Here is a 55,630-nt window from a genome sequence, read left to right on the forward strand (position 1 = left end):
ATTTTCCATGACCACTCCCTCCACCTTGAGCTTGAAGAAAATCTACTCCGGCAAGGTTCGTGATCTGTACGAGATCGACGCCAAGCGCATGCTGATGGTCGCAACCGACCGTCTCTCCGCCTTCGACGTGATTCTCGCCGAACCGATTCCGGACAAGGGCAAGATCCTCACTGCCATCTCCAACTTCTGGTTCGACAAGCTGGCCGACGTGGTACCCAACCACTTCACCGTGACCGTGTGGAAGATGTGGTGCCGGCCGCCGAATTGCCGCTGGTGGAAGGCCGGGCGGTGGTCGCCAAGCGTCTGCAACCCATCGCCGTGGAGCATCGTGCGCGGCTATATCGTGGGTTCGGGCTGGAAGGAATATCAGAAGAGCGGCACCGTATGCGGCATTCAGTTGCCGGCCGGTTTGAAAGAAGCCTCCAATCTGGCTCAACCAATCTTCACCCCGTCGACCAAAGCGGCCGTCGGTGATCACGACGAAAATATCTCCTACAGCAGTGCGAAGCCGTGATCGGCAAAGAACTGGCCGCCAAGGTTCGTGACACCGCGATCGCTCTGTACAGCGCAGCGGTGGAATATGCGGCAACCCGCGGCATCATCATCGCCGACACCAAGTTCGAATTCGGCCTGGACGAAGACGGCACCTTGACCCTGATGGACGAAGTGCTGACTCCTGACTCCAGCCGTTTCTGGCGGTAGAAAGCTACGTGGAAGGCAAGAACCCGCCGAGCTTCGACAAGCAGTTCGTGCGCGACTGGCTGGAGTCCACCGGCTGGAACAAAGAGCCACCGGCACCGGCAGTACCTGCCGACGTCGCGCAAAAAACCGCGGACAAGTACCGCGAAGCGCTGACCAAGCTGACGGCTTGATTCGCGCCAGGCGTTAAATCAGGAGAGGCTTCGGCCTCTCTTTTGCGTTAAGCGCGCAGACGGCTGCCGATTGGCGCAAGCATCTGAATGCAGGCGAAAAATTTCAAATTTTGGGTTTCACCAACAGAAATGGGCTGTTATCATGCGCGCCGCTGGGGAGATGCCGGAGTGGCCGAACGGGACGGATTCGAAATCCGTTGTGTTAGCGATAGCACCTAGGGTTCGAATCCCTATTTCCCCGCCATTATTTATAGCGAAGCCCTCGAAATTGTTAAAAATTTCGGGGGCTTTTGCTTTTCCGGGCCGCTATTAATGCCGCCCCTTTGATACTGCCGCTGGCAGCGTTCAACTCAATCAAGAAAGCAGCGGTCAAACAGGTACAGACTGGAAGGCTGAAGGTTTTCCAGCGTGGCCTGTGGTCGGCCGCCATCGCCATTTTTTTTTGCGCCCGGTTTCACGCAAGAAACCGGCCTCGGTCATTTTCATCAAGCGTTGGCGCATGCTGGTTTTCAGCACAGGGCGTGCGAGCACCTGAGAGAAATCGCAACAGCCTCAGGTGCGCTGAATTCGTTGCCGAGAAACATCAGCGGCAAGCTGCTGTAGAGCGATTTCGACACCAGCCGCTCATGTGTGGCTGCCACCAGCTGGTTATGGTCGAAAGGCAGCTTGATGGCGGCCGTGGAAAACGTCTGAAAGTGCGAAGAACGCCTGCTGGCTGTTCAGCGTCGGGTTGTCGTCGGAAACCGCCAGGTAGAAGGTGGACGACGACCAGCAACGCGGATCGCGAAAGGCATCGCCCACGGTACCGACCTGCTCGATATAGGCCAGCTCTATGCCGACCTTGCTAGACCCTCTCAAGCGTTTGACGGCATCGTCCAGCGTCAGGTCTACGGTGCTGCCATTCACCACAATGCCCGGCAATGCCCAATGGCCGGCGAACGGCTCGGCATCGCGCTTGTGCAGCAGAATCTGCAGGGCATGGGTGTCGCGGCAATAGCGCAATACACACAGGTCGACGGTGTGCAGGTAGGCGCTTTTTTCTTCTCGGCTGGTCGGCATATCGTTTCTGGCGCAAGGGTTAGCTGTTTGAAAGGTATATGTCGTGTACTTATTTTTCAAGGATCCGATGCCATCTCCATGCCTATAAATTTAATTTGATCGATGCGCTTGAATTGTAAGTACACGACATGTACCTTTTGGGTCGTGTACAGGAGACGCATGCCATGAACAGCACACTGCAGAAAACCGCTTCTTTTGATGTTGATGCGCAGAAAAGCTTTACCCCGCTGTGCCCGGATGAACTCCCGGTGGCGGGCGGCGATCTGATCGGCGCAGAACTCAACTTTATGGCGAGCCTGGCGCGCCTGCGGGTTGGTAGCAAAGATGCCCACACGCCGACCGCGCCTTGGGTGGTCGCCGAGCCTGGGCAAATGCTGCAGCCAACTGGCCTTGTGCATGCGGATATCACCTGGGTCAGCCATTGCGTGCCGGGCACCGCTGGCTTCACCTTGCTGGATGAGCTGCCCACCCCTTACGACTATGACTATTTCGTCTGGAAGGGCGTGGAGCCGGATTTACACCCCTACGGCGCTTGCTACCACGACTTGCACAACAAGCTGTCCACCGGTGTGATCGAGTACCTGCGAGCGCAGGGCATTGATCGCATTATCGTCGGCGGCCTGGCCCTGGATTTCTGCGTCAAGACCACCGCCTTGCAGCTTGCTGGCGCCGGGTTTGGAGTGATTGTTTATCTTCCCGCCTGCCGCGCGATTAGCGAAGATGGCGCCACTTTGGCAGTCGTCGAAATGCGTGCCGCCGGCATACAGATGGCGAGCAGTCGCGAACAGTTAGCCTCTCTGGAAGGGCAATAAGGACATCACCATGGAAAGTGCATACAGCCGCGAAGGCGGGGTGATTCAGAGTCTTCTGGATACCGACTACTACACCTTCACCATGATGCAGGCGGTGTTGCACCAGCACCCGAACGTCGATGTGGAGTACCAGTTCATTGTGCGGTCGAATGAAAACCTCGGGCACCTGATTCCGGTAATTCGTGAGGAATTGGAGAAGCTGGCCAGTCTGCGGATACGTGATGACGAACTGCGTTTTCTTTTCAATAAACGGTTTCGCGAATACCTCACGGCCGACTACGAGCAGTTCCTCGGCCTGTTCCGCTTTAACTTGCGCTACATCCTGGTAAACGAAGTAGATGGGCAGCTGAACATTCGCGTTCGCGGGCCGATGTTGCACTGCATCATGTTCGAACAGCCGGTACTGGCGCTGGTGAGCGAGTTGCGCAACCGCGAGAAGTACGCGGATGTTGAACTGGAGGACGTCACCCGCAAGCTGTATCAGAAGTTCGAGTGGTTGGAGAAAAACGTCAGCAAGGAAGAGCTGGCCGACTTCCGCGTCTCCGATTTCTCCACGCGGCGACGTCTGTCATTCAAGGCGCAGCGCGAGGTGGTCGACATCATGCGGCGCGATTTCCCCGGCGTTTTTGTCGGCACCAGCAACGCCCATATCGCCTACGAATTCGACCTGCCGCTGATTGGCACCATGGCTCACCAGTGGTTGATGGTGCACCAGCAGCTCAGCCGGTTGCGCGAGAGCCAGAACGTAGCCCTGGAAAACTGGGTGCATGAGTACCGTGGCCGGCTGGGCATAGCGCTCACCGACTGCATCAGCACCGATTTCTTCCTCAAGGATTTCGACCTGTATTTTGCCAAGCTGTATGACGGCCTGCGCCAGGACTCTGGTAATCCGATTGTCTGGGCGGATAAGGTGCTGGCCCGTTATGCGCAGTTGGGCATCGACACAATGACCAAGGAATTGATGTTTTCCGATGCGCTGAATTTCGAGAAGTGTTTGCCGATTCTGCGTCACGTGCGCGGTCGGGCGAAGTTTGGTTTTGGCATGGGCACCAGCCTTGCCTGTGATGTGGATGGCGTGGAGCCGCTCAGCATCGTGATGAAACTGGTGCGGGTGCATGGTGAGCCGGTGGTGAAGTTCTCCGATGACCCGATCAAGAATGTCTGTGAAGACGCGTCGTTCCTGCAGTACGCCTCCAACGTATTTGGCGTGCGCGACACTAATCAGCAATCAGGAGTTTGAAATGAGCACGCCAAAGCAAGATGCGATTGCACGCGAGCTGGGGGTTGATCGGCAGTTGGTGAAAGGCGGCGAGCCAGCCGAAATTGTTCGGCGTATCGCCTTTATCAAAGACGTACTGAGCAGCTCGGGCTGCAAGTCGCTGGTGCTGGGCATCAGTGGTGGTGTCGACTCGCTGACCGCGGGCCGACTCTGCCAACTGGCCGTCGAACAGCTGCGTGCCGAAGGGCAGCAAGCACAATTTATTGCCGTGCGTTTGCCCTACAAAACCCAGGCCGACGAGTCGGACGCGCAGGCGTCGCTTGATTTTATTCAGGCCGATCAGACCACCACGGTGAACATTGCCGATTGTGTTGAGGGCTTGATGGCCAATGTCTCCATCGAAGGGCTGCAACCGAGCGAGGGTTTGCTCGACTTCACCAAAGGCAACGTCAAAGCCCGCTCGCGCATGGTGGCGCAATATGCGATTGCCAACTTCACCAATGGCCTGGTGGTCGGTACTGATCACGCTGCCGAAGCATTGATGGGTTTTTTCACCAAGTTTGGCGACGGCGCGTGCGATCTCGCGCCGTTGACCGGTCTGTGCAAAAGCCAGGTGCGCATGCTCGCCACGGCTCTCGGTGCCCCGCAGAACCTGGTGTACAAAGCGCCGACTGCCGACCTCGAAGAATTGGTGCCTGGAAAGCTCGATGAAGACTCCTATGGCTGCACGTACGAAGAAATCGACAACTACTTGTTAGGCAATGCCGTACCGCCAGCGGCGATCGAGATTATCGAGCGAGCGTTTGCAAAAACCGCGCACAAGCGTGCGTTGCCACGGGTGCCTGAGTAAGCGCCTGCTTCTCTGTAAGACGCGTATTTGCTGGTGCGGTGGGTTACTTCGCGTATCAATATTTATACAGTGAGCAATGCGTTGTGTCGGTTACCTGCTTTCGCAGATACTGCGCGTGGAATTCTTCTCACCAGCCTTTTCACGGACCTGACAAAGGGCCGGCAGGGGTGGCGGGAGCGGTGCTAAGGATGGCAATTGAGGCATGTACCCAATCAGAGGTGCAGCCCGGAGCAGAACCGTAGTTGCATCCAGAAACTGACACAGGCGCCGCATAAGGACACTGTATGAAGCGTCTTTTGATACTGCTGACCGCACTGGCGATTGCCGGTTGTTCATCGTCCCTACGGTGCACAAAAAGTACGGCAAGAAAGCAGGCTTGCACATTAGTTGTTCGGGATTGAGTTCGTCGTGGGATGACTGCCTGAGCGAGGCCGCCAAAAACTGCGGCAGTGCCGGGTATAAAGTGCTGGCGAAGTCGGGTGTAGGCGAGGGTGATTACGACGAGAATTACCCTTTCGGTCTTAACCCGGATGGTTTCTCCAGCCGCAATATGATTGTGCTCTGCCGCTAGATTTCACTGCCAAAAGAACGGGCCAACGGTTTGGCCGAAGCTGACTGAGCGCGCGTAAGGTATGACTATGGCAAGGTGGATCGCAGCAAGTGGTGTGGCAGCAGTGCTGCTGTTGGCCCTGGGGGGGTGCGCGACGGTTAACGAAACCATCACCAAGGACGGCGACGAGGCCCTGAGCATTGATTGCTCCGGGCAGGCGCTGAAGTGGCAACACTGCTATGAAAAGGCCGCGCAGAGCTGCCCGAGCGGGTACGACGTGGTGGGTAAGAAGGGCCGTGCCGATGCTGCCCCGGATGACCGCGTGTTGGGCATGGAACCGGGTGACTATGCAGGCCGCAGTCTGGTGGTTACCTGTAAGTAACCGCCTCGATGCGCCCATAAAAAAACCGGAATCTGTGGCTAACAGACTCCGGTTTTTTTTCGCCCGTGTGGGCAATCAGGCGGGGATGTAACTCATCACACCGGCGTTATCCACCAACTGTTTTCTGATCTCCGAAGAGAGCGAGCCGGCGCGTACGCAAAGCTCGCGACGTACACCTTCTACCACCTGGCCGAACACTTCGGCACTGACCACTTCGTCCGAACTGATGACGCGGCTGTAGGCCATTTCATCGTTGCTGTCAGCGAGGGTGAGCACCACGCTGCCATCGGGGCGCCGCTGGCCCAGGGAAGGGCGCAGCGGGTGAAAGGCTTTTTCGAGCAGGTCGAAATTAACATGACGCATATCAGCGCTCCGTCGCGGGTGAGTTAGCTCTGACCGCCCCGCTTGCCGGAGGTTCAGGCCGCCAGGCCTTTGGTGGCCAAGGTCTGACGCGTACGGTCGATCACCTGTTGCAACGAGCCATTGGCGTATTGCTCGGGATAGAGACGTTCGCAATGCCGGGCAACGCCGCGATCATTGACGATGGTGAAGCTGAAGCAGCCATTGCGCACGGCCTGGATATGGCAGGCCAGCGGGGCGAAGGCATTACGCAGGGTGCTGATGGCATCCTGAACTTGGGGTTGGGTATTCATCATTATTAGATGTTCCTACACACGTGCGGCGTTCTTGCCGCTAACAAAAAAACTCCGATATTGGCCGCCAAATGGGCGAGCGCAAATGACTCTAATCGGAGCAGGACCGCACGATTAAGTTCCGCCAATTAGCGTGACTCAGGCGTGCAGGTAGGTACTTCGGAGGGCAGGCCCCACGGAACACTTTTATGTGCGGTTCCAGTGGTGAACCTGATCAATCAACGGATTGGCCGTTGCAGAGTTGGAGGCAACACGGCGGTCTTTACAGAGGGCGGTGGTGCTTTATCTGGAGGCCAGCCAGGCGTGCTATAGAGCGATCACTTGGCATCAGGCACTTCACATCAGCTGGGCTCGGTTGAGCGAGAGGCTGGAGAGGAGGGCTTAAATTGATTTTCAGACGTGGTACTAACCGGGCGGCACCCTACGGGAAAAAACGCCCTGTGACTAGCCAGTCTGACCAGTGGTTGTATTGCGTCCGTGACCGGGCTAAACCTGCGCCCATAAAAAAGCCCCACCGAAGTGAGGCTTTTTACATTCAGCGAGGGGCTGAATTAGGCAACCTGAACTTCTTCAGCTTGCATGCCTTTCTGGCCTTTGGCAGCTACGAAAGTAACCGACTGACCTTCTTTCAGGCTTTTGAAACCATCCGATTGGATAGCTTTGAAGTGTACGAAAAGATCGTCGCCGCCCGATTGTGGAGTGATGAAGCCGTAGCCTTTTTCATCGTTGAACCACTTAACGGTACCAGCTTGGCGATTGGACATGGTGTAGCTCCTTGAACAAAGTTAACTGAGGTCGTGAGACCAGGTCGGGACTGAGTGCAAAGAGTAAAAGGAGTCGTGTGGCAAGAGCGAGCTTCCATTGCGATTCACGGTGACACAAGCAGCACAGTGGCGACACCATACAAGGTTTATTCGAGGAGTGCGAGCCCTTCGCAACGGCCTCAAACCACCTTTTTTCAGGCGTCAATTTGCGGGCTGTAGCGGCGCATTCTGCTCGGTGAATTTGCTTAAAAATTGCTGCGTGCGCAGCTCTTGTGGATGAGCGAATAACGCCTTGGCTTCGCCCTGTTCGACGATCACACCCTGGTCGATAAATATCACTCGATTGGCCACGTCGCGGGCGAAACTCATCTCGTGGGTGACGATCAGCATGGTGCGGTTTTCTTCGGCCAGGCTGCGAATGGTCGCCAGTACTTCGCCGACCAATTCCGGGTCCAGCGCCGAGGTGGGCTCATCAAACAGAATCACGTCCGGCTGCATGGCCAGGGCGCGCGCGATGGCCACGCGTTGCTGCTGGCCGCCGGACAGTCGCCGTGGATACGCGTCCTCCTTGCCGGCCAATCCCACCTTCGCCAACAGCGCACGAGCCCGCTCGATGGCGCTTGCACGGGACTCCTTTTTGACCACGATGGGCCCTTCGATAATGTTCTCCAGCGCCGTGCGATGGGGGAACAGATTGAAGTTCTGAAACACGAAACCCACGCGTTGGCGCAGGCTGCGAATCAGCTCTTTCTGTTTGGCCAGCGGCTTGCTCGCATCGATCACCATGTCGCCGACACGAATGCTGCCGGCGCTCGGTTCTTCGAGAAGATTCAGGCAGCGCAGCAACGTGGTTTTCCCCGAGCCGCTAGGGCCGATAATGGCCACCACTTCCCCTGCTGCAACATCCAGATCGATGCCCTTGAGCACCGTTTGCCCGTTGAAAACCTTGGTCAGTCCGCGCACTTCGATCATGGGTTTTTCACGGCTCTTGGTTGTGGCGGTTCACCCGCGCTTCCAGGTGGTTTTGCAGCAGCGCCAGTGCGCTGGCAAGCACCCAGTAAATCAGTGCGGCGGCCAGGTACATGGTGAAGATCTCGAAGGTGCGCGCGGTAATCAGCTGCGCCTGACGGAACAACTCCGGCACCTGAATGGTGGCAGCCAGGGCGGTGTCTTTAACCAGTGAGATAAAACTGTTGCCCAGGGGCGGCAAGGCCGTGCGCGCGGCCTGCGGCAGAATGGCCCGACGCAGCGTCTGCGCGCGGGTCATGCCGATACTGGCCGCTGCCTCCCACTGACCTCTGTCGATAGAGCCGATGGCCGCGCGCAGAATCTCGCACACGTACGCCGCCATATTCAGCGAGAAACCCACCAGCGCCGCCGGCAGCGGATCGAGCTGAATGCCCAGCTGCGGCAGGCCGTAATAAATCATGAAGAGCTGTACCAGCAGCGGCGTGCCGCGAAAGAACGACACGTAGATCCGCGACGTCCAACTCAGCACCCGCAACGCCGAGAGGCGCATCAACGCCAAGGCAAAGCCCAGCAGCAGGCCGAAGAACATGCCTCCCAGGCTTAATACGATGGTGTAAAGCGCGCCCTTGAGCAGGAAGGGCGCCGAGTTCAAGGCGAGCTGTAGGCTGGCTTCCATTAGTTGGCTTCAATCATTTAGTCACGTCAGCCTTGAACCACTTCACCGACAGTTTTTCCAGAGTGCCGTCGGCGCGCAATTTGGCGATGGCTTTGTCGATGGCGGCGAGCAGTTGCGGGTTGCCTTTACGCAGGGCGATGCCGGCCTCCTGCGGGGCGAATGGCTTGCCGGCCACGGCCAGGGTGTCGCCGGTTTTTTCGATCAGCTCGAACGCTGCCAGGCGATCGCCGAGGATGGCGTCAAGGCGGCCTACGCGCACGTCCTGGTTGCGGCTGGCATCGTCGTCATAGGTACGGATATCAGCACCCGGCACGTTCTCTTTCAGCCACTGCTCGTAGTTGGTGCCCAGCACTACGCCAACTTTCTTGCCGTTGAGGTCGGTGGGTTTGGTGAACTTGTCTTCCTGACCTTTGCGCGTCAGCACCTGAATGCCAGAGACGGTATAGGGGCTGGAAAAGTCGTACTTCTTCTTGCGCTCTTCGGAGATGGTTACCTGGTTGACCACGATATCCAGACGCTTGGATTCCAGCGCCGCAAGAATGCCGTCCCACTTGGTTGGCTGGAACTCGGCTTTAACGCCCAGCTCCTTGGCGACCGCTTCAGCGAACTCCACTTCAAAGCCGGTGAGCTTGCCGCTCTCGTCCTGGAAGTTGAACGGTGGATACGTGCCTTCCAGGCCGATCTGGATCGAGCCCTTTTTCTGGATGGTTTGCAGCAAGTCGTCAGCGGCTTGGCTGCTGCCGATAAAGCTGGCGCCGAGCACCAGGCTCAGGCTGCCAAGAATGAAGGTACGGCGCAGTGCGGAAATGGTCATGGCGAATCCCTTTAAACCGTGAGTGGCAGTAAGTGGGGATAACTATAGAGCGAAAAATAATATGCAATAAAATAATAAAAAATTAGATATCGCTAACTTTATTGAATATGTATTTCAGTCTTGGGCCGGCTGATAAGCAAACAACGCTGGCGAGCCACCCGTGTGTAAAAACAGCAGCGGCCCCTCATTGGCGAAGCGCTGCGTGGCAATGCCGTCGAGCAAGCCGGCGAACGCTTTGCCGGTGTACACCGGGTCCAACAGAATGCCTTCGTGGCTGGCCAGCAGCTTGATCGCTGCGAGGGTGCCGGCATTGGGCTCGCCATAACGCGGGCCGAAATAGTCGTCCCACAGTTCTACCTTGAACGCTGCGGGCAACGGCATGCCGAGCAAATCGGCGGTGCGTTCGGCCAGGCCCTGCACCTTCGGCAATTGGGTGACGACGGGGCGCGACACGGTCACCCCAATCACCGGCAACTGCGGCAAGCGTTCCGCCAAGGCCAGCGCCAGTCCGCTGTGGGTGCCGGCGCTGCCGGAGGCCAACACCACGGCGGCAAACTGCACGCCGCTGGCTTCTATCTGATCCGCCAATTCCAGCCCGGCTCGCAGGTAGCCCAACGCACCCAAGGCGTTGGAGCCGCCAATTGGCACCACGTAGGGCTGCTTGCCTTGTGCACGAAGGCGTTCTGCCGCTTCCTGCAGAAGCTGATCGGCGTTGTCGAGGTTCGCGACCAACTCGACCTCGGCGCCAAACAAATCCAGCAGCAAGCGATTGCCGTTGCCGAGGTAATTGCGGTCTGCGGTGCCAATCGGGTTTTCCAGCAAGGCCACACAACCCAGACCCAGGCGCGTGGCAACGGCGGCGGTCTGGCGCACATGGTTGGATTGAATGGCCCCGGCCGTCACCAGCGTATCGGCGCCGAGGCGTTGTGCATCGGCCAGCAGGTACTCAAGTTTGCGCACCTTGTTACCGCCCAGGGCGAACTGAGTGGTGTCATCGCGCTTGATATACACGTCGCGCCCCAGCGCAGCCGATAAACGCGGCAGCGGTTCCAGCGGGGTAGGGGCAGTAAACAGCGGCAGGCGCGCAATGGGTTCAAGAAGGTGGCTGATCATGGTGGGCGGCGAGCACTCGGGGGCGGGAAAGCACAGGACTATAGGTAGCGATCGGCCACTTCACAACTCGCCGCCGTAGTGGCCTTTTGATCGAGCTGCACAGCTTTAGCGCATACCTGCGTGACAACCTGAAGACACGAAAAACGACTTTGCTGGGCTGGCCGCGAGGTCGCGTAACAGAAAGGCGTGATGAAATTGTGTCGGTTCGCTTACGCGCGACCAAGCGCCGCCTCAGTAGTTCCAAGGGTTCCAGCAATTACCGGGCAAAACTGGCCTCAGAATGCACCTACGGCCGCCCTCAAAAAGGGCGTCAGCCAAGCGACCGTCAAAACTTGTGCACAATTGGGAAGCGGCCCTATGGCGACGGCGGAAAATCCTATAAGGCGCTTCCAGGTTTTTTCTTTGCCGATTAAGTCAATGAAAAATATAGACTTTTTGAGTTGGTGAAAAAATCATCAATTCGACTTTGAGCCCCGCACCATCGGCCTTGGCGAGGCTTGCTCCCAAGTTACCCACTGAGTTATCCACAGGTTCTGTGGATTGTCCCAAGCGCTTGCTCTAGCTCGCGGGTGGTGGATTTTTTCAAGGCTTTACCCACGAAAAAATTGGAGTAAAGTGGCCGCCCTCTGTCGCCATTGCCCTTCTTTATGCCGCGCAATTCCATCCCTGCCGTTACACAGACGACGCGCTTTCCGTTACGCGTTGCGCTGTGGCTATTGGATAGCCCCCGCTTTGGCCAGAAGGTCAGTACCAAACAATTCGCCGGCCGCTTGCTCAAACAACCTGCTCGCCAGGGCGTAGTTGTGGCGCAAACCCGTCTGGGCGAATTGCTCTGCCGCGACTGTGGTAACACCCGCGACCGGCGCATCGGTTTTGAACTGCTGCGCCAGGCCGGCCGCGCCCATGACCGCCGCGCGCAACTCGAGCTGGGCCGCCTTTACAGCCAGCCTCGCCACTACGACCTTGCGCAAGCCAAACACTGGCTGGAACTCGCTACCGCCCAAGGCTGCGACGAAGCCAGCCAACGTTTGCAGGCATTGCCCGCGCCGCTGTAAACCGCGCAGCCTAGGCTGGTTATACTGCCCGGCATTCTTGCGCGGAGCCTTTCATGCCTATTGATGTTCCTTCCTTGTTAATCGGTCTGGCGGCCATGGCCGTGCCGTTGCTGGCGCTGCTCTGGCAACAGCAGCGGCGTGTGGCGCAGGCCTTGGCGCACAATGCCTTGCTCGATGAGCGCCTGGGCACCGCGCAACTGGCCCAGGACGGCCTGGCCGCACAGCTCGACGGCTACCGCACCGACATCGCCGAATTGATCGAAACCAAAGCCGAGCAGCAGGCCGAACTGGCCGCCCTACGCCGCGAAACCGACCTGCTGCAAAGCGAACGCAGCCGCGCCCGGGAAGCTGCTCAGGAATGGCGCAGCGAGCGCGAAAGCAAAGAAGCCGAACTGCGTCAGCTCAGCGTCGAGCGCGCCAGCCTCAGCGCGGAATTGCGCGAGCAGCAAGACAGTCACCAGCAACGCCTCACCGACCTGCAAGGCTCGCGAGATGAGCTGCGCGCGCAGTTTGCCGAGCTGGCCGGGAAGATTTTCGATGAGCGCGAACAACGTTTCGCCGAGACCAGCCAGCAGCGGCTGGGCCAGTTGCTCGACCCGCTGAAAGAGCGCATTCAGTCGTTCGAAAAGCGCGTGGAAGAGAGTTATCAACAAGAAGCCCGCGAGCGCTTTTCCCTGAGCAAAGAGCTGGAGCGTTTGCAGCAGCTCAACCAGCGCCTGGGCGACGAGGCCACCAACCTGACCCGCGCCCTGCAAGGGCAGAAAACCCAGGGCAACTGGGGAGAACTGGTGCTGGAGCGAGTGCTGGAACATGCAGGCTTAGAGAAAGGCCGCGAGTACCAGACCCAGGTCAGCCTCAAAGGCCAGGACGGCGCGCGCTTTCAACCGGACGTATTGATTCAGCTGCCCGGCGAGCGCCAGGTGGTGGTGGACGCCAAGGTGAGCCTGACTGCCTACCAGCAATACGTGGTGGCCGAGAATGACGTAACTCGCCAGCAAGCCCTCAAACAGCACGTGGTTTCGCTGCGCAGCCATCTCAAGGGTTTATCGCTGAAGGACTACCAGCGCCTGGAAGGGCTGCACAGTCTGGATTTCGTGCTGTTATTCGTGCCGATTGAAGCCGCTTTCGCTGCCGCTTTGCAGGCCGATCCGGGGCTGTTTCAGGAAGCGTTCGAGCAGAACATCGTGATCGTCAGCCCGACGACGTTACTGGCGACCTTGCGGGTGATCGACAGTCTCTGGCGCCAGGAGCGGCAAAGCCAGAACGCCCGCGAAATCGCCGAGCGCGCCGGGGCGCTGTACGACAAGTTCGTAGCTTTTATTGTTGATCTGGATGAAGTCGGCAGCCGACTTGGCCAGCTCGACAAAGCCTACGCGGCGGCGCGCAACAAGCTCGCCGACGGGCGCGGCAATATCATCAGCCGGGTGGAAAACCTCAAACTATTGGGCGCACGGGCGAGCAAGAGTTTGCCCAGCGAACTACTCGAGCGCGCCGCCGGCTTGCCGCATTTTGACGATGACGAAACCGTGGAAACAACTCCGGCCCCGTAGGGGTGTGCTCCGCGCACCAAGCGATGCCTCGGCGTGGGCGATGGTGCGCACAGCACACCCTACCGAGCGGTGCGCGCCACAAACTCGCGTACCCACGCCGCCAACTGAGTCGGCTCGGCCAACAACTGCCAATGCCCGACCGCCACTTCCCGGCGCGTGAGGTTTGGCGCCCAGTGCTGCAAGTTGTCGAACAGCTGCGGCCGTACAAAACGGTCGCGGGTCAGCACCACCAATTGCACCGGCACCTGGGTGAAGCGCTGACGCGGCGTAAACAGGCTACGAATAAAATTGGCGCGATAGAGCTTTACCCCGTGTTGGCCATCCTCACTTTGCGTACTGCTGATTCGCACCGGGCGGATACCTTCCACCTGGCGCAAAAAGCGCGGCCAGAGCTTGGCCATTCCATGGCGCCAGGCCAGTTCGGGAATCCACGGTAGGTGAAAAAACGCGATGTACCACGAGCTGAGCAATTGCCCGACAAGTTGGCGCAGTGCAGCGAACGTCGGGGTTTTGCCGCGCTCACCCATCCAGTAACCGACATGGTCCAGGCACGGCCCGGAAATACTGGTGTAGGACGCCAGGCGTTTTTGCAGGCGCGGTTCGGTCACTCCCTCCCAGCTTTGAATCGAACCCCAGTCGTGGGCAATCAGGTGCACCGGGCGGTCGGGGCTGTGGGCCAGAATCACCGCTTCCAGGTCATCGGCGAGCAGCGGCAAGCGATAGTCGTGACGGTGCTTGGGCCGGTCGGAGGCCCCGGCACCGCGTACGTCGTAGGCGATGATCTGAAAGTCGGCGGCCAGTTGATTGATCAATGGCAGCCACACTTCATGGTTGTCCGGATAGCCATGCACCAGCAGCAACACCGGCCCGGCCGGATTACCCCAGCGGTAGGTGGCCAGTTGCACGCCGGCGCTGTTCACCATCAGCTGTTGGGTGAGCGGGGCGGGGCAGGCGATTTGTACGGCAACAGTCATGGCGGCAGTCCAAACGGGGCAGGGCGCCAGTATTGAAGCAGCGTGAGGATCAAGGCCAGTGGATGGTGGCGGTTAACGGCAGATTCCAACCCAAGGTTAGGGCGGGAACGCTTTGCTCTACCGTCTCGCCGACTGATGGGCAAGGCGGTATCTACAAGCGCACAAACTGTCAGCGGCACTAACGGGGTCCTTCAGTTAAACTCCCGGCTTTTCCCAGGACCCGGCTTATGCGTATCGGCCACGGCTACGATGTTCATCGTTTTTGCGACGGCACCTTTATTACCCTCGGTGGCGTGCAGATTCCCCACAAGTTCGGCCTGCTCGCCCATTCCGATGGCGACGTGCTGCTGCATGCCTTGAGCGATGCCTTGCTCGGCGCGGCGGCGTTGGGCGATATCGGCAAGCACTTCCCCGACACTGATCCACACTTCAAAGGCGCCGACAGCCGCGTGCTGCTGCGTCATGTCGTCGGGCTGATCAAGGCCAAGGGCTGGAAGGTCGGCAATGTCGACGCCACCATCGTCGCGCAGGCGCCGAAGATGGCGCCGCATATCGAAACCATGCGCGCGGCAATTGCCGCCGACCTTGAGGTCGCGCTGGATCAGGTCAACGTAAAAGCCACTACCGAAGAAAAACTCGGTTTCACCGGTCGCGAAGAAGGCATTGCCGTACACGCGGTCGCTCTATTGGTAGCGCAATGAACGAATTTGAATTGCTGGGCCCGCTGGCGTTTGGCGAGGCGGCTGGGCGCGCGGTATTGAAAGCGACCGCCGAAGATTTTCAGGTGGATGAAGTGCTGGACATTCCCCTGGCCGGCGAAGGCGAGCACCTGTGGTTGTGGGTGGAAAAACGCGGCCTGAATACCGAAGACGCCGCTCGCCGTTTGGCCAAGGCCGCCGGTGTGCCGCTGAAGATGATCAGCTATGCCGGCCTCAAGGACCGTCAGGCGCTCACCCGCCAGTGGTTCAGCCTGCACCTGCCAGGCAAGGCTGATCCGGATTTTTCCGCCGCCCAGAGCGACAGCCTGATCATCGTCAAAACCGCCCGGCACAAGCGCAAGCTGCAACGCGGCGCGCACTCGGCCAACGGTTTTACGCTGCGCCTGACGCAGTTGCAGGGCGAGGCCGTGGCCATCGACGCCCGCCTGGAACAGCTCAAAGCCCATGGCGTGCCCAACTATTTCGGCACCCAGCGTTTCGCTTACCAGGGCGGCAATGTGGTGCAGGCGCGCGATTTCGCCAGCCGCAAGGAAATGCCAGACGCGCGCAATGTGCGCTCGCGTCTGCTGTCGGCGGCACGCAGCTATTTATTCAACCAGGTGCTGGCCGCTCGCGTTGCCGATGGCAGTTGGCAGCGGGCTCAGGTGGGCGACCTGTTGGCGTTTACCGACAGCCGCAGCTTTTTCCCGGCGGGCGAGGCTGAATGCAGTGACCCGCGTCTGGCGATTCTCGACCTGCACCCCACCGGTCCGTTGTGGGGCGAAGGCCCTTCGCCGGCTGCAGGTAGGGCCCATGAAATTGAGCAATCCGTCGCCGAAAAAGAGCCGGCATTGCGCGACTGGCTAGTCGCAGCGGGCATGGCTCACGAACGGCGTATCCTGCGCCTCCCCATTGGCGGTTTGACGTGGCATTATCCCGAGCCTGACATTCTGCAACTGGAATTCGTCCTGCCGGCTGGATGCTTCGCCACCGCTGTGGTGCGTGAAATCGTCGAGCTGTTGCCGGTAGGGCAGACGGACAACTCATGCGCATTCTGATTTCAAACGACGATGGGGTGACTGCACCCGGCCTCGCCGCGCTGCATGGCGCGCTGGCGGATTATGCCGAGTGCGTGGTGATTGCCCCCGACACCGACAAGAGCGGTGCCGGCAGCTCGCTGACCCTCGATCGTCCGCTACACCCGACTACCCTCAGTAACGGTTTTATCAGCGTTAACGGTACCCCGACCGACTGCGTGCACCTGGGCCTTAACGGCCTGTTGCCCGAGCTGCCGGACATGGTGGTGTCGGGCATCAACCTGGGCGCCAATCTCGGTGACGACGTGCTGTATTCCGGCACCGTGGCCGCGGCCCTCGAAGGGCGGTTTATCGGTGCGCCGGCATTTGCCTTTTCGCTCACCTCGCGCCAGGTAGATAACCTGCCTACTGCGGCGCACATCGCGCGCCGGCTGGTCGAGGCTCACGACCGCCTGAACCTGCCACCGCGCACGGTGCTCAACGTGAATATTCCCAACCTGCCACTCGAACAGATTCGTGGCATCAAGTTGACTCGCCTGGGCCATCGCTCGCGAGCGGCGGCGCCGGTAAAAGTGGTCAACCCGCGCGGCAAGGAAGGCTATTGGATTTCCGTGGTGGGCGAAGCCGAAGACGGCGGCCCCGGTACGGATTTTCACGCGGTCATGCAGGGCTATGTGTCGATTACCCCGCTGCAACTGGACCGCACCTTCCATGCGGGCTTGTCGAGTCTCGAGCCTTGGCTGGAGGGGTTGCTGTAATGGCGCGTGGGCAAGACGATCTGCAACACCGCGGCATAGGCATGACCTCGCAGCGCACCCGTGAACGGCTGATTCAACGTCTTTACGAAGAAGGGCTGTCCAACGCCGCCGTGCTGGAAGTGATTCGCCGCACCCCCCGTCACCTGTTTGTCGATGAAGCCTTTGCGCACCGTGCCTATGAAGACACGGCGTTGCCCATTGGCCATAACCAAACTATTTCCCAGCCTTATATGGTGGGGCGCATGACCGAGCTACTGCTGGCTGCCGGGCCGTTGGACAAGGTGCTGGAAATTGGCACCGGCTCCGGCTATCAGACGGCGGTGTTGTCGCAGTTGGTTGAACGAGTGTTCTCGGTCGAGCGTATCCAGGCTCTGCAAGAACGGGCGAAAGAGCGATTGCTGGCACTCAACCTGCGCAACGTGGTCTTTCGTTGGGGCGACGGTTGGGAAGGCTGGCCGGCGCTGGCTACCTACAACGGCATCATTGTCACCGCGGCTGCGGCCGAGGTGCCGCAGGCTTTACTGGATCAACTGGCACCGGGCGGTCGCCTGGTCATTCCGGTAGGCGCTGGCGATGTTCAGCAACTGATGCTGATCGTGCGCGAAGAAAACGGCTTCTCCCGTCATGTGCTCGATGCGGTGCGGTTTGTGCCGTTGCTGAACGGGCCTACTGCTTAGGTAGGGCGGTGGTTAAGTAGGCCCTGATGGCCAAACTTAGGGCTAGTTTTGCGTGATCTTTTTTTCAATTGTCACCGGATAGGGAGAGGCGGGTGAGTCTCACAGCCATTCAGCAGTGGATTTGCATCGCAGGCGCCAAGCGTCTAGTGAGTGGCTTGCTCCTTTGCGTGTTACTGGTCGGTTGCACCACCACCCCCAAGGGTGGGGTAAAGGTGGTAGACCGTACCACTGGCGGTAGCACTACCAGCAGCGTGGCCACGCCACAGCGCCCGGCCACCACCACCGGCCAATACCGCGTACAGCGCAGCGACACCCTCTATTCGATTGCCTTCCGTTTTGGTTGGGATTGGCGCGCCCTGGCGGCCAACAACAATATCCCTGCGCCTTACACCATCAAGGTTGGCCAAGTAATTCGCTTTGACGGCGGCCGTCCGCCGACCCTGGTGAAAGCGCCCATCGCCACCGCCAATAACGGCGCCAAACCGCCGCTGGTGATGGTGCCGACCACCACCGTTCCGGTCATCGCCAGGCCCGCACAACCCCCTGTGGCGACCACTCCGGCAACCACGCCGGTGCAGACAGTGAGTCGTTCCGCTACAGGCTGGGCGTGGCCGACAGGCGGCGCTTTGATTGGCAAATTCTCCTCAAACGGTAGTTTGAATAAAGGCATTGATATAGCCGGGGAATTGGGCCAGCCTGTTTTAGCCGCGTCGGATGGTTCTGTTGTGTACGCCGGAAGTGGATTACGGGGCTACGGCGAATTAGTGATCATCAAACACAGCGATACCTACGTAAGCGCTTACGGTCACAACCGCAAGTTGTTGGTACGGGAGGGGCAACAAGTCAAGGTTGGGCAGACGATTGCCGAGATGGGTTCCACCGGTACTGATCGGGTGAAACTCCACTTTGAGATTCGCCGACAGGGTAAACCTGTGGATCCGCTGCAATTTTTGCCCGCTCGTTGATCGGTTGTCAGCCGCTCCAGCCACGTAGGCCGGACGGGCTCAGGGATTGCCAAGGAATAAGGTGATGCCGGGGCTTATGTCGAACTCAGCAAGGGATAAGAACAATGGCACTCAACAAAGAAGCGCCGGAGTTTGACTTGGATGATGACCTGCTCCTGATCGAGCCTGGCATCGTTCTGGAAGACGTGCTCAACGACGAGTCGGAAGTTCCGGCCAAGCGCACGAAAGCCAAGCACTCCACTGCGGTCAAGCAACACAAATACATCGACTACACCCGGGCGCTAGACGCCACTCAGCTATACCTCAACGAAATCGGTTTCTCCCCTCTGCTTACTCCTGAAGAAGAAGTCCATTTTGCGCGTTTGGCGCAGAAGGGCGATCCTGCGGGCCGTAAGCGCATGATCGAGAGCAACCTGCGGCTGGTGGTGAAAATTGCCAGGCGCTACGTCAATCGCGGTCTTTCCCTGTTGGACCTGATTGAAGAGGGCAACCTGGGGTTGATACGGGCGGTCGAGAAGTTCGACCCGGAGCGCGGCTTCCGTTTCTCCACGTATGCAACGTGGTGGATCCGGCAAACCATCGAACGCGCGATCATGAACCAGACGCGCACCATTCGTTTACCCATTCATGTGGTCAAGGAGCTCAACGTCTACCTGCGCGCCGCGCGGGAGCTGACGCAGAAACTCGACCACGAGCCTTCGGCTGAAGAAATCGCCAATCTGCTGGAAAAACCCGTCGGTGAGGTCAAGCGCATGCTTGGTCTTAATGAGCGGGTGTCCTCGGTCGACGTTTCCTTGGGGCCGGACTCCGATAAAACCCTGCTCGACACCCTGACCGATGACCGCCCGACCGATCCCTGCGAACTGCTGCAGGACGACGATCTGTCGCAGAGCATCGATCAATGGCTGTCGGAACTCACTGACAAGCAACGCGAAGTGGTGGTGCGGCGCTTCGGCCTGCGCGGTCACGAGAGCTGCACACTCGAAGAGGTGGGCCAGGAAATTGGCCTGACGCGTGAGCGTGTGCGGCAGATCCAGGTGGAGGCGCTCAAGCGTCTGCGGGAAATCCTGGAGAAGAATGGTCTGTCCAGCGACTCGTTATTCCAATAGTTCATCAACGCATAAATGAACCCGGCCTCGGCCGGGTTTTTTGTGGCCGGCTTCTTACGAGGTATGCCTTTGTAAGACATTGCTTACAAAGCGTGTAAGCGATACGAGTAATGATAAGCCGGCGTTACACCTTTCTCGCCGATTCGCTTTGCATAAGTCATTGAAATTAAAGGGTTAACATATTTTGCGTAGATGGGATTGACTGTCTTTTAGGCGATTTCGCGAGTTGAACAGTGTCTGGATATCGCTAATATCACCCCTGTGCTTACGGACTAGCACGGGCTGCCAGGGATGTTGGCCAGGAACATCGAAGGAAACGATTCATCAGGACGATGAGCAGGAAATAGAGGGAATAGGGACGAAAGAGTGGGCGGGTCAAACCGCCCCTTTTTTTGCCTGCCGAAAAGGTGGGCACAAACAAAAGGCCCGCTTGCGGGCCTTTTGTCTTTATCACGGTTTTTGACGTCTTGTAGCGGGAGGCGCTTCATTGAACGCCTTCTCTCGCTGCCGCAACGCGGGAGCTTAACGCTCCAGCATTTCCAGCTTGTTCTTCTTGCCGTCCCACTCTTCAGCGTCGGGCAGGGCGTCTTTACGCTCGGTGATGTTCGGCCAGACTTCGGCAAGGTCAGTGTTCAACGCGATGAACTCTTGCATGTCTTCTGGCACTTCATCTTCCGAGAAGATGGCTTGGGCCGGGCATTCTGGCTCGCACAGGGCGCAGTCAATGCACTCGTCCGGGTGGATCACCAAAAAGTTCGGGCCTTCGTAAAAGCAGTCCACCGGACAGACTTCTACGCAGTCGGTGTACTTGCACTTGATGCAGTTGTCGGTGACGACGAAGGTCATTTCTAATTCTCTCCTCAGGCGGCTGGGGGGCCCTGTTCAGTAATCGGACCCCTCGGCTCGGGAAACGAGAGCGGCTGTCCAGGCTAATAGACGGCCGCTTTCCCAAAGCGCGCGGGATTCTAACAGCTTGTGCGCCAAGGCGTTAGATGCGTGCTTTCAATGTATATAACAGTTCGAGCGCACGGCGCGGCGTCAGATCATCGGGATTGATACGGCCCAATTCCTCAATCACCGGGTGCGGGGCGCTGGCAAACAGGTCGCTCTGCATCGGCACCGACGGCTTGCCCGGCTCGCTACGCGGCTGTTCATGGGGCAATGCGGTGGTTTCCAGGCGCGCCAGATGCTCCTTGGCACGCACGATCACGTCCCCCGGCACACCGGCCAACTGCGCCACCGCCAAGCCATAACTCTGGCTCGCCGGGCCCGGCAGAACGTGGTGCAAAAACACGATCCGTTCGTTGTGCTCGGTGGCATTGAGGTGCACGTTGGCGACGATCGGTTCGCTTTCCGGCAACACCGTCAGCTCGAAATAGTGCGTCGCGAAGAGTGTATAGGCACGCAAACGGGCCAGATGTTCGGCTGCCGCCCAGGCCAGCGACAGCCCGTCGAAGGTGCTGGTGCCGCGCCCAACCTCGTCCATCAGCACCAGGCTGCGCTCGGTGGCGTTGTGCAGAATATTGGCGGTTTCGCTCATCTCCACCATAAAGGTAGAACGGCCACCGGCCAGGTCATCGCTGGAGCCGATGCGGGTAAATATGCGATCCACCAGCGACAGCTCGCAGCTGGCGGCCGGCACAAAGCTGCCGATATGGGCCAACAACACGATCAGCGCAGTCTGACGCATGTACGTCGATTTACCGCCCATGTTCGGGCCGGTAATGATCAGCATGCGGGTGCTGTCGTCCAGGCTCAGGTCGTTGGCTACGAACGGTGTGGTCAGCACTTGCTCTACAACCGGGTGACGACCCTGGTTGATGCGCATGCAGGGCTCATCGACAAAGTGCGGGCGGTTGAGGTCAAGGGTCAGCGCGCGCTCGGCGAGGTTGCTCAGCACATCGAGTTCAGCCAACGCGGCGGCGCTGTCCTGTAGCGGGCCAAGGTGGCCGATAAGGCGTTCCAGCAGCTCGTCGTAGAGCATTTTTTCGCGGGCCAGGGCGCGGCTTTTCGCCGACAGCGCCTTGTCTTCGAATTCTTTCAGCTCTGGCGTAATAAAACGCTCCGCGCCTTTGAGCGTTTGCCGGCGAATGTAATCGGCCGGGGCCGACTCGGCTTGCTTGCTCGGCAACTCGATAAAGTAGCCGTGGATGCGGTTGTAGCCGACCTTGAGGTTGGCCAGGCCCGTGCGCGCTTTCTCGCGGGTTTCCAGATCCATCAGGTACTGCCCGGCGTTTTCGCTGAGCGATTGCAGCTCATCCAGCTCGGGGTCGTAACCGGTTTTCAGCACGCCGCCGTCGCGGATCACCGCCGGCGGGTTGTCGATAATGGCGCGAGCCAGCAGCTCGGCCAGCTCCGGGTAGGTGCTGACGGTGCCGGCCAGACTTTGCAGGTGCGGGCTTTCCAGATTGGCCATGGCCATCTGCAGGTCCGGTAACGCGGCCAGCGCGTCACGCAGGCGCGCCAGGTCGCGAGGACGGGCATTGCGCAGGCCGATACGGGCGAGGATGCGCTCCAGGTCGCCGATTTCTTTCAGTTGCGGCTGCAGATTCTCGAACCGGTAGCGCACGAGCAGGCAGGCAATCGACTCCTGGCGGGCATCCAGCACTGCGCGTTGGCGCAGCGGGCGATTGAGCCAGCGGGTCAGCAGGCGGCTGCCCATTGCAGTTTGGCAACGGTCGACCACCGATTGCAGGGTGTTGTCGCGCCCGCCGGCGAGGTTGGTATCCAGCTCCAGGTTGCGGCGACTGGCGCCGTCGAGAATCACCGTGTCATCGAGACGCTCGTGACGCAGGCTGCGCAGGTGGGGCAGGGCGGTGCGCTGGGTTTCCTTGGCGTAGGCCAGCAGGCAGCCGGCGGCGCCGATGGCCAGGGTCAGGGTTTCGCAGCCAAAGCCTTTCAAATCCTGGGTGGCGAACTGCTGGCAGAGGCTCTTGTGTGCAGAATCGCGCTCGAAATCCCACGGCGCACGGCGACGCGCGCCACGGCGTTTTTTCTGCCGGCAGGCCTGTGGCCAATCATCGGGAATCAGCAGTTCAACCGGGTTCAGGCGTTCGAGTTCGGCCAGCAGGTTTTCCCAGCCGGGAATCTCCAGCACGCTAAAACGGCCGCTGGTGATATCCAGCACAGCCAGGCCGAACAGCGTTCATCACCGAGCACAGCGGCCAGCAGGTTGTCGCGACGCTCATCCAGCAGCGCTTCATCACTCACCGTGCCGGGAGTGATGATGCGCACCACCTGGCGGTCTACCGGGCCTTTGCTGGTGGCGGGGTCGCCGATCTGCTCGCAGATAACGACCGACTCGCCCAGCTTCACCAGTTTGGCCAGGTAGCCTTCGGCGGCGTGATAAGGAATGCCGCACATGGGAATGGCCATGCCGGCGGACTGGCCGCGCGCGGTCAGGGTAATGTCCAGCAACTTGGCGGCTTTCTTGGCGTCTTCGTAGAAGATTTCGTAGAAGTCGCCCATGCGGTAGAACATCAACTGGTCGGGGTGCTGATTTTTCAGCCGCCAGTACTGCTGCATCATCGGTGTGTGTGCGGAGAGATCGCTCATTCCCAAGCCTTGCGCGCAAAAGGCGCTAGTGTACGGTATCCCCGTCATCCTCTTTAAGCCCGGAGATTGCCTTGGAAGCGATTACCCAGCTGGCCACGCAATTGGGTCAGGATTTGCGCGCGCTGGACGCGCAAGTAACCACCGCTGAGTCCTGCACCGGCGGCGGCATTGCCGAAGCCATTACCCGTATTCCCGGCAGCTCGGCGTGGTTCGAGGCCGGTTATGTCACCTATTCCAATGCGCAGAAAACCCGGCAGCTCGACGTGCCGCCGACGTTATTTGCCTCGGTGGGCGCGGTGAGCCGAGAAGTGGTCGATGCCATGGCTCGCGGCGCACAAGAGAAAAGTTCGGCGCGTTTTTCCGTCGCGGTCAGCGGCGTTGCCGGCCCGGACGGCGGTTCGGCGGACAAACCTGTAGGCACCGTCTGGCTCGCCTGGGCGGACGGCGAGCAGCTGTTCACCTGCAAGCGCCTGTTTGCCGGGGACCGCGACGCGGTTCGGCGACAAACGGTGGAAGCTGCACTGGCCGGGCTCATCCGACTAGCTGCAGGAGAAAATCCAGATCAGGGGTAGGCGCTCGACTTGCGCTGTGGAATAATACTGGCTACTTATACAGTTGTTAGCGGCCGCTAGGCCCTCTTGATCACGTGAGGATTCAATGGACGAGAATAAGAAGCGCGCCTTGGCTGCAGCCCTGGGTCAAATCGAAAAACAATTCGGCAAAGGCGCAGTCATGCGCATGGGCGACCACGAGCGCCAAGCCATTCCGGCTATCTCCACCGGCTCGCTGGGCCTGGACATCGCTCTTGGCATCGGCGGCCTGCCGCGCGGCCGTATCGTTGAAATCTACGGCCCGGAATCTTCGGGTAAAACTACCCTTACCCTGTCGGTCATCGCTGAAGCCCAGCGCATGGGCGCCACCTGCGCCTTCGTCGACGCTGAACATGCGCTCGACCCGGAATACGCCGGCAAGCTCGGCGTCAACGTCGACGACCTGCTGGTTTCCCAGCCCGATACCGGCGAACAAGCGCTGGAAATTACCGACATGCTGGTGCGCTCCAACGCCGTTGACGTGATCATCGTCGACTCCGTGGCGGCCCTGGTGCCGAAGGCGGAAATCGAAGGCGAAATGGGCGACATGCACGTCGGCCTGCAAGCCCGTTTGATGTCGCAAGCCCTGCGTAAAATCACCGGCAACATCAAAAACGCCAACTGCCTGGTTATCTTCATCAACCAGATCCGCATGAAAATCGGCGTGATGTTCGGCAGCCCGGAAACCACCACCGGTGGTAACGCGCTGAAGTTCTACGCTTCGGTACGTCTGGACATCCGCCGCACCGGCGCGGTGAAAGAAGGCGACGAAGTAGTGGGCAGCGAAACCCGCGTGAAAGTCGTGAAGAACAAGGTGGCACCGCCATTCCGTCAGGCTGAATTCCAGATTCTGTACGGCAAGGGCATCTACCGTAACGGCGAAATCATCGACCTGGGCGTGCAACTCGGTCTGCTGGAAAAATCCGGCGCCTGGTACAGCTACCAGGGCAACAAGATCGGTCAGGGCAAAGCCAACTCGGCCAAGTACCTGGAAGACAACCCGGAAGTGGCAAAAACCGTCGAGAAGCAGATTCGCGATCAACTGCTGATGGCCGGTAAAGACGCTGCTGCAGCCGCCGCTGCTGCCGCAGTGAACAATACCGAAGACGATCTGGCTGACGCCTAAGCCCCGCCATGTCCGTTGTACTCGACAGCCCTGCCGCAGTACGACGGACAGCCATGGATTTGCTCGCACGCCGCGAACACGGGCGTGTCGAGCTAACCCGTAAATTGCGCCAACGCGGCGCTACCCCTGAATTGATCGAACCGGAACTCGACCGTCTGACGGAAGAGGGCCTGCTATCCGAAGCCCGCTATCTCGAAAGCTTTGTCTCCTACCGTGCCCGCTCGGGGTATGGGCCTGTGCGCATCCGCGAAGAACTCAGCCAGCGTGGTCTGGCGCGAGCCGATATCGAGCAGGCATTGCGCGAGTGCAGCATCGACTGGCGCGAGCAGATGGCCGAGGTGTGGCGACGCAAGTTCGGCGAACAACCTGCGGACGCGCGCGAGCGCGCCAAGCAAGGGCGCTTTCTCGCGTATCGCGGTTATTCAATGGATATGATCAGTCGGTTGTTGCGGGGCGAGCTGTACGACTGAGTTGGGCAGCCATTTCTCTGCGTTTGCAGGCCAATCTATCGAGGCTTAAGCCTCTCCTACAAAGAAATACCGATCCATGTAGGAGAGGCTTAAGCCTCGAGCTTTTGATCTTTCCAAACGCGCAGTTAGTGCCTTTTCGAGCGAGAGTTCACGGAGTTAACCCGTCACCCAATTCTGCGGCGCATTAAGAAAGTCATATAGCTCCCGCAGCCGACCATACTCGCGCCCACGAAAAGCAAACGCTAACCGGCTCAACTGCGCCAACTCCGGCTCGTCTCCTTCGCTTTCAAACGCGCCTACCTGCTGCACGAACCCGCCGCTTTTGCACAGGTCGGCAAATAGCTCGGGCAGTTGCGCCACGGCCTCGGCATTCAGTGCGTGATGCAACCGCACTACAAACCGCTCTTTCAACCAGCGGCTGGAGTGGTAGTTGCCGTAGAAACGGGTGATGTGTTCTACCGCCTCTTCAGCGCTGTGCGCCAAGGTCAGCAGCTTCGTATCGCTCGGCAAAATGTAGCCATTTCCTTCGAGCTGCTTGTGAATAAATGCCAGTGCATCTATCCAGAAACTGCCGTCGGGCTCGTCCAGCAACACCACCGGCACCAGTGGGCTTTTGCCGGTCTGGATCAGCGTCAGCACTTCCAGCGCTTCATCCAGGGTGCCAAAACCCCCAGGGCAGAGCACCAGGGCGTCGGCTTCTTTAACGAAGAACAGCTTGCGCAAAAAGAAGAATTTGAAGGACAGCAGGTTGGCGCTGCCTTGCAAGGTGGCGTTGGCGCTTTGCTCGAAGGGCAGGGCGATGTTCAGCCCCAGGCTGTGTTCCAACCCGGCGCCTTCATGGGCCGCGGCCATGATGCCGCCGCCAGCGCCGGTAATTGCCATAAGCTCGTTACGCGCCAATACCGCGCCCAGTTCTTTGGCCAGTTGGTAAACGGGGTGATTGACCGGCGTGCGGGCTGAGCCGAACACGGTGACTTTGCGGCGCCGCTTGAACTGCTCCAGCACACTAAAGGCATGCTCCATTTCGCGCAGGGTTTGCAGCATGATTTTCGCGTCCCAGCGATTGCGATCAGCCTGGGCCATGCGCAGCACGGTGGAGAGCATGTCGCGGTAGAGCGGCAGGTTGAGGCTGGTGTCGGGGGTGGCGAGGGCGAGGAGTTCGTCGACCTTGGCAGCCAGGTCGGTGCCACGGGTTTGCACGTGGCGGGTTAGGTAATCGTCCGGTTCGTAAGGCATGGAACTGCTCCTTGTTGATGAACCATGGATCTTCGGGTGTGCCGGTCCGCGTGCGGGTGCACACCCTACTCAGTAAAGCTTATTTGATCGAGCAGTCAGCTTTACTGAAGTTCTCGGCGGCGATGTACTTGTTGGTTTTGTACTCGCTGAACTGATAGCGCAGCACGGCGCCACGGGCGAGCAACTGGCGGAAACCGCTGTTCTGGCAAACGCTGGCACCCAGCTGATTGCGCACGGCGTCGGGGTTGCCGCGCATCTGGGCGGCGTGGGCCGGTTGTACGCTCAGGTGGTTGATCAGCACATTGCCGTCGACGGTATAGCCCTGATCGAGGATGTCTTCGTTGATCGCGCGCGGGGTGCCGGCGCTGCTTTGGGTGGCCACCTGATTGAGCAGTTTGTTCAGCTCGAAATCCTGAAGCGAAGCCGCGTGCGCAGCGGGAAGGGCGAAGCAGAAGGCCAGGGCCGTGAAGCGCAGCATGTAAGTCTCCATATCCGTAAAGCGAGTTGGACCCTGGCACCGGGGCGAGGTTCGTCCTGCCGAAACTTTTAGCCAAGCCAGTGCCTAGCCAAGCGCTGCATCCTGACCAACCCCTGCGTGCAGATCAAGTTCGGCAGGTTTCAGGTCTATTTTCCCTGCGCCATATCTCCCGTCATCTGCGGCCAATGCCGCCCAGTTCTCAGAAAACCGTCGACAAAAACGCCGTGTTCCCGCCTGCAGCAAAAACAGTTCGAATCTTTTTGAATTATTTGGTCATACAAATTTGTACGGATTGGTGTGGATCGGTAACGGTTTTATTACACCCGTCGCAGTCGCTTCAGGCCAAGAACCACGGGCTTCGGGGGAAGTTGTGGTTTTGCCAGGTGCAATCCGGCCAAGTTTTTTACCGTCCGGGTGTTACCCCGGCGACGGCCGGATAAGACCCGAAGCAGTACGAAGGATTGGGGATCATCGAACAGGAGGGCCGGTCACAGGTCGCATACCGTTTCGTTCAAGAGTCGGTTTTTACCGCCGCTGTTCCGGTGTCCCGATGGCCTAATCGGGTGCGTGCAGCGGCTTATATCGAGCGTGCAGGAGTCGAGAATAATGATAAGAACTCGCCCGTCTTGCTGGCAGACCGCCTTGGTCACCACAAGCGTGATGCTGGTATGGACTCCGGGAGCCTTCGCTTCCGGGTATCACTTTGGATCGCAGTCGGTGGCCGCCCAGGGCACCGCCCACGCCAACGGCGCAGAAGCGGTCGACCCTTCGACCATCTTCTACAACCCGGCAGGCCTTACGCGCTTACCGGGTACACAAGTTACTAACGGCATTACCGTGGTTATTCCCAAGGGCAGTTTCAAAGACACCGGCAGCACGGATGTCTTTGGAAACTCTACGGGTGGCACCGGCGCCGGTTCTTTTCTGCCGGATGCGGCCGCCGCGCCAGACTTCTACTTTTCCAGCCAAATTAACGACCACGTGACTGTGGGCCTGGGCATCTTCGTGCCGTTCGGCGCCAAGCTCGATTACAAGGAAAACTGGTCCGGCCGTTACGGCATTCAATCGGCCAACCTGGAAACGGTGAATATCAACCCGAGCATTGCCTATCGCTTCAACGAGCATCACAGCATCGGTTTCGGGATTTCGGCGCAGTACATCAAGTCGATTCAGCGAGGCGCGGCGGATGTAAAAGGTGCTTCGCGGCAGTTGGCGGGGCAGTTTGTCGACAAGAACTACGAGGACACCCGTAATGCTGCAGATCCCATTCTGGGGCCAGTCGTAGGGCTGATTGCTGGCGTTCCCGTGCCCGAAGAAATTACCTCCTGCGGCGGCGTTTCTGACCGGGATGGATTCGTAGACTGCGTGGCGAAAAACTTCTCTGACAATGTCAGCGGCGACGGTTACTTCCGGGTAAAGGGAGATGATTGGGGGTTTGGCTGGAACATTGGCTACATGTTTGAGCCAACCGATAAAACGCGTTTCGGCATCGCCTATCGCTCCCATATCAAACACACCCTGGAAGGTGAAACGAAATGGAGTTTTGCCGACGTCAATGGCTCCGTGCCGTCTCCGGCTACTGACCTAAGCGGGGGACTCACCATTCCCCTTCCGCCACCGCTCGACATTCACATCCCGCCAGTCGATGCCTTGCAGCAAGTATTCGACCCCAACAACTGGATCAACCCCGGCAACTTCGCCGCCAGCAACCTGCACCCGAACTCCACGGCCAAGACCAATATCGACACACCCGAGTCCTTGTCGATCAACGCCTTCCACCAGATGAACGACAAGGTCGCGTTGATGGCCGACGTTACCTGGACCCGCCACTCGCGCCTCGATCAGGTGGCCATCCAACTCGATCAAGTCAACGGCTACCCCTACTTCAACGGTGTGACCGAGGGCGATGCTACCGTCGACCAGGACTGGAACGACACCTACAAAATCTCCCTCGGTATGAACTACCAATGGGACAAAGATCTGATGCTGCGTACCGGTGTGGCCTACGACAAATCTCCGGTCAATGGCAGCGACCAACGTCACCCGGCGTTCCCGGATGCCGACCGCTATTGGCTGTCGTTCGGTGCCAACTACAAGCTGGACAAGGACTCATCCATCGACCTGGCCTACAGCTACGTGCAATTAGCCAGCGGCAAGATGGATTACAAGGACAGTTGCTCGCCAGCCGGCTGGGCGCCGGGTGGCGGCAGCCTGTATGTGGACAGTGGCGTGCGGTGCACCGGTAACGGCGGCGAGTTCAAGGGTGAGTACGAAACCCGTATCCACTTTATCGGCCTGGCCTTCAATCAGTCTTTCTAAGCTACAAAACGCAGCGGGTCGCTGGTCGACCCGCCCTGCGGATTTACCCCACGCCTCTGCTAGACTCGCCGGCTTTCTTTTTCGATGGTCGGATGCAGTCCATGATCAGCCGTTTCTCCCAGCCGGGCCTTGCGCAATGAGCCACGCCGTTTCGCGTTTGCGCGCCGAGCGCCTGGAGATGAGCTCCAAGCCGTTTACCGCCCGTGGCTCCCGAGCGCCGCGCTGTGAGGGCTGCCGGGTGATTCCCGAATATTGCCTGTGTGCCCTGCGGCCCAAAGTGCCGACCAACGCGGGCATGTTTCTGCTGATGCACGATGTGGAAGCGTTGAAGCCCACCAACACCGGCTGGCTGATTGCCGACCTGGTGACCGATACGTTTGCCTATCGCTGGTTTCGCACATCGGTGGAGCCGGAAATTCCCGCGCTGCTCAACGACCCGCAGTGGCAGCCGTACCTCGTGTTCCCAGGTGAGTTTGTCGCGCCGGAGCGCGTGGTCACCGAAGTGAAAGTGGAGGAGGGCAAGCGACCGCTGTTTATCCTGCTGGATGCCACCTGGACCGAAGCGCGCAAGATGTTCCGCAAGAGCCCGTACCTGGATAAATTCCCGGTGCTGAGCCTGCAGCCCGAGCAGCTGTCGCGTTACCGGCTGCGCCGCTCGAAGCGCGATGACCATCTGTGTACGTCGGAAGTGGCGGCGCTGTGCCTGGAGCTGGCCGGCGAGCCGCGCGCCGGGGCGGCGCTGGATGCCTATCTGGATGTGTTTACTGCGCATTACCTGGGCGCCAAATTTCAGCGCCCGGTCGATCCTGAGGATGAAGTGCATCAGCGGATGGCTGAGTACCTCTAACGCCTTCTCTATATAAGGTGGCTTACGCCACCTTCGCCTCTGCCACTTCCTCGGCCACTTTGCGTGGCCACAGCTGCGCCACCAGCATGCCGACAAACATCAGCGCGCAACCGATATAGCCGCGCAGGTGCAGCGACTCATCGAGAAACAGCGCGCCGGCCACCGCCGCAAACACCGCTTCCAGGGAAAAGATGATCGCCGCGTGCGAGGCAATGGCGTGCTTCTGCGCAATCACTTGCAGGGTGTAGGCGATGCCCACGGAGATCAGGCCGCCATAAATGATCGACGGGCCGGCGGTAATGATGCCGGCAACCTGGATGTCTTCCAGCGATACGGCCAGGCCCAGGCTGATGATCGCGCATACGGCGAACTGAATGGCGGCCAGGCGAATCGGGTCGTAGCGGCCGGCAAAATAGCCCACCAGCAAAACATGGCTGCCCCACACAAACGCGCCGGCCAGTTGCAGCCAGTCGCCGGACGCCACGTGAAAACCATCGCCGACGCTCAACAGAAACATGCCGACCACCGCCAGCACGGCGCCAAGCCAGGTGCCGATGCCGGTCTTGTGGCCAAGAAAAATCCCCACCAACGGCACCACGATCACGTACAACCCGGTGATAAAGCCGGCGTTGGTCACGCTGGTAAACAGCAGGCCCACTTGCTGCAGGTTGATGCCCAGGGCCAGCACCACGCCCATCACCGCGCCGCCGATAAACAGGCCGCGATTGAAAGGTTGTTTGTTGCCGCGGCTGAGGAAGTACACGACCGGTAACAGCACCAGGGTGCCGAGCGCAAAACGCAGGCCGGAATACAGGTACGGGCCGATGGAATCCATGCCCATGCGCTGGGCCACAAAGGCGCTGCCCCAGATAAGCGCGGTTATCAGCATTAATAGGTCGGCGCGCAGGGCTTGGTTTCGCATGGTCGGTCTCGGCAGGAAAAGCCGCAAACTGTGCCGCAAACCTAAAGGCTTGACCACCCCATTCTGGCTCGGCATGCTGAGCGCCGCCGCTGCGCTGCATCTCCATGCGTGGCCGCTTTCGTACCGCAACAAGCGCCCCCTACAACAAGAGCAGCCCATGGCCGACTACGAAATCCTGATTGCCGATGACCACCCCCTGTTTCGCAGCGCGCTGCATCAGGCCCTGACCCTGGGCTTGGGCCCGCAAGTGCGTCTGGTGGAAGCGGCGAGCATTGCCGAGCTGGAAGCGCGGCTGGGGGAGAAGTCGGATTGGGATTTGGTGCTGCTGGATTTGAATATGCCTGGCGCCTACGGGTTTTCCGGTCTGGTGATGGTGCGTGGGCAGTACCCGCAGGTGCCGGTGGTGATGGTGTCGGCACAGGAAGAGGCCGCAGTGGTAGCCCGCGCTCGCGAGTTCGGCGCGAGTGGGTTTATCCCCAAATCCAGCCCGTTGGAAACCATTCAGCAAGCCGTGCGCGATGTGCTCGATGGTGAAGTCTGGTGGCCGCCGCTAGGCGAAGAGGGCGCTGCCCTGTCGGCCGAAGCGAAAGCCGTGAGTGCCGGTTTGGCCAGCCTTACACCGCAGCAGTTTCGCGTGTTGACCATGGTTTGCGACGGCTTGCTGAACAAACAGATTGCCTATGAATTGAGCGTGTCCGAAGCCACTATCAAGGCCCACGTTACCGCCATCTTCCGCAAGTTGGGGGTGCGCACCCGCACCCAGGCGGCGTTGCTGTTGCAACATCTGGAATCCATTCCCGCCGGTTAAGCCCCGGCAGGTCGTTGGTTTTTCACGCATTTTTGACCGCGTTTGGCGTAGCCTGCGGCCCTCATGAATTTTGGTTGTATTTCTTATGTCGCCATTCAAAGGCCAGACCGGCCTTAAACGTATCCTCAACGCCACCGGCTATTCCTTCGACGGCCTGCGCGCCGCGTTTACCGGCGAGGCGGCGTTCCGTCAGCTGGTGCTGCTCAATGTGGTGTTGATTCCGCTGGCGTTCTGGTTCGACGTCAGCCGTGGCGAGCGCGCGCTGATGATTGGCGTGTGCCTGGTGGCGCTGATTGTTGAGTTGCTCAACTCGGCGGTAGAAGCGGCGATTGACCGTATCTCGCTGGAGCTGCATCCGCTGTCCAAGAACGCCAAAGATATGGGCAGTGCGGCGCAGTTTGTGGCGCTGAGCCTGATCGGTAGCGTCTGGCTGGTGATTTTGCTCGGCTGAAAACTACTGCGCTCGGCTAGGCGGCGTTAAAAGCAGGTGCAAAAATGCTCATTGGCTACAGCCAACTCCGCTTTTTTCACCCGCTTTTGCCTTGCCTATCCTTCGCTCGCTACGTTTTCAATCTGTTTATATTTCAGGCAATCGACGGAAGCACAATCTCATCACTGCGCCGCACCCCGGCGGTCAGCTTGCGGCATTGCTCGAGGAATTCGCGCATGGCGCTGGTCTGGTACTTCTGCTTGTGCCAGATGAAGTAGAACTGCCGGGTAAGGTCCAGCTCCGGTGTTTCTATCGGCACCAGGCTGCCACGGCGAAACGCATCGCGCAGTGCCAGGCGCGAAATGCAGCCAATCCCCAGCCCTGATTCCACAGCCCGTTTAATGGCTTCGGTGTGCTCCAGCTCCAGGCGGATATTCAGCGCCGTGGGGTGATGACGCATGGCCTGGTCGAAGGTCAGGCGGGTGCCGGAACCTTGTTCGCGCAGAATCCACGCCTCCTGGGTCAGCTCCAATAACGTCGCGGTGCCATTGGTGGCCAACGGATGCTGCGGCGCGCAAAACACCACCAGCTCATCTTCCACCCACGGTTGCACTTCGATATCCGGGTGCTGGCAATCGCCTTCAATCAGGCCCAGGTCAATTTCGTAATGGGCCACCTGCTGTACAACGTGCGCCGTGTTTTGCACATGCAGCTTTACCCGGCATTCGGGGTGCTGCTGCATAAAGCTGCCGATCAGCAGCGTCGCCAGGTAATTGCCCACGGTTAACGTGGCGCCTACCGACAATGAGCTGAAACCGCCCTGGCCTCCGAGCATGCGTTCAATTTCTTTGGCTTGGTCGAGCAGGGCAACGGCTTGGGGCAATAGTTGATGACCAAGGGCGTTGAGCGACAAGCGTTTGCCCGCCCGGTCGAACAGCTGACAGGCCGATTGCCGCTCTAGCTCGGTGACTGCGGTGCTGGCGGCGGACTGCGACAGGGCCAAAGACTCAGCCGCCCGCGAGACGCTTTCCTGCTGGGCGACGGCGACAAAAACCTGAAGTTGGCGGAGTGTGAATCGCATATCTATATAACCGATAACCTATATCTTAATAATCCACTTAACAGATATTGTTGTCGCCCTTAAAATGCCGCGCAATAGCACCCGTCGGTCGGGTGCACGCGATTACCGAGGAAGCAGCATGAGCAACTTGAACTCCGAGCGTGTGCTCAGCGTCCATCACTGGAACGACACCCTGTTCAGTTTCAAAACCACCCGTAACCCAGGCCTGCGTTTTGAGAACGGCCAGTTCGTGATGATCGGCCTGCAACAGGAAAACGGTCGCCCGCTGATGCGAGCTTACTCGATCGCCAGCCCGAACTATGAAGAGCACCTGGAGTTCTTCAGCATCAAGGTTCCGGACGGCCCGCTGACTTCCCAACTGCAGCACTTGAAAGTGGGCGACGAGCTGATGGTCAGCCGCAAGCCCACCGGCACCCTGGTGCTGGACGACCTGCTGCCCGGCAAGCACCTGTACCTGCTGAGCACCGGCACTGGCCTGGCGCCGTTCATGAGCGTGATTCAGGACCCGGAAACCTACGAGCGTTTCGAAAAAGTCATCCTGATTCACGGCGTGCGTTACGTGAACGAAGTCGCTTACCGCGAGTTCATCACCGAGCACCTGCCGCAGAACGAGTTCTTCGGTGAAGCGCTGAAAGAAAAGCTGATCTACTACCCAACCGTTACCCGTGAACCGTTCGAGAACATGGGTCGTCTCACCGACCTGATGCGCAGCGGCAAGCTGTTCACCGATATCGGTCTGCCTCCGATCAACCCGCAGGACGACCGCGCGATGATCTGCGGTAGCCCGAGCATGCTCGACGAGACCAGCGAAGTGCTGGATAGCTTCGGTCTGAAAATCTCGGCGCGCATGGGTGAGCCAGGTGATTACCTGATCGAACGTGCCTTCGTCGAGAAGTGATGACGGATTAAAAAAGCCCGCCTATATGGCGGGTTTTTTTATTCCTGACCGATCGGCTGCGCGTCGGCATTGCGGCGTTAAAAATGTTTTTTAAATGCTCATTGGCTACAGCCAACTGCGCTTTAAAAAACATTTTTGCCTTGCACTGCTCTAGCTCGCTCGATCTCGATCTGCGTGAAGCTGAAATCGCAGAAGAGCCTTACGGCGATCACGCCAGGACAACCTCCAGCACACAAATCTGCATGGGCGTTGGGTAATGCCAGCGCACCTGCACATCCCACAACTGCGTGCCATAGATGCGGCTCGGTTCAGGCTGTTGATACGCCGGACGCGGGTCCTGAGCCAGGCATTGTTCGACCAGCTCCCGCACCGGTTGCTCCAGCCGCTGCCCATGTTCCAACGCTTGCGCCAATGCGCCGTCGCTCCACACCACCTCAATCAACCCGGGCGCACCATCGGCCATGCGATTGAACGCGCCGCTTACAGCGTCGGCATACGGCACATAGGGTTTGATATCCAGCACCGGCGTGCCGTCGAGCAGGTCGATGCCCGACAGCCACAGCTTGCCGGGTTCGACCCGCTCCAGCTTCACCACCGACTGGCCGATGCCATTGGGTCGGTGCGTGGCGCGGGTGGCGAACACACCCATGGATTGGTTGCCGCCCAGGCGCGGCGGGCGCACTTTCAGGCGGGGTTTGTCTTCCAGGGCCTGGTGAAAGAGAAACAGCAGCCACACATGGCTGACCTGTTCCAGCCCTTGCACGGCCTCGCCCTGATCGAACGGCGACACCAGTTCCAGCACCCCGCGGGCAGCGGGGGCCAGTTGCGGCTGGCGAGGGATGGCGAATTTCTCCTTGAAGCAGGAGCGCACAAACCCGATGGGGGAGACCGAATAAGACATAAAAAAGCCCGGCATGAAAACCGGGCCATCATACCTGCCGCGATGCTTTTGACGTTACATCGCAAAACCACCATCAATGGGGATCACGGTGCCGGTCATATAAGCCCCCGCAGTACTCGCCAACGCAATCGCCAGCGCGCCCATCTCTTCTTCACGGCCCCAGCGCTTCATCGGGATGATTGCGGTGTCTTCGGCCAGCGCTTCTTCATCGTTGGCGATATGGCTGGTCATCTTGCTCGGGAAGCGGCCCGGAGCGATGACGTTGACGTTGATGTGCTGACCGACCAGATCGCGGGCCAGCGAGCGCGACAGGTGGTGCAGCGCGGCCTTGCTCGGGCCGTAGGCGTAGGCTTCTTCGCCGTAGGAAGTAATGCCTGCCACGGAGCCAATATTGATTACCCGTGCCGGGCTTTCGCTGCTGCCGGCTTTGCGCAGCAGCGGCAGCAGTTTCTGGATGCACAGGAACACCGAAGTCACGTTCAGCTGCATGACCTTTTCAAAGCCTTTCACCGGGTAGGTTTCCAGCGACGCGCCCCACGTGGTGCCGGCGTTGTTGACCAGGATATCGAGTTGGTCGATCTGCCCTTTCAGTTGTTCTGCCAGGGCCACCACGCCTTCTTCGTGCGCCAGGTTGGCCGCGATGCCGTGGCATTCGCCAAAGGCCGACAGCTCGGCGGCGGTGGCTGCGCAGGCTTCGCCGTCACGGGCGCAGACATAAACGCGGGCGCCGGCTTCCACGAAGGCTTTGGCGATCATCTTGCCGATGCCACGGGTGCCGCCGGTTACCAGTGCGGTACGGCCTTGCAGGGAGAAGTAAGGGTGCATGGGGGCGTGCTCTTGTCAGGGTTGTTGTGCCAACACCCTAATGCGAGAGACGCGATTGTGCAGGGACTATTGCCGGTGAGAATGCAGGGGCATGCGGGAAGCTGTTTGTTCGGCACGTTGGGCTTCGCTGTGCTCAACCCAACCTACAATCGTGGCGTAGGTTGGGTTGAGCACAGCGAAGCCCAACATTGCGATCCTGATTACCCGCGCACGCGCTGGGTCAAACCCTTGAGAAAGTTACGCAGCAACTGATCACCGCACGTGCGGTAGTTGCTATGACCGAACTTGCGGAACAGTGCGCTGAGCTCTGGTTTGCTCACCGGGAAATCCACGCTCTGCAGAATCTCGTGCAAGTCTTCTTCTTTGAGCTCGAACGCTACGCGCAGCTTTTTCAGCACCATATTGTTGGTCACTGGCAGCTCAATCGGTTGCGCCGGGCGGCTGTCGTCTTTGCCGCGCAGGTGCACGATCAGGCCGTCGAGAAAGTGTGCGAGCACGTCGTCGTCACATTCCAGATAGCCCTCTTCCTCGTCCTTTTTCAGATAGGCGCGCAGGGTGTCGAGTTCGACTTCCAGGCCGGACAGCTGGATGACCTGCACCACTTTCTGGTCGCTGAGGTCGAGCATGTAGCGCACGCTGCGCAGTACGTCGTTGTTGATCATGGTGCGGTCCTGAATAGGGGAGAGGCCTGGGCCTTAGAATTTTTCGGTTTTGGCCAGGTAGCGCCATTGGCCGGCGGGCAGCTTGCCCATGGAAACGCCGCCGATGCGGATGCGCTTGATGCTGACCGGCGTTAGGCCGACGCTGGCGCACAGCGCGGCGAGCAGACCCGGCGTCGGGTTTTTCAATACGATGCGCAGGCGGGTTTCGTTCTGCCAGCTGGCTTTCACCGGCGGCAGCACCTTGCCTTTGATGGTGCGGCCCTGGTTCAGGCGGCTGAGGCCGTGCTCGATGATGTCGCCGCTCACTTCCACCACGTATTCCTGTTCCAGCTTGGCCAGGTCGTCGGTGAGCTTGCGCAGAATTTTCCAGTCCTGGGTGAACACCAGCAAACCGGCGGCGTTGTGCTGCAACGGTGCGGCGCTGTTCAGGCGCAGAAAGTGGCCCTTGAGCGGGCGGGTGCCGAAGCGGTGCTCGGCCGACAACGTGGCCGGGCTGATAAGCGTATGGGCCGCGTCGACAGTCAGCTCGGGCAGTTGGTGAAACAGAATGGTGACCGGCTCTGGCGCGGTAAGCACCGCGTCGGGCAGCAGCGCGACAGTTTGCTCGGCTACTTTGAATTGCGGTTCATCGACCACTTCGCCATCGACCGTTACCCAGCCGCCCTCGATATACAGCTCGGCCTCGCGACGCGAGCAGCCGATCACTTCGATCAGGCGTTTGGAAAGGCGAATGGGGTCTGTCATGACGAGGGCCGTAAAGAAGGGGGCGGGCATTGTACCCGCCTGAGCCGAACAAGGCCCGCCTGATTGGCCGACGGGCATACACGCGGTGAAGCCTAGCTGCTGGCGTAGGCTTTGCGCAGGGCGGCGACATCCAGCTTGATCATGCCCATCAGGGCGGTGAACACCCGTTGTGCGGCGGCTTTGTCGGGGCTGTTGAGCATGTCGTAGAGCGCGGTGGGCACCACTTGCCAGCTCACCCCGTATTTGTCGGTCAGCCAGCCGCATTGCACTTCCTGGCCTCCGTCGGCCAGGGCGGCCCACAGGCGGTCGACCTCGAACTGGTCGGCGCAATGCGCCACAAACGACACCGCTGGCGAGAACTGAAACTCCGGCCCGCCATTGAGGGCGATGAATTCTTCGCCGTCGAGGCTAAACCGCACCGTCATCACCGAGCCGGCCGGCTTGGGGGCGCCTTCGAGAAAGTAGTTGGTTTCAATGATTCGCGAGTTGCGAAACACCGACACATAAAACTGCGCCGCCTCTTCGGCCTGGGTATCGAACCACAGGCAGGGACCGATCTTTTGCATGACGGGGGCTCCTGTTCACTAGGGAATGGAGCTACCCAGTCTAGCCGGCCCTATCGGCCCAAGCGTTTGGCCACGTCGATATCCAGACCGGCCATAAAGTTTTCCACCGCATCGGTGTAAGCGCCAGGTGTGCCGAGCAACTGGTTGATCTCTTTGTGCGTCATGTCCTGCTTGAGCACGCTGATGGTCACATTGAGCATGCCGCCATGGTTGGCGAATGCTTGCGCCTGTTCACAGGCTACCTCACGGCGGGTGGAACACACCGCGAGGATTGGCGCTGCGCCCGTGGCTAGCACGTAGTTGGGCGAGGTTTGTTGCCAGTAGGTTGGGTCGCTGCCAAAAGCCTGGTCGTAGAAGCGCATATGCCGAGCTTGCATGATCTTTTCCACATCCAGCGCGGCGCTATCCAGGGCGACGGTGCCGAGCCAGGGTTTTACGCCCTGAGCGGCGGCGAGGGAGGGCGACGACGCCAGCAGGGCGACCAGATGAGCGCCGGCCGAGTGGCCCATGACGATGACTTGGTTAGCCGAGCCGCCCCAACTGCTGGCTTTGGCTTGGGTCATGGCCAGGGCCTTGGCCACTTCTTCGGCTTGTTGCAGCGGTTTGGTGTCCGGTAGCAGCGGGTAGTTGGTGGACACGAAAATAAAGCCCTTGCTCACCCAGCGCGCGATCTTGTTGGCCACCACTTGCTGGGCGGCTTTGTCGCCGGTTTTCCAGGCGCCGCCGTGCACCATGAAAATGATCGGTGCCTTGCTGGCCCGTTGCGGCAGGTACACGTCGATGCGCTCGCGTTCGGCGGGGCCGTAGGCGAAGTCTTTGATGGCAGTGGCGCCAGGCGGTAACTCTATTGCGGCGCTGGCTTGTTCGCGCTCGGCGCGGCGCTCTTTGATCTTGTCGAGCAGCGGGCCGGCGAGGGTGGCCTGGCAGAAAAGGGCGAGGAGTACGGCGAGGGCAGGGCGGTGGAAACGCAGCGACATGGAAGGCTCCCGCGATGCTTTTGTTCACATAGATCTAGATCGAGCGAGCTAGAGCAGTGCAAGGCAAAAACGCCTTTTGAAGCGCAGTGGGCTGGTGCCCATGACCATTCAAAAAGCGTTTTTAACGCAGCAATGCCGACGCGCAGCCGATCGGACAGGAGATCAGAGGGTTTCGGCCCAGAGGTCGTACTCGTCAGCGTCGGTAACGCGGCACATCACCTTGTCACCTGGCTTCAGATCTTTATCGCTATCGACATACACATTGCCGTCGATTTCCGGCGCATCGAAGAAGCAGCGGCCCACGGCGCCTTGCTCGTCCACTTCGTCGATCAGCACTTCAATCTCGCGGCCGATTTTCAGCTGCAGGCGGGCGGCGCTGATTTCCTGCTGGTGCGCCATAAAACGCTCCCAACGGTCTTGTTTGACGTCGTCCGGCACCACGGCCGCGTCCAGCAGGTTGGCCGGCGCGCCTTCTACTGGCGAGTACTGGAAGCAGCCGACGCGGTCGAGCTGGGCTTCGGTCAGCCAGTTCAGCAGGTATTGGAAGTCTTCTTCGGTTTCGCCCGGGAAGCCGACGATAAAGGTGGAGCGGATGATCAGGTCCGGGCACAGCTCGCGCCAGCTTTTGATACGGGCCAGGGTCTTGTCTTCGAAGGCCGGGCGTTTCATGGCCTTGAGGATTTTCGGGCTGGCGTGCTGGAAGGGGATATCCAGGTACGGCAGGATTTTGCCGGCGGCCATCAAGGGGATCACGTCATCGACGTTCGGGTACGGGTACACGTAGTGCAGACGTACCCACACGCCCAAGGTGCTCAACGCCTGGCAGAGTTCCAGCATGCGGGTTTTCACCGGCTGGCCGTTCCAGAAGTCGGTTTTGTATTTGACGTCGACGCCATAGGCGCTGGTGTCCTGGGAAATCACCAGCAGCTCTTTCACGCCGGCTTTGACCAGACGCTCGGCCTCGCTCAGCACGTCGCCCACCGGGCGGCTGACCAGCTTGCCGCGCATGGACGGAATGATGCAGAAGCTGCAGCTGTGGTTGCAGCCTTCGGAAATCTTCAGGTAGGCGTAGTGGCGCGGGGTGAGCTTGATGCCTTGCGGCGGCACCAGGTCGATCAGCGGGTTGTGGTTTTGCGGCGGTGCCACGGCGTCGTGTACGGCAGTGACCACTTGCTCGTACTGCTGCGGACCGGTAACGGCCAAGACGCTTGGGTGCACATTGCGGATGGCGCTTTCTTCCACGCCCATGCAACCGGTGACGATCACTTTGCCGTTCTCGGCGAGCGCTTCACCAATCACTTCCAACGATTCGGCTTTGGCCGTGTCGATAAAACCGCAGGTGTTGACCACCACGACGTCGGCGTCCTGATAGGTCGCCACAACTTCATAGCCTTCCATGCGCAGCTGGGTGAGGATGCGTTCGGAATCGACGAGTGCCTTGGGGCAACCCAGGGATACGAAGCCGACTTTCGGCGTGGCGACGGTGGACATGACTAACCTCAGGCGTTTGGACGGGCACCTTGGGGTGCCTCTGGTCAAAAAGTGCGCAATTCTAGCGGCAGGTCACCCGCTTGACCAGCCTCCATCCGGCAGGTGGCGCCTCAGCTATGCTCTGGGCGGGCGTTATGGCCAGTTGGCTGCTTGAATTGCGTGGAGCTTGGTTCGTTCAGTAAGCAGTGCGATACGTAAACAGGTGCTTAGCGCCCCTGGATTCAGGTATAAAGCCGCCCAGTTTTAGTGCGCGCAGATAGCACGTCTGCGGGTTTATTCTTTCAGGAGCTTAGTGCATGTCCAAAGCGCATTCCGCGCCCGCGGCTGGTGGCAAGTCATCGACTGTCAGCCTGATGATCGCCGCTGTTGGCGTGGTATTCGGCGATATCGGTACCAGCCCCCTGTACACCCTCAAAGAGGTGTTCAACCCCCATTACGGCGTGCAGGCCAACCACGATGGCGTGCTGGGCATTCTGTCGCTGATCTTCTGGTCGCTGTTCTGGGTGGTGTCGCTCAAGTACGTGCTGTTTATGCTGCGTGCCGACAACCAGGGCGAAGGCGGGGTCATGGCCCTGACCGCTCTGGCCCGCCGCGCCGCTGCCGATTATCCCAAGCTGCGCAATGTGCTGGTGCTGCTCGGCCTGTTCGGCGCGGCGCTGTTCTACGGCGACAGCATGATCACTCCGGCGATCTCGGTGTTGTCGGCGGTGGAAGGTTTGGAACTGGCCTTCGATGGTATCGACCACTGGGTCGTGCCGCTGTCGTTGGTGGTGCTGGTGGCGCTTTTTCTGATCCAGAAGCACGGCACCGCGCGTATCGGCATTCTGTTTGGCCCGGTGATGCTCACCTGGTTTACCGTCCTCAGTGTGTTGGGCATTTACGGCATCATGCAGCGTCCTGAAGTGCTGCACGCCCTTAACCCCTATTGGGCGGTTAACTTCTTTATTTCCCACCCGGGCATCGGTATCACCATTCTCGGTGCCGTGGTGCTGTCGCTGACTGGCGCCGAAGCGCTGTACGCCGATATGGGCCACTTCGGTCGCAGGCCGATTGCCCGTGCCTGGTTCTTCCTGGTGCTGCCGGGCCTGGCGTTGAACTACTTTGGTCAGGGCGCCCTGCTGCTGCAAAACCCGGAAGCGGCGCGTAACCCCTTCTATCTGCTGGCGCCAAGCTGGGCGCTGGTGCCGATGATTCTGCTGTCGACCTTCGCCACCATCATTGCCTCGCAAGCGGTGATTTCCGGGGCCTTCTCCCTGACCCGTCAGGCTATTCAGCTCGGCTATGTGCCGCGCATGTTTATCCAGCACACCTCCAGCCATGAGCAGGGGCAGATCTATATCGGTGCGGTGAACTGGACCCTGATGGTCGGCGTAGTGCTGCTGGTGCTGGGCTTCGAGTCCTCCAGCGCCCTGGCCGCGGCCTATGGCGTGGCGGTGACCGGCACCATGCTGATCGATACCTTGCTGGCCTCGGCCGTCGTGCTGCTGCTGTGGCGCTGGTCGCCCTGGGCGTCGGTGCCGATGCTGCTGGCCTTCTTTCTGGTGGACAGCCTGTTCTTCACCGCCAACCTGCCCAAGATCCTCCAGGGCGGTGCTTTCCCGGTAATCATCGGCAGCGCGCTGTTTATTCTGATGACCACCTGGAAACGCGGCCGCCAGCTGCTGGTGGACCGTCTGGACGAAAGCGCCATTCCGCTGCCGCTGTTTATCAGCAGCATCCGCGTACAGCCGCCGCATCGCGTGCAAGGCACCGCTGTATTCCTTACTGCCCGCGCTGACGCCGTGCCCCACGCGCTCTTGCACAACCTGCTGCATAACCAGGTGCTGCACGAAACCGTGGTGCTGCTGACGGTGATGAACGAAGACGAGCCGCGCGTACCCAACGAGCGCCGTTTTGAAGTAGACGCCTTTGGTGAAGGCTTCTACCGAGTGGTGCTGCATTTCGGGTTTATGGACGAGACCGATGTGCCGGCGGCGTTGGGCCTTTGCCACCTGGACGGCCTGGACTTCAGCCCGATGCGCACCACCTACTTCCTCAGTCGCGAGACCATTATCTCCACCAAGCTGGTGGGCATGGCGCGTTGGCGGGAAATGCTGTTCGCCTTCCTGCTCAAAAATGCCAACGGCAATTTGCGGTTCTTCAACCTGCCGCTCAATCGGGTGATTGAGCTGGGGACGCAGGTCGAGATTTGATGGAGATGCGTAGGTTGGGTTGACGAAGGAAGCCCAACGTTCTCGGTGTTGAGGATTGTTGGGCTTCGCTGTGCTCAACCCAACCTACGCCGCGATGCTTTTAGCTGCGGCGCGGCAACATCCGCAGCAGCGTGTTGTCGCGAATCACATAGTGATGCGCCAGCCCCGCCACGGCATGCAGGCCAATCAGCCAGTACCCCACCGAGCCACCGAGTTCATGCCATTCCTTGATCTGCTTGGCCAGGTCGGGGTTCTTGCCGACCAGGTGCGGCAACTCCAGGCCAAAAAACGGCACTGGCTTATCGGCGGCGCTCAGAATCAGCCAGCCGGCGAACGGCAGGCCAATCATCAGCAAATAGAGCGCCAGGTGCATCAGCTTGGCCGGCAGCATTTGCCAGGCCGGTGGTGCCGGTTCAATGCGCGGCGTCGGTGCGATAACGCGCAGCAGTAGACGCAGCCACACCAGCAGGAAGACGCTGAGGCCGAGCATGAAATGGAATTGCTTCATCAGGTCGCGTTCGACGCTGTCTTTGGGAAAGATGCCACGCAGTTCGATGCAGGCGTAAACCGCCGCCAAGAGAATCACCATCAGCCAGTGCAATGTGATGCTGGCGGTGCCGTAACGGGACTCGCTGTTTTTCCAACTCATCAGGTCTTCCTTCTTCTGCCAGAGGCCCGCTCTTGGGCGGGTTAGAAGGGAGACCTTAGCATTTGATGAAGAGCACCACGACTGGCAGCGTCCACCGTCGTCCCAGCGAATGCTGGGACCCAGAATGTTGGATAGGTCGAGGTCTGAGGATCAATCCGAAATACTGGATCCCAGCCTTCGCTGGGATGACGGTGATGGGGCGGGCGTTCGGTCTACGGCTCCGGCCGCTTCTCGATGTCTTTGATCAGCCGCACGGCCAGCGCCGGGTAGTCTTCGTCGAAGTGGTGGCCGCCGGGCAGCTCCAGTCGTTCGCCGACGGTGGTGGCTTCGGTGCAACCGCTCTCAGCCACTTCATCCTTGCCGTACACGCACAGCACTTTGGCAGCGGGCAAACGGGCCACTTCTGGCCCAGTAGCGGCTTCCTTGCCGGTCGTGCCGAGCCAACCCTGCACTTCAATCTCAAAGCTGCCGCTGCGAGCCAGGGCGATCAGTTGAATGCCGCGGACTTGCTGCTGAGCAGCCGGCGGCAAGCGGTTGTAGATGGCCGGCAACACGTCGGCACCGAACGAATAACCGATCAGTACAAAGTTCTTCGCGCCCCATTTATCCCGGTACAGCTTCATCAGCTTCGCCAGGTCGACCGCGCTTTGTTCCGGGCTCTTGTGCTGCCAGTAGTAACGCAGCGCATCGACACCTACGACCGGGTAGTTGCGCTTGGCCATTTCCTCGGCCACGTCGCGGTCCAGGTCGCGCCAGCCGCCGTCGCCGGAATAGAACAGGCTGACGGTGTCGGAAGCTTTGTCGGGGTCAGCGGCAGGCACTTCCACCACCGGCATGGCATCGCTCTCACCTTGCAGCAGGTTGCGGACCTCTTTATCCAATACCTGGGGCAGGGTGGTGTCGTAGTCGCTGATGCTGGTGACGCCATTGCTCTGCTCGCGGGCAAACGCGGCGCTTGGGTCATCGGGGTTGTCGTTCCAGGCGGCTACCCAGTGGCCGTGGGGCGCTTTCGGCGGCTGCGGGCAGTCGGGTTTTTCGATGGAGAAGTCCACCGACAGGGCCTTGGCCTGGTCGTTGGTTTGCCCGGCCAACCAGTTCCACGCCAGGGTGGCGCCTGGGCCGATGCCGGCCACCAGAGTAGCGGGGCCGCTCAGTTGGGCGAGGCTGTCTTGCAGGCGTTTTTGCTGCACGGCGCAGTCGGTGCCTTCAAGGCTGAATTGCACGACCTGGGCCTGGCTGTCGCGGCTGATCGCCAGCAGCTGGGCCTCGGTCAGCAGCATGTCCGGCGGTACACCGATGGCCACTTGAGCCTTTGCGGTGCTGCGCGGAATTACCCGGGTCAGGGCGCTGCCATCGCTCAGTTGCAGTTGCTCCACCGTCGGTACGTTGCCGCCGCGTTTGAATAGCAGCACGGCAACGGCCACGCCAGCCACGAGAAGTGCGACCAACAGCGGTCGCCAAAAGCGTCGAATCATCAGCGTTTCACCAATCCTGTCAGGCCGCCCGCAATCAGGGCGGCGGTGTCGGCCAGGGCTACCAGCGGGTCAAGCCCGGCCGGTACGGCCATGTAGCGCGGTTCCCAGTCGGGCTGGAACTTGTCTTTGAAGCGGCGCAGGCCCTGGAAGTTGTACAGTTGTTCGCCGCGGCGGAACACCATGGCGCCCAGGCGCTGGGTAAGCGGTGCGCCGCGCCGCGGTTGCAGGCCGGAGAGCGGCACCATACCCAGGCTGAAGCGGCTGTAGCCAGCCTGCTTGTAATGCAGGATGAGGCCGAGCATCAGAAATTCCATGGTCAGCTTCGGCGCATCGGGGTGAGCGCGCATCAGATCGAGGCTGGCCAATTCCGTGCTCTGGGTTTCCAGCAGGTTAGCGAACGCCACGGCGCGGCCCTCAAAGCGCACGACGGCAATGCGGAAGCGCTTGAGGTACTGCGGGGTAAAGCGGCCGAGGGAGAAGCCTTTCTCGCGCACATTCTTGCCTTCGACCCAGGCGGCCGAGATGGCTTGCAGGTCGTCCATCGGCGCCGCGCCGGCTTCATGGATTTCCAGCGACAGGCCGTCACGGCCGCCACGGTTCCAGGTGTAGCGCAGGTCTTTCATTTCCTTGCCCTTGGCTTCAAGGTCGAAGGCGGCGAGGTCGACGCGCGCCTCTTCACCGAGCTTGAGGGCGGTCAGGCCGATGTCCATATAGAAGGGCAGGTTCTCCGCACGCACTTGGTAGAACACCGGGCGGGCGTGGTGCAGGTCGCAGAGATCGCGGAATTGCCAGATCAGTTCGGCACGTTGCTGCGCCGGGCCGATGGGGTCGTACAGCGCAATCATGCTGCGCCCGCGACGGGCGTACATCAGGAAGGCGTCGTCACCTTTGTGGAACAGCAGGGCCTTGTCGCCGGTGAGCGCCAGGCCGCCGTCAGGCTGGTCGGACGCTTGCAGGATGCGCGCGGCGGTGTCCAGCTCGGCGTCGTCGGGCAGGCGAATTTCCGGCGGCTCGGTGCGCAGCAGCCAGGTCAGCACCACGATCACCAGCAGCAGCGCACTGCCCAGGGCGGAACGCAGTGCGCGTGGGGCGCCGGCATCCAGGGCGAACTGCCACCAGAGTTGGTGCTCGTACGGCACGTTCTGGTAAGCGAAGAACATCATCCAGATCGAGGCGCCCAACACGCACAGCGCGGCGACCAGATACACCCACGAAAACGGCAGCTCCAGCAGGCGGCTGGGGCGGTAGAACGAACGGCGGAACACCGCGAGCATGCAGGCGGTCAAGGTCAGCAGGCTGGCTTCTTCCCAGTCAAAGCCCTTCATCAACGACAGCAGTGCGCCGAACAGCAGCAGCACCATCGTGAGTACCCAGGCGGCCGATAGGCGACGGCGCAGGCCTTGGGCGAGCAGCAGGCACAGCACGCCGATCAGGCTGGCGCCCAGGTGCGAGGCGTCGATGAGGCGGTGGGGAATCAGGAAGCCGAGGTCTTCGATGCGTGAGTCAATGGCCGGGGTGGCACCGGAAAACAGCAGCACCATGCCGGAAATAAACACCAGCAACGCCAGCACCGGCGCGGCCAGGCCGGACGCCACGCGCACTGCCTGGTGCTTGACGATCAGGCGGTAGGCTTCGTTGCACAGCAACAGCAGGCAGGCCACCAGCAGCGGCAACACCACGTAGATCAGGCGGTACAGCAACAGGGCGGCGGCCAGCGGTGCGCTGCCCAGTTGGTCGGCGAAGGCCGCCAGCAGCACGGCTTCGAACACACCGACACCGCCAGGCACATGGCTGAGCACGCCGGCGGCCAGGGCCAGCAGGTACACCAGCAGGAAGGCGCCAAAGGGCGGGGCTTCAGGCAGCAGGAGGTAAAGCACGGTGGCGGCGGCGGCCACGTCCAGTGCGGTGATCAACAGCTGCAACGCAGCCAGACGCAAACCGGGTACTCGCAGTGTGCGGCGACCCACCTGAATCAGCAGGTTATGCGCCATGGGTTGTTCTGCGGCGGGCAGGCGGCGACGGCCGATGGCGATTAGCAGTGCACCGCAACCCAGCAGGATGGCGACGGCGATGGCGGCCAGAACGCTGGCAGGCAAACGTAGGGCCGTTGATGCGGCCGGCAAATCACTCAGGGTGGCCAGGGCGGCGAGAACCGGAAGCGCACAGCCGAGCGACAGGCTGGCGAACAGCGTCATGCGCGCGACTTCGCCAGGGCCCAGGCCGTTGCGCGCATAGAGGCGGTAACGCACCGAGCCGCCGGACAGCATCGACAATCCCACCGCATTGCCGATGGCAAAGGCGTTGAAGCCGCCAAAGGCCAGGGTCGGCAGCGGCAGCTTCACATCGGCAAAGCGGCTGGCCGACCATTCGTAGCCGAGCAGAATGATAAAACCGACCACGGTGGCGCCCAGCGCGCCAAACAGGGCGCTCTTGGGCACGCTGAGTACGGACTCGCGCAGGGAGTCGGGGTCCAGGTCATTGACCAGATGACGGCAGGCAATCAGGGCGATGGTGAACAGCAGCAGCGTGACGGCCAAGCCGATGGGCTGGCGGTACGTGCTCAGGCGCTCCATCCATTGCAGGCGCGACGGGTGTACGTCGGAGGCTGGCGGGTGTTGGGCATCTGGAGGGCTAGCGCGCATTCGGCACCTCGCAAGGAGTCTGGATTGCCGCAAGGCGAACGAGAACGGGTGGAGCTGCGGAGGTAGGTCGCGAAGCGTACGGCGGTCCTGGGTAAAGCATGCATGACTCCCTATGGCGAACGAGCCCGGCAATGATCAGCTGCGTTGGCGCGCGGAGCAACCGGTTTGCACTTCCAGATGGTGCTTACTTAGTAGTGGTTCATGGCGGGCGAGCGGTCAAGCAGGATGGCAGGCTGCTTTATATATAGAGGAGGGAGCGGGGAGAGGTTCCAAACGCCAGAAACACAAAAGGCCACTTGTTTCCAAGTGGCCTTTAAATGTTGGTTGCGGGAGCCGGATTTGAACCGACGACCTTCGGGTTATGAGCCCGACGAGCTACCAGACTGCTCCATCCCGCGCCGGCAATTCTACAGTCAGGCGCTTCTGTGTCAACCGCTAATTTCTTTTTTATCAAAGAGTTATGCGCACACAAAAAACGCAGGCAACAAAAAAGGGCCACTTACTCAGTAAGTGGCCCTTTATTTGTTTGGTTGCGGGAGCCGGATTTGAACCGACGACCTTCGGGTTATGAGCCCGACGAGCTACCAGACTGCTCCATCCCGCGCCGCACATTCTACAGTCGAAGTCTTGGCTGTCAACCTTTAATCCTGAAAAACTGTTGTTTGTTCAGATGCTTAGCGCAGGCGCGATGTTACACTGCCGCCTTCCAGGCCATGCCGGACGGGGCTTACCGGACTTTTCGTGCGCAAGATTATCCATGTGGATTGTGACTGTTTTTACGCAGCCATCGAGATGCGCGACGACCCGAGCCTGGCAAACAGGCCCATTGCCGTGGGTGGTTCGGCGGATCGGCGCGGGGTAATCGCCACCTGCAACTACGAAGCGCGTGCGTATGGCGTGCGTTCGGCCATGTCGTCGCGCCATGCCCTCAAGCTGTGCCCGGACCTGTTGATCCTGCGCCCGCGCATGGACGTATATAAAGAAGTGTCCCGAGAGATTCAGGGGATCTTCCGCGAATACACCGAGATCATTGAGCCGCTGTCGCTTGATGAAGCCTATCTGGACGTGTCCGACTGCCCACATTTTTCTGGCAGCGCCACACGAATTGCTCAGGATATTCGCCGCCGCGTTTCGACCCAAGTGCATATCACCGTGTCCGCTGGCATCGCGCCGAACAAGTTTCTGGCCAAGATCGCCAGCGACTGGCGCAAACCCAACGGGCTGTTTGTGATTACCCCGGATGAGGTGGAAGGCTTTGTCTCGGTGCTGCCGGTGAGCAAGTTGCACGGCGTGGGCAAAGTGACTGCCGACAAAATGCTGCGCCTGGGCATCGAAACCTGCGCGCAATTGCGCGAATGGAGCAAGGTGGAGCTGGCGCGTGAGTTCGGCAGTTTTGGCGAGCGCCTGTGGAACCTGGCCCGCGGCGTCGATGACCGCGCGGTGCAGACCGACCATCGGCGCCAGACCATCAGCGTCGAAACCACCTACGACAAAGACCTGCCAGATCTCGACGCCTGCCTGGAGCGGTTGCCCGGTCTGCTGGACGAGTTGGACCGCCGCATGCAGCGCCTGGACGCCAGCTACCGCCCGGACAAGCCGCTGGTAAAACTCAAATTCCACGACTTCACCCAAACCACCCTGGAACAGGCCGGCGCCGGTCGCGATCTGGACAGTTACCGCAAGCTGCTCAGCAACGCCTTCGAGCGCGGCGGCAAGCCGGTGCGGCTGATTGGGGTGGGGGTGCGGTTAATCGATTTGCGGCGGGTGCGGGAACAGTTGGAGCTGTTCCCGTAGGACGAGGGCGCGCGGATTTACTTATATTCCGCTGGCCACAACCGCATCGGCTTACCTTCCGCCGGCCACAATTGCAGCTGATCAATCTCGGAAATATCCCAACGCTGCACTTCGCTGAGTGCGTTAAGGAAGCGTTGCTCCTGCTCCATCAGCGCTGGCGGGCACATTTTGCGCGTGCTGCCGGCCTGGCTGAAGCTGATCTGCTGGCCTTTGAGGCTATAGGTCGCGAACCAGTGGTTGCAGCCGGCGCTGCCGAAGGCGCGGCCGTCGGCACCGAGAGTGATGGTCAGGTGGCTGTTGTCGATCAGCGGACGTTCGCCAATCCATTCCACTTGGTAAGCGCTGTCCTGTTCCAGTTGCGGGGCATCGCTGGCGCAGCCCATCAGGCTCGCAGCAAGCACGCCGAGGGCGAGGTTTGCTTTCATCAGGCCTCCTTGGTTTGGCATGCCGGGCAGAGGTGACGACCGTTGCGGTTCTGCCAGTGCAGCTCGGTGATACGGGCTTCGGCAGCCGGGGCATGGGCTTTTTTGCCCAATGCGGCGTCCACCGCAAATTCAAAGTCCAACTGCTTGTCGCAGCCGTCGCATTTCACTTGCCAGTTGAGGATAGACAACTCGGTAAACACCGGGCCCTGTGCCACGGCTACCCATTGGCCGGTCGGGTTGATCAGGTGGCGAACCTTGTCGACGTTCAAGCGCATGGAAAGGTCGCGGCTGCCTTTGAGGGTAACCAGCAGCACGTCGCCGCTTTTTACCGAGCCGCCATTGCCGGTGACCTGATAGCGGCCGGGCACCAGGGCGCGGCATTCGATCAGGGTGTGTTCGGGGTTGAGCAGGTTGTAGCGAAAGTCGTGTTCGGCCATGGCGCAGATTCAGTTCGGTAAGAAAAACGAGGCCGGCATCTTACCACGGGCATCGCGGGCCGCCGGGCAGGGCGGCCAAGCGGCGGTATCCTCAGACGGTGAGTTTGACGGCATCGGCCAGTCGCACCATCGCCGCATCCAGCTCATCCAGTGCTGCCCTGTACGCCGGGTCGTCCTGCTTCAATAACGTTTCGGTGCGCTGGCACACTGCGCGCAGTTGCGGCACGCCGCAATAACGGGTGGCGCCATGCAGACGGTGCACGCGCTCGATCAGGGCTGCGCGGTCGTCGTTGTCGCGGGCCTGGCGAATAGTGTCGCGATCGCCGTCCAGGGAGGCGAGCAACATGCTCAGCATGTCGGCAGCCAAATCGGGCTTGCCGGCGGCCAGACGCAGACCTTCTTCCTCATCCAGCACTTTGTGAGTCGGTTGCGACTGCGGCGTTTCCGCAGCGCGCTCGTTACCTTGATTGCGCATGCCCAGGCCGGTCCACTTCAACACCACCTGCGCCAACTGCCGTTCGCTGATGGGCTTGGTCAGGTAGTCGTCCATGCCGCCTTGCAGCAACGCGCGTTTTTCATTGGCCAGGGCGTGGGCGGTGAGGGCGATGATGGGTGTCGGCACGGCTTCCTGCTCTGACTCCCAATGACGGATTTCTTCGGTGGCCTGGCGCCCGTCCATGCCCGGCATCTGCACGTCCATAAAAATCAGGTCGAAGGTTTTGTGTTTGACCACATCCACGGCAGCAAAGCCGCTATCCACCGCCGTCACCTCGGCGCCCATGTCGGTGAGCAGCGTGTGCACCAGCTTGAGGTTGGCCGGGTTGTCGTCGACGCATAGCAACCGCGGCGGCCGGCTAAGCGGCGCAGGTGGTGCGTGTTCGGCGGGCTGATGGCGCGGGCCGAGCAGTTCGATCAGCGCCCGCTGCATTTTTCGCGTGCATGCCGGTTTGGCCTGCAGCTGGCTGTGGGCGTCGGGCAACGACTCGTGATACAGCGCCTGTTCGGTGGTGGGGCACAGCACCAGGCTCTTGCAGCCGATGCGCTCCAGGTCCCATACGCGCTGGCTGAGTTGCTCCGGCGGCAAATCCTGCGACGTGACGCCAAGCACCGCCAGGCTGATGGGATTGTCGGTGTATTGCTGGGCGCTGACGGCATTGAGCAGGCTGTCCAGATGCTGGTGATGCACCACCAGCAACCCGCAGTCTTCGAGTTGATGTTGCAGGGCCTGACGCGCCAGTTCGTGTTGTTCGATCACCGCCACGGTACGCCCGAGCAGCGGCGCTTGTGGTTTGTCTTCGGCATCTTCACGGGCTTTAGGCAGGCTCAGGCTGATCCAGAATTCAGACCCTTCGCCCGGGGTGCTGGCCACGCCGATTTCACCGCCCATCTGCTCGATCAGACGCTTGGAAATCACCAGGCCCAAGCCCGTGCCGCCGGCTTGCCGGGACAGCGAATTGTCTGCCTGGCTAAAGGCCTGGAACAGTGCGCGCAGGTCTTCATCGGACAGCCCGATGCCCGTGTCTTGCACGCTAATACGCAGTTGCGCACGTTCGCCGTTGTCTTCCTCGACCATGGCGCGAATGGCGATGGTGCCTTCGCGGGTGAATTTGATCGCGTTGCTGACCAGGTTGGTCAACACCTGCTTGAGACGCTGCGGGTCGCCGATCAGGGCAATTGGCGTATCGCGGTACACCAGGCTGACCAGCTCCAGCTGCTTGGCATGCGCGGTAGGGGCGAGAATGGTGAGGGCGTCCTGCAACACGTCGCGCAGGTTGAACGGGATATTTTCCAGCACCAGTTTGCCGGCTTCGATTTTCGAGAAATCGAGAATCTCGTTGATGATGCCCAAGAGGCTGTCGGCGGACTTTTCGATGGTGCCCAGGTAATCCTGCTGGCGCGGGGTCAGCTCGCTTTTCTGCAGCAGGTTGGTAAAGCCGAGAATGCCGTTCAACGGCGTACGGATTTCATGGCTCATGTTGGCCAGGAATTCCGACTTGATGCGGCTGGCTTCCAGCGCCTCTTTGCGGGCGAAATCCAGTTCGATGTTCTGGATTTCGATGGTTTCCAGGTTCTGTCGCACGTCTTCGGTCGCCTGGTCGATGCTGTGTTGCAGTTCTTCCTGGGCGTTCTGCAGGGTTTCGGCCATGCGGTTGATGCCCGAGGCCAGCTCGTCCATTTCGTGGCTACCCAAGGGCGGCAGTCGGGTTTCCAGACGGCCTTCCTTTAATAGCGCCACGCCTTGCTTGATGCGCCGCAACGGGTCGTTGATCGAGCGGCTCATCTGCACGGCCAGCAAGGCTGTTACGCCCAGGCCGGTGATGATCAACAACAGGCTGGCGAACAGGCTGCGGTAACCGCGCAGCAAGGTGCCGTGGTGGGACAGTTCCAGTTCGATCCAGCCCAGCAGGCGGTCGGGGTCGTCGGCGACCGGGTCGCCCGACAAGCTGCGGTGGCGGCCAAACACCGGCAATAAAAAGCGCGTGGCATCGTTGCCGCTACGCAGCAACAGAATACGGTTATCGCCATCGGGCATTGGGTTGAGCATGCTTGGGCCGGCATTGGCCAGGCGCGAATGGTCGTTGGCCAGAAAGTGCACGGAGCGTACGTCGGGCTGTTCCAGCACCTCATTGGCGATGCGTTCCAGCAACGCCGAGTCGCTGCGCGCCAGGGCCGGGGCGGCGATGGGGGCCAGTTGCTCGATGGTCATTTGCCCGCGTTGCAGCAATTGCGCTTGCAAATCGGAGAGCTGCATCCAGGTGAAATAGCCGCCCAACACCAAGGCCAGCAAGCTGGTGGGAAGCAGAGTGAGCAGCAACACGCGGCCCTTGATGCTGAGATCCTTGAACACTTCACCCTCACTGAAAAACCGGCTCCAAGCCCGTTCCGCAGTGTAGCGCCTGGCTAACAGCGAATAAAACCGGCGTTCGCGGGCGTAGGTTGGGTTGAGTGCTGCGAAGCCCAACAATGCCTGAAGACGTTCTGTTCAAGCCCGTGCGGGGCAAGCCTTGAAGGCTTACCCAGAAGGTGCCCAAGAGGCAGGACGCAATGTTGGGCTTCGCTTGTAGCTCAACCCAACCTACCCCTGGATTCTCGCCTACGCGGGAATGACGCAGATACGTCAGCAACCACCGTCATCCCCGCGCATGCGGGGATCCAGAATTACCAGGCGTGCGCGGCGCGTGAAGCCAATCGCGCCGAAGTTCGGGAGGTCGTTTCCCCTAATTCTCGCTATTATGTGCCCCCCGCTGGATCGGACAGTTTTCTCATGACTACACCTATTACCTACCCAACCATTGCCGACACCGTTGGCAACACCCCTCTGGTGCGCCTGCAGCGCCTGCCGGGCGACACCAGCAATACGCTGTTGGTGAAGTTGGAAGGCAATAACCCCGCCGGCTCGGTGAAAGACCGCCCGGCGCTGTCGATGATTACCCGCGCCGAACTCAGCGGCGCGGTAAAGCCCGGCGATACGCTGATCGAAGCCACCTCCGGCAATACCGGCATCGCCTTGGCGATGGTGGCGGCGATCAAGGGCTACCGCATGATTCTGATCATGCCGGACAACATGAGCGCCGAACGCAAGGCCGCCATGACCGCCTACGGCGCCGAGCTGATCATCGTCAGTAAAGAAGAAGGCATGGAAGGCGCCCGTGACCTGGCCGAGCGTATGCAGACCGAAGGCAAGGGCATTGTGCTCGACCAGTTCGCCAACGGCGACAACCCGATTGCTCACTACAACGGTACCGGCCCGGAACTCTGGCGCCAGACCCAGGGCACCATCACCCATTTCGTCAGTTCCATGGGCACCACGGGCACCATCATGGGCACCTCGCGGTATCTCAAGGAGCAGAATCCGGCCATCCAGATCATCGGTCTGCAACCGATGGAAGGCTCGGCCATTCCCGGCATCCGCCGCTGGCCGGAAGAATACCTGCCGAAGATTTACCAGGCCGAGCGCGTAGACCGCATCGTCGACATGCTGCAACGCGAAGCCGAAGACACCATGCGCCGTCTGGCCCGCGAAGAAGGCATCTTCTGCGGCGTGTCCTCGGGCGGTGCGGTAGCGGCGGCGCTGCGCCTGTCGCAGGAAGTGGAGAACGCCACCATCGTTGCCATCATCTGCGACCGTGGCGACCGTTACCTGTCCACTGGCGTCTACGATGACCCACTCTAATGGCTAAGAAACCCACCGAGCTGCGCTTTCAACCCAGCGGCGGCACACGTGCGGCACAGATTCCGGTTGGCAAGAAACAACGCCTGAGTATCGAGCGCCTGGCCAACGACGGCCGTGGTATCAGCTTTTTCGAGAACCGCACTTGGTTCGTCGCCGGCGCCTTGCCGGGCGAGCAGGTGGAAGCGCGTGTGCTTGGCGCCCGCAGCCAGATTGTCGATGCCCGTGCCGAACGCATTCTTGTGGCGGCTCCGTCGCGTCGCCCGGCGCCGTGCCGACATGCCTCGGTATGCGGCGGCTGCAGCCTGCAACATATGCCCCATGAGCAGCAGTTGCTGCTTAAACAGCAACAGTTGAACGATCAGCTCACTCGCATCGCCGGCGTGCAACCGGACGAATGGGCGCCGCCTCTGGTCGGTCCGGAGTTCGGTTACCGGCGCCGCGCGCGCATTGCCGTGCGCTGGGACGCCAAGGCCAAGCGCCTGGACGTCGGCTTTCGTGCAGCGGCCAGCCAAGACATCGTTTCCATCAGCGAATGCCTGGTGCTGGTACAGCCCTTGCAGTCCATCGTGCAGGTGTTACCGCAGGTGCTGCGCCGTTTGTCCAAGCCCCAGGCGCTGGGCCACGTGGAATTGTTCAGCGGCACGGCCAGCGCTGTTTTGGTGCGCCATACCGCGCCGTTGCCGGACGCCGATGTGGCGCTGTTGCAGGCGTTTTGCGCTGAGCACGAAGCGCAACTGTGGCTGCACGGCACAGACGAACCGCAACCTTTTGATACCACCCAGGCACTGGGGTACGAGTTGCCGCAGTGGGATTTGCAGCTAGCCTATCGCCCCGGTGATTTTGTGCAGGTGAATGCGCCGGTAAACGAGGCGATGATCGCCCAGGCGCTAGACTGGTTAGCACCAGAGGCGAATGAACGGGTTCTGGATCTGTTCTGCGGGCTGGGCAATTTCAGCTTGCCCCTGGCGCGCCAGGTGCAGGAAGTGGTGGCAGTAGAAGGCGTGCAAGTGATGGTCGAGCGGGCAGCGAGCAATGCCCTGGCCAATGGTCTGGGCAACGTGCACTTTTTCCAGGCCGACTTGTCGAACTCGCTGGCCGATGCCCCCTGGGCCGCCCAAGGATTTTCCGCTGTACTGCTGGACCCCCCGCGAGACGGCGCGTTACAGGCCGTGGAGGGACTGGCCAAGCTGGGTGCCAAGCGCGTGCTGTATGTGTCTTGCAACCCCGCCACACTGGCGCGAGACACGGCGGTGTTGGTGCAACAGGGTTACCGGCTAAAACGTGCCGCAATCCTCGACATGTTTCCACAGACGGCACATGTCGAGGCGATGGCGTTATTTGTGGCGGACTAGGATGTTCG

54 protein-coding genes, 3 tRNA genes and 3 pseudogenes are annotated in these 55,630 nt (G+C 60.3%); 30 read left to right on the forward strand and 30 right to left on the reverse strand.

What is annotated here, in order from left to right:
• The 4 genes from AC0V2S_RS15465 to AC0V2S_RS15480 form a co-directional block, all read left to right on the forward strand.
• Positions 1-514: phosphoribosylaminoimidazolesuccinocarboxamide synthase (locus AC0V2S_RS15465; RefSeq protein ID WP_475510505.1), on the forward strand; the 514-nt coding region annotated here is incomplete at its 5' end.
• The gene (locus AC0V2S_RS15470; protein WP_475510506.1) at positions 511-702 is read left to right on the forward strand and encodes a phosphoribosylaminoimidazolesuccinocarboxamide synthase; all 192 of its coding nucleotides are present in this window, start codon (positions 511-513) and stop codon (positions 700-702) included. The genes AC0V2S_RS15465 and AC0V2S_RS15470, both read left to right, overlap by 4 nt.
• An 8-nt stretch (positions 703-710) precedes the next feature.
• Positions 711-872, forward strand: a complete 162-nt coding sequence (locus AC0V2S_RS15475; RefSeq protein ID WP_475510507.1) for a hypothetical protein — start codon at positions 711-713, stop codon at positions 870-872.
• A 154-nt stretch (positions 873-1,026) separates the two neighbouring features.
• Positions 1,027-1,116: transfer RNA gene (locus AC0V2S_RS15480), tRNA-Ser, on the forward strand.
• Between the two features lie 106 nt (positions 1,117-1,222).
• Here the strand turns inward: AC0V2S_RS15480 and AC0V2S_RS15485 are convergent.
• Positions 1,223-1,931 (reverse strand): annotated as a pseudogene (locus AC0V2S_RS15485) (NUDIX hydrolase).
• 164 nt (positions 1,932-2,095) lie between these two features.
• Here AC0V2S_RS15485 and AC0V2S_RS15490 point away from each other — a divergent pair.
• The 5 genes and pseudogenes from AC0V2S_RS15490 to AC0V2S_RS15510 all read left to right on the forward strand — a co-directional run bounded on the left by AC0V2S_RS15490 (position 2,096) and on the right by AC0V2S_RS15510 (position 5,744).
• Complete coding sequence (locus AC0V2S_RS15490; protein WP_475510508.1) at positions 2,096-2,743, forward strand: nicotinamidase; 648 nt, start codon at positions 2,096-2,098, stop codon at positions 2,741-2,743.
• 10 nt (positions 2,744-2,753) lie between these two features.
• Entirely contained in the window at positions 2,754-3,983 is a 1,230-nt protein-coding gene (gene pncB / locus AC0V2S_RS15495; RefSeq protein ID WP_475510509.1) for a nicotinate phosphoribosyltransferase, read from the forward strand.
• Between the two features lies 1 nt (position 3,984).
• Entirely contained in the window at positions 3,985-4,812 is an 828-nt protein-coding gene (nadE, locus tag AC0V2S_RS15500; RefSeq protein ID WP_475510510.1) for an ammonia-dependent NAD(+) synthetase, read from the forward strand.
• A gap of 284 nt (positions 4,813-5,096) precedes the next feature.
• Positions 5,097-5,383: pseudogene (locus AC0V2S_RS15505) on the forward strand (hypothetical protein).
• Between the two features lie 67 nt (positions 5,384-5,450).
• Positions 5,451-5,744, forward strand: coding sequence for a hypothetical protein (locus AC0V2S_RS15510; RefSeq protein ID WP_475510511.1), 294 nt, complete (start codon positions 5,451-5,453; stop codon positions 5,742-5,744).
• Positions 5,745-5,819: 75 nt separating this feature from the next.
• On the opposite strand, the gene AC0V2S_RS15515 is transcribed toward AC0V2S_RS15510, so the two are convergent.
• The 7 genes from AC0V2S_RS15515 to AC0V2S_RS15545 form a co-directional block, all read right to left on the reverse strand.
• Positions 5,820-6,107, reverse strand: coding sequence for a DUF3509 domain-containing protein (locus tag AC0V2S_RS15515; protein ID WP_475510512.1), 288 nt, complete (start codon positions 6,105-6,107; stop codon positions 5,820-5,822).
• A 53-nt stretch (positions 6,108-6,160) separates the two neighbouring features.
• Positions 6,161-6,397 (reverse strand): hypothetical protein, encoded by a 237-nt coding sequence (locus AC0V2S_RS15520; protein WP_110616389.1) that lies wholly within the window; start codon positions 6,395-6,397, stop codon positions 6,161-6,163.
• Positions 6,398-6,948: 551 nt separating this feature from the next.
• Positions 6,949-7,161 (reverse strand): cold-shock protein, encoded by a 213-nt coding sequence (locus AC0V2S_RS15525; protein ID WP_108095560.1) that lies wholly within the window; start codon positions 7,159-7,161, stop codon positions 6,949-6,951.
• A gap of 201 nt (positions 7,162-7,362) precedes the next feature.
• Positions 7,363-8,133, reverse strand: a complete 771-nt coding sequence (gene tcyN, locus AC0V2S_RS15530) for an L-cystine ABC transporter ATP-binding protein TcyN (protein ID WP_475510513.1) — start codon at positions 8,131-8,133, stop codon at positions 7,363-7,365.
• A 7-nt stretch (positions 8,134-8,140) separates the two neighbouring features.
• Positions 8,141-8,806: a cystine ABC transporter permease gene (tcyL, locus tag AC0V2S_RS15535; RefSeq protein WP_271197706.1), complete on the reverse strand. Its 666-nt coding sequence runs from the start codon at positions 8,804-8,806 to the stop codon at positions 8,141-8,143.
• A gap of 13 nt (positions 8,807-8,819) precedes the next feature.
• On the reverse strand, positions 8,820-9,620 hold the full coding sequence (gene tcyJ / locus AC0V2S_RS15540; protein WP_475510514.1) for a cystine ABC transporter substrate-binding protein: 801 nt from the start codon (positions 9,618-9,620) through the stop codon (positions 8,820-8,822).
• A 114-nt stretch (positions 9,621-9,734) separates the two neighbouring features.
• Positions 9,735-10,733: a D-cysteine desulfhydrase gene (locus tag AC0V2S_RS15545; RefSeq protein WP_475510515.1), complete on the reverse strand. Its 999-nt coding sequence runs from the start codon at positions 10,731-10,733 to the stop codon at positions 9,735-9,737.
• A gap of 86 nt (positions 10,734-10,819) precedes the next feature.
• Between AC0V2S_RS15545 and AC0V2S_RS15550 the strand changes: the two genes are divergently transcribed.
• From AC0V2S_RS15550 to AC0V2S_RS15560, 3 genes are all read left to right on the forward strand, one after another.
• Positions 10,820-11,146, forward strand: coding sequence for a hypothetical protein (locus AC0V2S_RS15550; protein WP_475510516.1), 327 nt, complete (start codon positions 10,820-10,822; stop codon positions 11,144-11,146).
• A gap of 234 nt (positions 11,147-11,380) precedes the next feature.
• Positions 11,381-11,788 carry a tetratricopeptide repeat protein gene (locus AC0V2S_RS15555; protein WP_475510517.1) on the forward strand — a complete coding sequence of 136 codons (408 nt, stop codon included), beginning with the start codon at positions 11,381-11,383 and terminating at the stop codon, positions 11,786-11,788.
• Positions 11,789-11,955: 167 nt separating this feature from the next.
• On the forward strand, positions 11,956-13,338 hold the full coding sequence (locus tag AC0V2S_RS15560) for a DNA recombination protein RmuC (protein WP_475510654.1): 1,383 nt from the start codon (positions 11,956-11,958) through the stop codon (positions 13,336-13,338).
• A 59-nt stretch (positions 13,339-13,397) separates the two neighbouring features.
• Here AC0V2S_RS15560 and AC0V2S_RS15565 read toward each other — a convergent pair whose 3' ends face one another.
• Positions 13,398-14,312, reverse strand: coding sequence for an alpha/beta fold hydrolase (locus AC0V2S_RS15565; protein WP_475510518.1), 915 nt, complete (start codon positions 14,310-14,312; stop codon positions 13,398-13,400).
• A 227-nt stretch (positions 14,313-14,539) separates the two neighbouring features.
• Here AC0V2S_RS15565 and ispF point away from each other — a divergent pair, with 227 nt between their 5' ends.
• The 6 genes from ispF to rpoS all read left to right on the forward strand — a co-directional run bounded on the left by ispF (position 14,540) and on the right by rpoS (position 19,556).
• Positions 14,540-15,013, forward strand: coding sequence for a 2-C-methyl-D-erythritol 2,4-cyclodiphosphate synthase (ispF, locus tag AC0V2S_RS15570; protein WP_475510519.1), 474 nt, complete (start codon positions 14,540-14,542; stop codon positions 15,011-15,013).
• Entirely contained in the window at positions 15,010-16,068 is a 1,059-nt protein-coding gene (gene truD, locus AC0V2S_RS15575; protein WP_475510520.1) for a tRNA pseudouridine(13) synthase TruD, read from the forward strand. Before ispF ends, truD begins: the two co-directional genes overlap by 4 nt.
• Complete coding sequence (surE, locus tag AC0V2S_RS15580; protein WP_475510521.1) at positions 16,056-16,805, forward strand: 5'/3'-nucleotidase SurE; 750 nt, start codon at positions 16,056-16,058, stop codon at positions 16,803-16,805. Before truD ends, surE begins: the two co-directional genes overlap by 13 nt.
• A 41-nt stretch (positions 16,806-16,846) precedes the next feature.
• On the forward strand, positions 16,847-17,482 hold the full coding sequence (locus tag AC0V2S_RS15585) for a protein-L-isoaspartate(D-aspartate) O-methyltransferase (RefSeq protein WP_271194424.1): 636 nt from the start codon (positions 16,847-16,849) through the stop codon (positions 17,480-17,482).
• A gap of 92 nt (positions 17,483-17,574) precedes the next feature.
• The gene (locus AC0V2S_RS15590) at positions 17,575-18,447 is read left to right on the forward strand and encodes a peptidoglycan DD-metalloendopeptidase family protein (RefSeq protein WP_475510522.1); all 873 of its coding nucleotides are present in this window, start codon (positions 17,575-17,577) and stop codon (positions 18,445-18,447) included.
• Between the two features lie 104 nt (positions 18,448-18,551).
• A complete protein-coding gene (gene rpoS, locus AC0V2S_RS15595) occupies positions 18,552-19,556 on the forward strand; it encodes an RNA polymerase sigma factor RpoS (RefSeq protein WP_475510523.1) in 1,005 nt (334 codons plus the stop codon).
• A 522-nt stretch (positions 19,557-20,078) separates the two neighbouring features.
• Here rpoS and fdxA read toward each other — a convergent pair.
• Both fdxA and mutS read right to left on the reverse strand, forming a co-directional pair.
• Positions 20,079-20,402, reverse strand: coding sequence for a ferredoxin FdxA (fdxA, locus tag AC0V2S_RS15600; RefSeq protein ID WP_110616550.1), 324 nt, complete (start codon positions 20,400-20,402; stop codon positions 20,079-20,081).
• A 142-nt stretch (positions 20,403-20,544) separates the two neighbouring features.
• Positions 20,545-23,111 (reverse strand): annotated as a pseudogene (gene mutS / locus AC0V2S_RS15605) (DNA mismatch repair protein MutS).
• A 71-nt stretch (positions 23,112-23,182) separates the two neighbouring features.
• On the opposite strand from mutS, the gene AC0V2S_RS15610 reads away from it, so the two are divergent.
• The 3 genes from AC0V2S_RS15610 to recX all read left to right on the forward strand — a co-directional run bounded on the left by AC0V2S_RS15610 (position 23,183) and on the right by recX (position 25,297).
• Positions 23,183-23,683, forward strand: a complete 501-nt coding sequence (locus AC0V2S_RS15610) for a CinA family protein (RefSeq protein WP_475510524.1) — start codon at positions 23,183-23,185, stop codon at positions 23,681-23,683.
• 85 nt (positions 23,684-23,768) lie between these two features.
• Complete coding sequence (gene recA, locus AC0V2S_RS15615; RefSeq protein WP_475510525.1) at positions 23,769-24,827, forward strand: recombinase RecA; 1,059 nt, start codon at positions 23,769-23,771, stop codon at positions 24,825-24,827.
• A gap of 8 nt (positions 24,828-24,835) precedes the next feature.
• Positions 24,836-25,297, forward strand: a complete 462-nt coding sequence (recX, locus tag AC0V2S_RS15620; RefSeq protein ID WP_475510526.1) for a recombination regulator RecX — start codon at positions 24,836-24,838, stop codon at positions 25,295-25,297.
• A 156-nt stretch (positions 25,298-25,453) separates the two neighbouring features.
• Here the strand turns inward: recX and AC0V2S_RS15625 are convergent, their stop codons facing one another.
• Together AC0V2S_RS15625 and AC0V2S_RS15630 are read right to left on the reverse strand one after the other, a co-directional pair.
• Positions 25,454-26,533: an LOG family protein gene (locus tag AC0V2S_RS15625; protein WP_475510527.1), complete on the reverse strand. Its 1,080-nt coding sequence runs from the start codon at positions 26,531-26,533 to the stop codon at positions 25,454-25,456.
• A 79-nt stretch (positions 26,534-26,612) separates the two neighbouring features.
• Positions 26,613-27,011, reverse strand: coding sequence for a quorum-sensing-regulated virulence factor family protein (locus tag AC0V2S_RS15630; protein WP_475510528.1), 399 nt, complete (start codon positions 27,009-27,011; stop codon positions 26,613-26,615).
• A gap of 606 nt (positions 27,012-27,617) precedes the next feature.
• On the opposite strand from AC0V2S_RS15630, the gene AC0V2S_RS15635 reads away from it, so the two are divergent.
• Together AC0V2S_RS15635 and AC0V2S_RS15640 are read left to right on the forward strand one after the other, a co-directional pair.
• Positions 27,618-29,330: an OmpP1/FadL family transporter gene (locus AC0V2S_RS15635; protein ID WP_475510529.1), complete on the forward strand. Its 1,713-nt coding sequence runs from the start codon at positions 27,618-27,620 to the stop codon at positions 29,328-29,330.
• A 136-nt stretch (positions 29,331-29,466) separates the two neighbouring features.
• A complete protein-coding gene (locus tag AC0V2S_RS15640) occupies positions 29,467-30,177 on the forward strand; it encodes a tRNA-uridine aminocarboxypropyltransferase (protein WP_475510530.1) in 711 nt (236 codons plus the stop codon).
• A gap of 22 nt (positions 30,178-30,199) precedes the next feature.
• Here AC0V2S_RS15640 and AC0V2S_RS15645 read toward each other — a convergent pair whose 3' ends face one another.
• Complete coding sequence (locus tag AC0V2S_RS15645) at positions 30,200-31,099, reverse strand: DMT family transporter (protein WP_475510531.1); 900 nt, start codon at positions 31,097-31,099, stop codon at positions 30,200-30,202.
• A gap of 157 nt (positions 31,100-31,256) precedes the next feature.
• Here AC0V2S_RS15645 and erdR point away from each other — a divergent pair, with 157 nt between their 5' ends.
• Positions 31,257-31,907, forward strand: coding sequence for a response regulator transcription factor ErdR (gene erdR / locus AC0V2S_RS15650; RefSeq protein ID WP_475510532.1), 651 nt, complete (start codon positions 31,257-31,259; stop codon positions 31,905-31,907).
• A gap of 85 nt (positions 31,908-31,992) precedes the next feature.
• On the forward strand, positions 31,993-32,358 hold the full coding sequence (locus tag AC0V2S_RS15655) for a diacylglycerol kinase (RefSeq protein ID WP_475510533.1): 366 nt from the start codon (positions 31,993-31,995) through the stop codon (positions 32,356-32,358).
• A 133-nt stretch (positions 32,359-32,491) separates the two neighbouring features.
• Here the strand turns inward: AC0V2S_RS15655 and AC0V2S_RS15660 are convergent, their stop codons facing one another.
• Positions 32,492-33,418 carry a LysR family transcriptional regulator gene (locus AC0V2S_RS15660; RefSeq protein WP_475510534.1) on the reverse strand — a complete coding sequence of 309 codons (927 nt, stop codon included), beginning with the start codon at positions 33,416-33,418 and terminating at the stop codon, positions 32,492-32,494.
• Between the two features lie 118 nt (positions 33,419-33,536).
• Between AC0V2S_RS15660 and fpr the strand changes: the two genes are divergently transcribed.
• Complete coding sequence (gene fpr / locus AC0V2S_RS15665; protein WP_108095901.1) at positions 33,537-34,316, forward strand: ferredoxin-NADP reductase; 780 nt, start codon at positions 33,537-33,539, stop codon at positions 34,314-34,316.
• A 208-nt stretch (positions 34,317-34,524) separates the two neighbouring features.
• Here the strand turns inward: fpr and tsaA are convergent, their stop codons facing one another.
• The 7 genes from tsaA to rimO all read right to left on the reverse strand — a co-directional run bounded on the left by tsaA (position 34,525) and on the right by rimO (position 40,482).
• Positions 34,525-35,217 (reverse strand): tRNA (N6-threonylcarbamoyladenosine(37)-N6)-methyltransferase TrmO, encoded by a 693-nt coding sequence (gene tsaA, locus AC0V2S_RS15670; protein WP_475510535.1) that lies wholly within the window; start codon positions 35,215-35,217, stop codon positions 34,525-34,527.
• Between the two features lie 54 nt (positions 35,218-35,271).
• The gene (locus AC0V2S_RS15675; RefSeq protein ID WP_475510536.1) at positions 35,272-36,042 is read right to left on the reverse strand and encodes an SDR family oxidoreductase; all 771 of its coding nucleotides are present in this window, start codon (positions 36,040-36,042) and stop codon (positions 35,272-35,274) included.
• A gap of 200 nt (positions 36,043-36,242) precedes the next feature.
• Positions 36,243-36,704, reverse strand: coding sequence for a YehS family protein (locus AC0V2S_RS15680; protein ID WP_475510537.1), 462 nt, complete (start codon positions 36,702-36,704; stop codon positions 36,243-36,245).
• A gap of 33 nt (positions 36,705-36,737) precedes the next feature.
• Positions 36,738-37,448 (reverse strand): rRNA pseudouridine synthase, encoded by a 711-nt coding sequence (locus AC0V2S_RS15685; RefSeq protein WP_475510538.1) that lies wholly within the window; start codon positions 37,446-37,448, stop codon positions 36,738-36,740.
• A 92-nt stretch (positions 37,449-37,540) separates the two neighbouring features.
• Positions 37,541-38,014 carry a VOC family protein gene (locus AC0V2S_RS15690; RefSeq protein WP_475510539.1) on the reverse strand — a complete coding sequence of 158 codons (474 nt, stop codon included), beginning with the start codon at positions 38,012-38,014 and terminating at the stop codon, positions 37,541-37,543.
• A 50-nt stretch (positions 38,015-38,064) separates the two neighbouring features.
• Entirely contained in the window at positions 38,065-38,991 is a 927-nt protein-coding gene (locus tag AC0V2S_RS15695; RefSeq protein ID WP_475510540.1) for an alpha/beta hydrolase, read from the reverse strand.
• Positions 38,992-39,153: 162 nt separating this feature from the next.
• On the reverse strand, positions 39,154-40,482 hold the full coding sequence (gene rimO, locus AC0V2S_RS15700; RefSeq protein ID WP_475510541.1) for a 30S ribosomal protein S12 methylthiotransferase RimO: 1,329 nt from the start codon (positions 40,480-40,482) through the stop codon (positions 39,154-39,156).
• A 296-nt stretch (positions 40,483-40,778) separates the two neighbouring features.
• On the opposite strand from rimO, the gene AC0V2S_RS15705 reads away from it, so the two are divergent.
• Positions 40,779-42,674: a potassium transporter Kup gene (locus tag AC0V2S_RS15705; protein ID WP_475510542.1), complete on the forward strand. Its 1,896-nt coding sequence runs from the start codon at positions 40,779-40,781 to the stop codon at positions 42,672-42,674.
• Positions 42,675-42,774: 100 nt separating this feature from the next.
• On the opposite strand, the gene AC0V2S_RS15710 is transcribed toward AC0V2S_RS15705, so the two are convergent.
• From AC0V2S_RS15710 to AC0V2S_RS15730, 5 genes are all read right to left on the reverse strand, one after another.
• A complete protein-coding gene (locus tag AC0V2S_RS15710) occupies positions 42,775-43,323 on the reverse strand; it encodes a cytochrome b (RefSeq protein WP_475510543.1) in 549 nt (182 codons plus the stop codon).
• A gap of 212 nt (positions 43,324-43,535) precedes the next feature.
• Entirely contained in the window at positions 43,536-44,798 is a 1,263-nt protein-coding gene (locus AC0V2S_RS15715) for a virulence factor family protein (protein ID WP_475510544.1), read from the reverse strand.
• Positions 44,798-47,440, reverse strand: a complete 2,643-nt coding sequence (gene mprF / locus AC0V2S_RS15720) for a bifunctional lysylphosphatidylglycerol flippase/synthetase MprF (RefSeq protein WP_475510545.1) — start codon at positions 47,438-47,440, stop codon at positions 44,798-44,800. Before mprF ends, AC0V2S_RS15715 begins: the two co-directional genes overlap by 1 nt.
• 321 nt (positions 47,441-47,761) lie before the next feature.
• Positions 47,762-47,838: transfer RNA gene (locus tag AC0V2S_RS15725), tRNA-Met, on the reverse strand.
• Between the two features lie 129 nt (positions 47,839-47,967).
• Positions 47,968-48,044: transfer RNA gene (locus AC0V2S_RS15730), tRNA-Met, on the reverse strand.
• Positions 48,045-48,181: 137 nt separating this feature from the next.
• Here AC0V2S_RS15730 and dinB point away from each other — a divergent pair.
• Positions 48,182-49,234, forward strand: a complete 1,053-nt coding sequence (gene dinB / locus AC0V2S_RS15735; protein WP_475510546.1) for a DNA polymerase IV — start codon at positions 48,182-48,184, stop codon at positions 49,232-49,234.
• Positions 49,235-49,251: 17 nt separating this feature from the next.
• Here dinB and AC0V2S_RS15740 read toward each other — a convergent pair whose 3' ends face one another.
• The 3 genes from AC0V2S_RS15740 to AC0V2S_RS15750 form a co-directional block, all read right to left on the reverse strand.
• Complete coding sequence (locus tag AC0V2S_RS15740) at positions 49,252-49,659, reverse strand: META domain-containing protein (protein WP_475510547.1); 408 nt, start codon at positions 49,657-49,659, stop codon at positions 49,252-49,254.
• Positions 49,659-50,096 (reverse strand): hypothetical protein, encoded by a 438-nt coding sequence (locus AC0V2S_RS15745; protein ID WP_475510548.1) that lies wholly within the window; start codon positions 50,094-50,096, stop codon positions 49,659-49,661. Before AC0V2S_RS15745 ends, AC0V2S_RS15740 begins: the two co-directional genes overlap by 1 nt.
• Positions 50,097-50,187: 91 nt before the next feature.
• Positions 50,188-52,944 (reverse strand): response regulator, encoded by a 2,757-nt coding sequence (locus AC0V2S_RS15750; protein WP_475510549.1) that lies wholly within the window; start codon positions 52,942-52,944, stop codon positions 50,188-50,190.
• A gap of 417 nt (positions 52,945-53,361) precedes the next feature.
• Here AC0V2S_RS15750 and cysM point away from each other — a divergent pair, with 417 nt between their 5' ends.
• Positions 53,362-54,270, forward strand: a complete 909-nt coding sequence (gene cysM, locus AC0V2S_RS15755; protein WP_475510550.1) for a cysteine synthase CysM — start codon at positions 53,362-53,364, stop codon at positions 54,268-54,270.
• Positions 54,270-55,622, forward strand: coding sequence for a 23S rRNA (uracil(1939)-C(5))-methyltransferase RlmD (gene rlmD, locus AC0V2S_RS15760; protein ID WP_475510551.1), 1,353 nt, complete (start codon positions 54,270-54,272; stop codon positions 55,620-55,622). The genes cysM and rlmD overlap by 1 nt, the downstream gene beginning before the upstream one ends.
• The last annotated feature ends 8 nt before the right edge of the window (positions 55,623-55,630 follow it).

The sequence above is a fragment of the Pseudomonas sp. CC11G genome (genome assembly GCF_056174845.1).

Coding starts and splice junctions, on each gene's coding strand:
- AC0V2S_RS15510 (WP_475510511.1), top strand. CDS start 5,451: ATGGCAAGGTGGATCGCAGCAAGTGGTGTGGCAGCAGTGCTGCTGTTG.
- fdxA (WP_110616550.1), bottom strand. CDS start 20,402: ATGACCTTCGTCGTCACCGACAACTGCATCAAGTGCAAGTACACCGAC.
- AC0V2S_RS15520 (WP_110616389.1), bottom strand. CDS start 6,397: ATGAATACCCAACCCCAAGTTCAGGATGCCATCAGCACCCTGCGTAAT.
- AC0V2S_RS15555 (WP_475510517.1), top strand. CDS start 11,381: ATGCCGCGCAATTCCATCCCTGCCGTTACACAGACGACGCGCTTTCCG.
- tsaA (WP_475510535.1), bottom strand. CDS start 35,217: ATGTCTTATTCGGTCTCCCCCATCGGGTTTGTGCGCTCCTGCTTCAAG.
- AC0V2S_RS15695 (WP_475510540.1), bottom strand. CDS start 38,991: ATGTCGCTGCGTTTCCACCGCCCTGCCCTCGCCGTACTCCTCGCCCTT.
- AC0V2S_RS15740 (WP_475510547.1), bottom strand. CDS start 49,659: ATGAAAGCAAACCTCGCCCTCGGCGTGCTTGCTGCGAGCCTGATGGGC.
- recX (WP_475510526.1), top strand. CDS start 24,836: ATGTCCGTTGTACTCGACAGCCCTGCCGCAGTACGACGGACAGCCATG.
- rpoS (WP_475510523.1), top strand. CDS start 18,552: ATGGCACTCAACAAAGAAGCGCCGGAGTTTGACTTGGATGATGACCTG.
- AC0V2S_RS15685 (WP_475510538.1), bottom strand. CDS start 37,448: ATGACAGACCCCATTCGCCTTTCCAAACGCCTGATCGAAGTGATCGGC.
- AC0V2S_RS15565 (WP_475510518.1), bottom strand. CDS start 14,312: ATGACTGTTGCCGTACAAATCGCCTGCCCCGCCCCGCTCACCCAACAG.
- erdR (WP_475510532.1), top strand. CDS start 31,257: ATGGCCGACTACGAAATCCTGATTGCCGATGACCACCCCCTGTTTCGC.
- AC0V2S_RS15660 (WP_475510534.1), bottom strand. CDS start 33,418: ATGCGATTCACACTCCGCCAACTTCAGGTTTTTGTCGCCGTCGCCCAG.
- rlmD (WP_475510551.1), top strand. CDS start 54,270: ATGGCTAAGAAACCCACCGAGCTGCGCTTTCAACCCAGCGGCGGCACA.
- AC0V2S_RS15745 (WP_475510548.1), bottom strand. CDS start 50,096: ATGGCCGAACACGACTTTCGCTACAACCTGCTCAACCCCGAACACACC.
- AC0V2S_RS15690 (WP_475510539.1), bottom strand. CDS start 38,014: ATGCAAAAGATCGGTCCCTGCCTGTGGTTCGATACCCAGGCCGAAGAG.
- AC0V2S_RS15705 (WP_475510542.1), top strand. CDS start 40,779: ATGTCCAAAGCGCATTCCGCGCCCGCGGCTGGTGGCAAGTCATCGACT.
- AC0V2S_RS15675 (WP_475510536.1), bottom strand. CDS start 36,042: ATGCACCCTTACTTCTCCCTGCAAGGCCGTACCGCACTGGTAACCGGC.
- AC0V2S_RS15490 (WP_475510508.1), top strand. CDS start 2,096: ATGAACAGCACACTGCAGAAAACCGCTTCTTTTGATGTTGATGCGCAG.
- AC0V2S_RS15640 (WP_475510530.1), top strand. CDS start 29,467: ATGAGCCACGCCGTTTCGCGTTTGCGCGCCGAGCGCCTGGAGATGAGC.
- AC0V2S_RS15630 (WP_475510528.1), bottom strand. CDS start 27,011: ATGCTGCGCTTCACGGCCCTGGCCTTCTGCTTCGCCCTTCCCGCTGCG.
- AC0V2S_RS15545 (WP_475510515.1), bottom strand. CDS start 10,733: ATGATCAGCCACCTTCTTGAACCCATTGCGCGCCTGCCGCTGTTTACT.
- AC0V2S_RS15655 (WP_475510533.1), top strand. CDS start 31,993: ATGTCGCCATTCAAAGGCCAGACCGGCCTTAAACGTATCCTCAACGCC.
- truD (WP_475510520.1), top strand. CDS start 15,010: ATGAACGAATTTGAATTGCTGGGCCCGCTGGCGTTTGGCGAGGCGGCT.
- ispF (WP_475510519.1), top strand. CDS start 14,540: ATGCGTATCGGCCACGGCTACGATGTTCATCGTTTTTGCGACGGCACC.
- rimO (WP_475510541.1), bottom strand. CDS start 40,482: ATGTCCACCGTCGCCACGCCGAAAGTCGGCTTCGTATCCCTGGGTTGC.
- AC0V2S_RS15710 (WP_475510543.1), bottom strand. CDS start 43,323: ATGAGTTGGAAAAACAGCGAGTCCCGTTACGGCACCGCCAGCATCACA.
- pncB (WP_475510509.1), top strand. CDS start 2,754: ATGGAAAGTGCATACAGCCGCGAAGGCGGGGTGATTCAGAGTCTTCTG.
- mprF (WP_475510545.1), bottom strand. CDS start 47,440: ATGCGCGCTAGCCCTCCAGATGCCCAACACCCGCCAGCCTCCGACGTA.
- AC0V2S_RS15585 (WP_271194424.1), top strand. CDS start 16,847: ATGACCTCGCAGCGCACCCGTGAACGGCTGATTCAACGTCTTTACGAA.
- tcyJ (WP_475510514.1), bottom strand. CDS start 9,620: ATGACCATTTCCGCACTGCGCCGTACCTTCATTCTTGGCAGCCTGAGC.
- nadE (WP_475510510.1), top strand. CDS start 3,985: ATGAGCACGCCAAAGCAAGATGCGATTGCACGCGAGCTGGGGGTTGAT.
- surE (WP_475510521.1), top strand. CDS start 16,056: ATGCGCATTCTGATTTCAAACGACGATGGGGTGACTGCACCCGGCCTC.
- cysM (WP_475510550.1), top strand. CDS start 53,362: ATGACTACACCTATTACCTACCCAACCATTGCCGACACCGTTGGCAAC.
- AC0V2S_RS15715 (WP_475510544.1), bottom strand. CDS start 44,798: ATGATTCGACGCTTTTGGCGACCGCTGTTGGTCGCACTTCTCGTGGCT.
- AC0V2S_RS15525 (WP_108095560.1), bottom strand. CDS start 7,161: ATGTCCAATCGCCAAGCTGGTACCGTTAAGTGGTTCAACGATGAAAAA.
- fpr (WP_108095901.1), top strand. CDS start 33,537: ATGAGCAACTTGAACTCCGAGCGTGTGCTCAGCGTCCATCACTGGAAC.
- AC0V2S_RS15625 (WP_475510527.1), bottom strand. CDS start 26,533: ATGCCTTACGAACCGGACGATTACCTAACCCGCCACGTGCAAACCCGT.
- AC0V2S_RS15645 (WP_475510531.1), bottom strand. CDS start 31,099: ATGCGAAACCAAGCCCTGCGCGCCGACCTATTAATGCTGATAACCGCG.
- tcyL (WP_271197706.1), bottom strand. CDS start 8,806: ATGGAAGCCAGCCTACAGCTCGCCTTGAACTCGGCGCCCTTCCTGCTC.
- tcyN (WP_475510513.1), bottom strand. CDS start 8,133: ATGATCGAAGTGCGCGGACTGACCAAGGTTTTCAACGGGCAAACGGTG.
- AC0V2S_RS15680 (WP_475510537.1), bottom strand. CDS start 36,704: ATGATCAACAACGACGTACTGCGCAGCGTGCGCTACATGCTCGACCTC.
- AC0V2S_RS15635 (WP_475510529.1), top strand. CDS start 27,618: ATGATAAGAACTCGCCCGTCTTGCTGGCAGACCGCCTTGGTCACCACA.
- recA (WP_475510525.1), top strand. CDS start 23,769: ATGGACGAGAATAAGAAGCGCGCCTTGGCTGCAGCCCTGGGTCAAATC.
- AC0V2S_RS15515 (WP_475510512.1), bottom strand. CDS start 6,107: ATGCGTCATGTTAATTTCGACCTGCTCGAAAAAGCCTTTCACCCGCTG.